The sequence below is a fragment of the Thalassospira sp. MCCC 1A01148 genome (assembly GCF_001613795.1).
GTDB lineage: Bacteria > Pseudomonadota > Alphaproteobacteria > Rhodospirillales > Thalassospiraceae > Thalassospira.
On record NZ_LPVZ01000018.1, the window covers coordinates 228,798 to 286,468 of the forward strand.

The window sequence follows — 57,671 nt, forward strand, 5'->3', positions numbered from 1 at the left end:
CTGCGATGTTCGGCAACGGCGATGAAGAAGCGCATGTCATTTAAGGTCGGCTGGCTGATTGTTGGCATATTTTCACTAACCTATCCGAATTAAGCGCAGTTATCACATCAATCATTGGTTTCTATAGTCCCCCCATGTTCAGAGCAAGACAGAAAGGAACTGACATGGACAAGACATGGTTGATTACCGGTGCATCGTCCGGGTTTGGTCGTGGGCTGGCGGAAAAACTGCTGGCACGTGGCGATCGGGTGATCGCCACCGTGCGGCGCGAAGGATCGCTTGACGCACTGGTTGCGCAATATGGTGAGCGGCTGCGTGTTGCACATCTTGATGTCAGCGATACCGATGCGGTTCAGGCCACGGTTGATAAGGCCTTTGCCGATGTCGGGCGGATTGATTTCATCGTGAGTAACGCTGCCTATGGCATTCTTGGTGCGGCTGAGGAAACCGGCATTGATCAGATGCGCCAGATTATTGATACCAACCTTCTCGGATCAATTGTCCTGATTAAGGCGGCCTTGCCGCATCTGCGCGCGCAAGGGTCCGGGCGCATCATTCAGGTATCCTCCGAAGGTGGGCAGATCGCCTATCCGGGCTTTAGCCTGTATCACGCGACCAAATGGGGCATTGAAGGCTTTATTGAATCAGTCGCCCAGGAAGTCGCGCCGTTTGACATCAGCTTCATGATTGTTGAGCCGGGTCCGACCCGCACATCCTTTATCAATTCTATCGTCTTTCCCGACCCGATCAGTGCCTATGACGGTACACCGGCCCATGACCTGAAAGAGGCGGCCTTTGGCGGTGACTGGGTGATCAAGGGCGATCCGGCCCGGATGGTTGATGCAATGATTGTGGCTTCGGATGCACCCCAAATGCCATTTCGCCTGTTGCTGGGCTCGGATGCCTATGCCGGTGTGCGCGCGGCATTGACCGAACGTCTGGCGGTGCTTGAAGCCGGCAAGGACGTCACCCTGGCAGCGGACTTTACCGAAGAAGAACTTGCCGCGATGCAGGCGACGGTTTGAAACGCAAATCAAACCCCGCAAATCAAACCCCGATGCAAAAGAAAACGCCGCCCGAAAACGGGCGGCGTTTTGCAGTTTGATCGACATTGAGGAGACGATCATTCAAAGCTTTTCAAGGCAGATCAGAGTGCCATCTTGCGGTTGGCGTCGATATAGATCTCCCGCAGGCGCTTGGCGACCGGGCCCGGAACGCCATCGCCAATCGGCTTGTCATCAATTTCGACAACCGGGCATACAAAGGCAGAAGCCGAGGTGGAAAAGGCCTCTGCCGCATTCTGGGCTTCTTCGACCGTGAAGTGGCGTTCTTCGACTTTCAGCTGCAGCTCCTCGGCACATTTCAGAACCGATGCGCGCGTGATGCCATGCAGGATGTCGGTCGACAGTTCGCGGGTGACGATCGTGCCGTCCTTGGTGACGATATAGGCGTTGTTGCTTGAACCTTCGGTGATGTAACCATCCAGCACCATCCAGGCATCGTCCTTGCCCTGTGCGGCGACGTCGGTTTTCAGAAGCGACGCATAAAGCAGCTGGACGGTCTTGATGTCCGAGCGGCGCCAGCGGATGTCGGGGAAGGTCATGATCTTCTGACCACGTTCAGCCAGCGGCGAATTGATCAGTGATTTGCTTTGCGTGAACATCACGATGGTCGGCGGCGTGGTTTTGGAGATCGCAAAATCACGGTCACCGGCAGAGCCACGCGATACCTGAAGGTAAATCAGGCCTTCGGTGATGTCATTGAGTTTCACCAGTTCGCGGTGCGCTTCCAGAAGCTGGTCGATATCGGGTTTGAAATCGAATTTCAGTTCCTTGAGCGAGCGTTCCAGGCGCTTCATATGACCCATGAAGTCAATCAGCTTGCCATCAAGGACCGAGGTAACCTCATACACGCCGTCGGCGAACAGGAAGGATCGGTCAAAAATCGAAATCTTTGCTTCGGTTTCCGGCAAAAACTCGCCGTTCACATAAACAGTGCGCATCGTAACTTTCCTGTCTGACAAGCGGATCTTTTGCGACCCGTCTTGGGTGGATAAAGCGACGTTTCCAAAGGTCAGCCTTATAACGGGATCTTGTGTCGATCCATGGCGACCGTGTGTTTCAACGTTTCAAGAGTCTCAAATATCACAGGCGCACGCAATCTGTCGCGCAAAAGCTCTATATCGTGCGTGGAAAAGGTGGATTGTTGCTTTTACAGGGCGTGATTATGGCTGTTGATATTCTTAATGGGCCGTAATTTCCGAAATTGTTCGAAGATTATTCGATTTAAAATTTTTCGATTTTTTGCGTTTGACCGTAACATAGGTTGAGGTTCTATCGTCCTGCTTCATGAGATCAAACGATGATGAAAAGACATCGTCAAAGGAATGGAGCATTGTGATGAATAGCCACCAGCCCGTCACCCATAACGCCCTGGTCGCACCAGACCATGACGCTTTGCAAAGCCGGATCAATGCCAGTTGGGCCGCCCCGATCAAACGCCCGAAACAGGAAGTGGATCTCGATGCCTATTTTGCCCGGATCGGTTATGACGGCCCGCGCGAAGCCACACTGGAAGTTTTGCAAACCCTGCATGCGATGCATCCGGCAACCATCCCGTTCGAAGCGATTGATGTGTTCAATGACGCGCCCATCAGCATCGATCCGGAGCGCGTCGATCAAAAGCTGATTCATGACAAACGGGGTGGCTATTGTTTTGAGCAAAACGGCCTGTTTCGCCGGGTGTTGCGCAGCCTTGGCTTTGAGGTCGAAGGTCTGGCCGGGCGGGTGTTATGGGGCTATGGCCCAAACGATATGCCCCGTCCGCGCTGTCACATGGCCAACCGGGTGATGATCGACGGCGAAGCATGGCTTGCCGATGTTGGATTGGGTGGTTGCGTGCCGACCGGGCCGTTGTTGCTTGATGTCGAAACGCCGCAATCGACCCCGCATGACACATACCGTGTAACCAAGGGGGCACACAGCTATCGGATTGAACTGGAACGCGATGGCGTCTGGAAGGCTGTGCACGAGGTCGATATCGCGCCGGTTCCGGATATCGATTACGAGGTGATGAACTGGTACGCATCAGATCACCCGGACAGCGTTTTTTGCAAGACGCTTATGGTCGCACGTTCTGCCCCGTTTGCCCGCTTTACCCTGCTCAATAACCGTCTGAACATCCGGCTGGTCACCGGCGAGGAAGAACAACACACGCTCAGCGTCGGGGATATTCCCCAGACGCTTAAAGACATTTTTGGCATCGAGCCGGACCCGGCCTGGCGCTGGGCCTTTGCCAGATTGGCATAGCGCCGGTAACTGCGAACGACTGTGCGGTGTTCGTGGTTGCCGTGTTACAGGTCATGGCGGGGCTGCACCCCTGTCATGGCCTGATTTCCTCTAGGCGCGATCAGTAACGCAGCGTCAATCCATGTTTCTCTACAAGCTGGGTATAGGTGCCCGATGATTTGATCTCTGCCATGGCCTCGTTGAAGCGCTTGAGCAATACGTCATTGTTTGGAAAGGTCTTGGACGTCATTAAATGCAGGCCTGCCCCGTCAATCAATGGGGTTTCCAGCGTATAGAAGTTTGCCACTTCTTCAGGTGGGAACAATTGACGAATTTGATACCACGCGATGGTGGTTGCTGTCGGGAAAAGGTCGATGCGCCCGAGTTGAAGGCGCCTTAAGTTCTGCTCTTCGGAATGAGCATAATCGACATTAAGACCGGCTTCCTCGAACCAGCTTTCATAGTAGTAGCCATACACGCCACCTATCCGATAGCCGCGTAAGTCGGCAAGCTCGGCATAGTTATAACGTGGTTCGTTGCCGTGTTTGTCATAGGCAAAGAAATGGGAATCTTGCAAATACAGCGGATCAGAAAAGGCAAAGGTCTGCTCGCGGAGCTCGGTCTTGCGATAAGGGATAGCGCCCCACGCGTTATGGTTTTCTACTTCCTGCTGGCATCGGCGCCAGGGCATAATCTCAAAGCGGAACCTGACCCCCATTCTTGCGCCAATTTCGGTAAACAGGTTGGGCAAGAAGCTGTTCTCCACATCGTCATTGACATAGGGAGGATAAATATTTGTGGCGATCAAAAGTGATTCCTGTGCCCTTGCGACAAGTGGCAAAAGCAAGAACGTCAGAACAACAACAAGCCGGTAGAACAAGGCCGTCTCCGATATCGGGAATGTGGCGGTGTGTTCTATATGGCTAGTTGGTCAAATTGTTAAAAGGGGGGGGCTCGCAAAGGTTTATTGTTTGGTGGCTTCATTCGCTTTTTGCGTGAGCTTGTCCATATAGCTCAGAAGATCGGCGATGGTTTCGGGCGTGAAGGAAAATTCCGGCATGGTCACGCTTTCATGCGAAACCGTGATGCCTTCGGCAAGGGCCTCTTCAAGGTTTTCAAGCGGCCAGCGCTGGCCAAAACTGGCAAGGGCCGGGGCATCGGTTACATTTGGATCTGGCAGGGAATCGCCTTCGAATTTGGTGTGGCAGCGCAAACAGGTCTGCTCGGCAATTGATTGGCCGCGTTCGACATTGCCATATGCCTCGCCCTTGTGCGCCATATAGTCGCTGATCCCCCACATGCCCAAGGCGACAACACCGGTCAACAGGATGACAAGGCTGGTTTTCTGCATGGAGGGCTCCCTGATGGCGATTTTGAATCTGTTCTAATCGCCGGTATAGCAAGCCAAGGTAACGAATTTCCTAAGGCCTTTTTGGGCCAAATCATCCAGTCGGCGCCTTCGTGCAAGATCACGCAACGGCGCGTTTGCCCGCAATGCAGACTTTGTCGCAGCGAAGAAATGACAGGATGTCGACTTTAAAAAAGCAACCAAGGCAACCGTTAGCTGCCATCCGCTGTGCGAAACACCGTCAGGCCATTGACCACAACCCGGCCATCGGGTAGCAGTTGGCCATCATATTCGGTCGTGCCTTGCGGGCCGGGGCGTCCGGCGGCAAGTCCATTAACGGCAAATGGCACAAGTGCGCCCAGAAGCGTCGGGCTGTCAGGGGTGCCAAGCAAATCAACAAGCTTGTCCTGGCCCAGAAGCCGGAAGTCAAAATCACCGGTGAAGCCATAGCGTGCGGCGGCCTGTGCCAGGAACTCGCCAGATCCGAGTGCTTCGAGGCCACGGGATTCAACATAGAATTCGTCAACTTTGACCGGCGCGCCGTTCTGGGCTGCCTTTTTCCACAGCGCATCGCCGATTTGGCGGCGGGCAAAGCGCGGGGCGGTTCCTGTCAGGATGTCGTGGAAGCCCTTTTCAATGATTGGCTGGGCGTCTGACCATGGAAGTCCGTCGCTGCTGGTTTTTACCCGCACCGTGCGCGGCTGCAGAAGGCTTGGCAGCCACAAACCATCATGGGCGTAATCAAGTCGGGTGTTGCCGTCCTCACCGGGATACAGCGTGAAATTGGTCGATTTGATCGAGCCGCGTTTTTCCCGGTTTGGTCCGGTCCATTCGGCCGCCTGCCAGGCAATACGCGCCATTTCAGGCAGCCATTGGATGATCAGGCCGTTCATCATCCAGTGCTTGCGCGAGACGGGTTCTTCGCCAACCAGAAAATCGGCGAAGCCGTCAAAGGTGACAGGCACATTGCGCGCTGTATCCCAGCGCAGATACCCGCCGGCATTGCGGAGCGTCAGTTCGCGCTGGTCGCTGGTTGCTTCGGCCAGCATCCTGGCCTGTTCTGGCAGTTTGACGTCAAGGTCAACCTGATCTGAATTGTCGGTATCGCGCACAGAAACCAGAACATCATCCATCACCAGCTGGCGCGGGGTGGAATAACCGTTGAGATCAAGGGAAATAGCATCATATACGAGCTCAACCGCGTTCCCGTCAATCGTACGTGCATCGACCTCGGTCGCGGAAATGCCTGATTGCATCAGGATCGCATCGACGGCAGTGCGGGCATCCTCGATGGAAATTGCCTGTGCACGGGTCGCAAGACTTGCAATGGAAATCGCAAGAACGCCAAAGCCGGTAAGTGCCTTTCGCAACTGCATGACGGGGTCCTTTTACGTGACGTGATGTGCAGTTCTGCGTCGCCATCATGGCAACACGTCCCAGAGTCTATCGCAAATTTGGTAATGTTAGGGCAAAATCAACTTGATCTGACGCGGGGCACTTGTTTCGAGCAGGCGCTGTGTTTCATCACAACTGACAGGATGCTGTCAGGAGGGTGGCGTTATTAGTGCCTGACGTTACTCGGAAACAAGCGGAGGTTAACTGCCACAGCCGAACATTTCGCGCGTTTCGGGTGTTGCGATGCCACACAGGAAGGTTTCAACGGCACGCGATACACGTGCGCTGATCTGCTGATCTGTCATCGGGGGGCGCGGGTTGTGTTTCATGATGCGCGATTGCCAGTCGCCGATAATCATCGATTCAAACATCTCTGCCGAATGGTCCGGGTCTTCAATTTTAATCCGGCCGAGTTTCTGTTGCCGCGAAAGATAGTCTGCAAGGTGTTTGCGTGTGCTGTCGGGACCGACTTCAAAGAACTTCTCTATCAGGGGTAGAAAATGCTGTCCTTCGGAATACAGAATTTGGGTGAAGCGGGCGACTTCCTCGGTTACAATCTTCTGGGCCAGTTTCGTGCCGAAGTCCGTCAGGGCATCACGGGGAGGGAGGTCGGTTTCCAGCGAAATATGCAGTTCGGCGGAGAATTCCTTGCAGCGCTCGGTCATGACAGCGGCAAGCAAGCCATCCTTTCCGCCGAAAGCTTCGTAAAGGGTTGTGCGCGACCCGCCCGATTGAGAGATGACGTCGTTCAGGGTGACACCGGCAAAGCCACGTTCAAGCAATAACGCCCATGCAGCATCCATCATTGCGCGACGGCGTGCTGTACCGCGAGCGTGTTGTTTTTCATGCTTTTCTGGCGTTTCGCTCATCTTTGTCAGTTCTGCTGTTATTGGGTCTTGATCGTGCAGTGCACAAAGTGTACTGTACCGTACAGTATTCATGAATGCAATGGCAAAGCGTCCACCACATTGCTTTGCAGGGACTTAGAAGGAATAAGCATTTTGTCCATGCGATCTAGTTTGAAATTCGCTGGTTTGGCAGCGCTTGTCGTGCTTGTAGCAGCCTGCAGCGAACAGAATGAAGGCGGCGGGCAGCAAGCCAACGCCCAGCAGCAACCGCAGGCGACGCCGGTCGGCACTGTCACGCTGAACGCCCAGACGGTTGGCCTGGTTGAAGAAATGCCGGGCCGTACTGTGGCCTTCCGCCAAGCAGACATTCGCCCCCAGGTCGACGGTATTATCAAGGAACGCAACTTCACCGAGGGTGCGTTTGTTGAGGCCGGTCAGCAGCTTTATATGATTGATCAGGAAGTTTATCTGGCGCGTGTTGATGCCGCCCAGGCCGAACTGACCCGCCAGCGCGCCACCCTTGATCAGACGACCAAGACGCGTTCGCGCTATGACCCGCTGATCAAGTCACAGGCTGTCAGCCAGCAAACCTATGACGATGCGGTGGCGGCCGAAGCACAGGCCAAGGCCGCTGTGGCCGCTGCGCGTGCGGAACTGGAACAGGCCCGTATTGATCTGGCCTATACCACGGTCACCGCACCGATTTCCGGTCAGATCAGCTCGTCTGATTATTCCGAAGGTGCGCTTGTGACTGCCAATCAGTCGGCAAAACTGACCACGATTACCCAGCTTGACCCGATCTATGTCGATGTGACGCAGGCCGGTGGCCGGTTGCTCAAGATCAAGCAGGCAATTCAGAACGGCCGGATCAAGGGCGTTACCGAAGGCCAGATCGAGGTCAACCTGATCATTGATGCGACCGGTGCGGAATACCCGCACACAGGCACCTTGCAGTTCTCGGACGTTACTGTGAACGAAACCACCGGTACGGTGCGTTTGCGTGCAGTCTTCCCGAACCCGGATGGAACCCTTCTGCCGGGCATGTTTGTGCGCGGTCAGGTCCGTCAGGGGCACCTTGAAGGCGCGTTCCTTGTGCCGCAGAAAGCGGTCATGCGCCGCCCGGATGGCTCGGCTTATGCCTATGTTGTCGAGGATGGCAAGGTCGCGTCCAAGGATCTGACGATTGAACAGTCGCAGGGGCAGGATTGGCTGGTGACGGCTGGTCTTGAAGATGGCGCGCAAGTCATTGTTGATGGCATCCAGCGCATCGGACCGGGTGCACCTGTTACGCCGCAGCCTGTTGAAACCGCCAAAGCCGCCGAATAAGGACTTATTCAATGGCAAAATTCTTTATTGATCGCCCCGTCTTTGCCTGGGTTGTCGCCCTGGTGATCATGCTGGCGGGGGGGCTGTCGCTTTGGCAGTTGCCGGTGGAGCAATATCCATCGATCGCGCCGCCTTCTGTCGAGATCGAGGCAACCTATCCGGGCGCCTCGGCCAAAACTGTTGAAAACACGGTCACCCAGGTGATCGAACAACAGATGAACGGCCTTGATTATCTGCGTTATATGTCCTCGACCTCGTCGGGTAACGGTCAGGCAACAGTGACCCTGACCTTTGAACCCGAAGCCGATCCCGACATCGCGCAGGTTCAGGTGCAGAATAAACTGCAGGCTGCCATGTCCTCCCTTCCGAGCGAAGTGCAGGAACAGGGTGTGACGGTCAGCAAATCATCGGGCTCGTTCCTGATGGTTGTCGGCTTTGTGTCTTCTGACGGTTCGATGAACGCCGAAGACCTGTCGGACTTTGTTGTGTCGTCGGTCGAAGATCCGATTGCCCGTGTGAACGGCGTTGGTTCGGTGCAGGTATTTGGTGCCCAGCATGCCATGCGCATCTGGCTCGATCCGAACAAGATGCTGGCCTATAACCTGACGGTGATGGATGTTGATGCCGCCATTCAGGCGCAGAACACCGAAGTCACCGCTGGTCAGATTGGCGGTGCGCCGTCCGTCGAAGGTCAGCAGATCAACGCAACCATTACCGCGCAAAGCAAACTGCAGACGGTTGAGGAGTTCGCCAACATTCTTCTGAAGGTCGAAACGGACGGGTCGCAAGTTCGTCTTGGGGACGTTGCCCGTATCGAAATCGGTGGCGAAAGCTATGAAATCGTCGGGCGCTACAATGCGGAATCGGCAACCGGTATCGGGATCAACCTTGCGACGGGTGCCAATGCGCTTGATACCGCCGAGGCGGTAAAATCCCGTCTGGCAGAACTGAAACCGTTCTTCCCGCAAGGGATCGAGATCGTCTATCCGTATGACACCACCCCGTTCGTTGAAGTGTCGATCGAGGAAGTGGTCCACACCCTGTTTGAGGCGATTGTCCTCGTCTTCCTGGTGATGTTCCTGTTCCTGCAGAACTGGCGCGCGACGCTTATTCCGACGATTGCGGTGCCGGTTGTTCTGCTTGGGACCTTCGGGATCCTTGCGGCATTCGGATATTCGATCAACACGCTGACCATGTTTGCCATGGTGCTGGCCATCGGTCTTCTGGTGGATGACGCGATTGTTGTGGTGGAAAACGTCGAACGTGTGATGCACGAAGACGGGCTTCCGCCGCGTGAAGCAACGCGTAAATCCATGGGGCAGATCACTGGCGCGCTGATCGGTATTGCGCTGGTTCTGTCGGCCGTGTTTGTGCCGATGGCGTTCTTTGCCGGGTCCACAGGTGCGATTTATCGCCAGTTTTCCATCACCATTGTTTCGGCCATGGTGCTGTCGGTGGTTGTGGCAATTGTTCTGACACCGGCCCTTTGTGCGACCATGCTCAAGCCCGGTCACACGGATCCGAGCAAGAAAAAAGGTCCGTTTGGCTGGTTTAACCGCGGGTTTGACAAGACCAACAACTTCTATCAGGGCAGTGTTGGTCACGTTGTGAACCGCAAATGGCGCTACCTGTTTGTCTATGGCATTCTGGTTGCGGCTCTGGTTGCGATGTTTGGGCGTCTGCCGGGATCGTTCCTGCCCGAAGAAGATCAGGGCATCATGTTCGCCATGGTGCAGTTGCCGGCCGGTGCCTCGCAGGAGCGTACGGTTGAGGTTCTCAAGAAGCTTGAAACCCACTTTATGGAGAATGAGGCCGAAAATATCGACGGTCTGTTCACCGTGGCCGGCTTCTCGTTCGCGGGCAGTGGCCAGAATGCGGGTATTGCTTTCGTGAACCTGAAAGATTGGTCGGAACGTACGCGTCCGGATCAATCGGTCGATGCGGTGATTGGCCGTGCCTATGGTGCGTTTGCCGGTATCCGTGAAGCCATGGTCTTTGCCTTTGCGCCGCCGGCCATTATCGAACTTGGCACGGCGAACGGCTTTGACCTGCAGCTTGTTGACCGCGGTGGTAATGGGCACGATGCCCTGGTTGCGGCCCGCAACCAGCTTCTGGGCATGGCATCGCAGGACCCGCGTCTTGTCGGTGTGCGTCCGAATGGTCTGAATGACACGCCGCAGTTCAACATCAACATCGATCAGGAAAAGGCCAGCGCCCTTGGCGTGAACCTTGCTGATATCAACCGGACGCTGGCGGCGGCCTGGGGGTCAAGCTATGTCAACGACTTCATCGAAAACGGTCGCGTCAAACGGGTTTACATGCAGGCAGATGCCAAATACCGCATGATGCCCGAAGACATGGATTACTGGTATGTCCGCAACCAGAAGGGCGAGATGGTACCGATTTCGGCTGTCTCCTCGACCGAGTGGACCTATGGTTCTCCGCGTCTGGAACGCTTTAACGGTCTGTCGTCGCTCAACATTCAGGGTGCAGCCGCACCGGGTGTGGCGTCTGGCGATGCCATGGCAGCAATGGAAAAGCTTGTTTCACAGTTGCCGGGCGATATCGGCCTGGAATGGCAGGGATTGTCCTATGAGGAACGCGAAGCAGGCGAGCAGGGCCCGGCACTCTATGCCCTGTCCATGATCGTCGTCTTCCTGTGCTTGGCTGCCCTTTATGAAAGCTGGTCGATTCCGATTTCGGTGATGATGGTTGTGCCGCTCGGTGTCCTTGGTGCGGTGATCGCGGCGATGCTGCGTGGTCTGCCCGATGACGTCTATTTCCAGGTGGCCATCCTGACCACGATTGGTTTGTCGGCCAAGAACGCCATCCTGATTGTCGAGTTCGCCCGCGAACTTTACGACGACGGTATGAGCCTTCTTGATGCAACCGTCGAGGCCGCCCGTCAGCGTCTGCGTCCGATCATCATGACGTCGATGGCCTTTACCCTTGGTGTCGTGCCGCTGGCGATTTCGACCGGTGCCGGTGCCGGGGCCCGTGTGGCCGTGGGTACCGGTGTGATGGGCGGGATGATTGCCGCAACCGTGCTGGCAATCTTCTTTGTGCCGCTGTTCTTTGTTCTGATTGTCGGTACCTTTGCCAAGAACCGCACCAAGCGCGGCGAAGTACAGGCAGCCCACGAACATCCGGCTGAATAAGATTTAAGGCCAGCCTTTGTCAAAAAGGCTGGCCTTAAACGGCATCACGCCGTGACGGTGCAGATTTAAAGTTTCAATCTGCATGATCCCCCGACCCCGCCGTTGCGCGTGCGAAAGAAAGGGCCGATGCAAACGCATCGGCCCTTTTGTTTTGACCTCAACCCAAAGTGACGTCAAGCGCCTTTTGGATAGGCTGCACCGCGCCAAACCCGTACGAACGGCGTAGATATCGTACTTTTGGGCAGGCAAAAATCAGGTTTTGCTCATGCTATCAAGGCGCTGACGGTGGGTGTGCATCTGATGGAAAATGGCGTATCGACGATCATGATCTGCCTTGGCTGACGGATCTGGTGCGTGGGCGGTTTCCTTGCCAGCCATCTGGCGCGCGGCCCTTGCAAGGCCACCTTCCGCATCAAGGGCACCGGCGGCCAACATGGCCGATCCCAGCAGAACCGGCTCTTCGCAATCAGACATCACCACGGTACAGCCGGTCACATCCGCATAGAGTTTCACCAGCACCTGACTGGCGGTATGCCCGCCGCTTAGATGGATGTGGGTGATGTCATATCCGGTATCGTTCATGGCATCGATGATGTGGCGCGTGCCATAGGCAATCGCACAGGCGGTGGCCCAATAAAGCTTCAGGAAGCTTTCCTCGCTTTGATCCAGTGTCAGACCGGAAATCACGCCAAGGGCTTCCGGGTCGGCCAGCGGCGATCGGTTGCCATGAAAATCGGGCAGAACATGCAGGCGCGGTGCCAGATCGGTTTTTTCCGCCATCATCGGCATCAGTTTTTCACCGGCAAGCTTATGGGCATCACGGCCCATATCATGGGAAAACGGATTCATGGCAACGATATGATCAAGCAACGCCCCCGTCGCGGATTGCCCACCTTCATTCAGCCAAAGGTTCGGGGCAATCGCGCCGAAATAGGGTCCCCAAACCCCCTTGATAAAGCGGGGCTCGCGCGACAGCGCCATATGGCAGGTCGATGTCCCCGCGATCATCGCAAAATGCTGATCAAGGTTGCCATCCAGATATTCACCAAGTGTGCCAAGCGCCCCGGCATGGGCATCAATCAGGCCAGCCCCGACAACACAATCCGTCGTCAGACCAAGATCAACTGCCCCCTGTTCGGAAAGCGATCCGATCAGTTCGCCAACAGCAAGGGCGGGGTCATGCATGTTGATCTTGTCATTCAGATCTTCCATGTCGATGGCTTTAAGGAAATCGCGATCCCATGGCTGATCCTGATGGGCAAGATAGGTCCATTTGCATGTCACCGTGCAGCAGGACCGGGCATTGCTGCCAGTGGCGCGGAACGACAGGAAATCGGCCAGATCATACGCCGCGCCCATTTTCTGCCAGGCGGCATTGTGATGGCGTTTCAGCCACATCAATTTGGGGATTTCCATTTCGGGCGACATGGTGCCGCCGATATATTCCAGAACCTTGGCACCGGTGGCTGTGCATTCCTCTGCCTCGCGCACGGCCCGGTGATCCATCCAGACAATCACATCCCAGTTGTCCGCACCATTGGGGGTGACAGCCAGTGGCCGGTTATCCTGATCGCGGATCACGAGCGAACATGTGGCATCAAACCCGATGGCGGCGACCTTGTCAGTGGGGACCCCGGATTTGGCCATGGCATCACGTACCGACTGACAGACCGACTGCCAGATATTTTCAGAATCCTGTTCGACGAAATTGGGCTTTGGCCGGTTCATTGCAATCGCGTGTGCGGCACTGCCAAGCAATTTGCCATTGGCGTCAAAAACGCCTGCGCGCGCACTTCCGGTGCCGACATCCACGCCGACAAAGCAAGGATAAGTGGGACTCATGATGGGTCTTCCTCCGCATTATCCCCGGCTTTGCGGAATATCTCCGATGCCGGGTGATCTTTTGTTTGGTCTGGTATCTGGTGTGGCTTCTGACTTGGCCGGGGCTTAGTTTGGTCTGAGTTGATCAAAAGTTCATTAATTGGTCAAATGTTCATTTTTGTTGACGCTGAACTTGCCGTTTGGCTAGGCTGTCGGGATAACACAAACGAAACAAGCCAGGTTGAACATGGCAAATGAAAACAAAGTCCGAGGAAACAACGTCCAGGGTCTGAGCGATGATGACGGGACCGGGATCGTAACATCAGCATCAGAGATCCAGGGTCTGTTTGACGCCTGTCGCGTTGTGCTGTTTGACTGCGACGGGGTGCTGGTCAATAGCGAGCCGATCTCGCTGGCGACACTGGTTGACGTGCTTGAGCACTTCAACGCGCCGCTCAGTCTGCGCGACGTATCCGACCGATTTACCGGACGGTCAAGTTCAGCACCGATTGAATATATCAAAACCCACACGGGTCGCGATGTCAGTGCGGAATTCAAACCGTATTACTATAAAATGCTATTTGACCGGTATGATCGCGATCTGAGCAAAATTGACGGAATTGAAACCGTCCTGACCGTTCTTCAGGCACGCGATATTGCCTTTTGCATTTCATCAAGCAGCTCGGTCGAACGGCTTGAAAAAACCATGCAGGTCACGGGCCTTGGCCCATGGTTTGACGAGCGGGTTTATAGTGCCGATTTCGTAAAAAACGGCAAACCGGCCCCGGATCTTTTCCTGCATGCGGCGCACACCATGGGCTATGCCCCGGGTGATGCCATCGTGATCGAGGATTCTGTTGCCGGGGTTACGGCGGCGCGGGCGGCGGGCATGAAATGTATCGGTTTCGTCGGCGGCGGGCATTATGCCGATGACCGCGAAGGGGCCAGCCAGCGTCTTTATGCAGCCGGTGCCGATATTGTTATTTCCGACATGTCGACGCTGGCACAGGCGATTGCGGTCTAACGCCGCTTATCGCTGGGTCAGAAGTTTCTGATATCGGGTCTGGCTTTGGCTGAGGTGATCGCGCATCGCCTTGCGGGCGGTATCTTCGTCGCGCGCGGCAATCGCATCATAAATGCGGCGATGTTCACCGGTGATCATCTGCATATAGGCTTTTTGGTCCTTGGCTTCTGGCGGGCGGCGGCGCAATTGCGCGCGCGGGATGGTTTTATCGCCCAGATGTTCAAGGAATTCGGTAAAGCGGCGGTTATTGGTGGCAGCGGCAATCGCACTATGGAATTCGAAATCGGCCTGCTCGGTCGGTTCACCTTTTTCAAGGGCGGTTTCCATCTTGGCCATGGCTTCGTAAATCTTGGTCTGTTGGGCGACGGAACTTCGCGTGCAGGCAAGGCCGGCGGCCTCAATTTCGACCGCCATGCGCAATTCAAGAATTTCAAGAACGTCTGATACCTGCGCATAATCAACCGCAAAGATGGATGTCTCATTGGTGCGGGCCTGCGGGGATAGCACAAAAACACCCGCCCCTTGGCGCGGTTCGAGCAACCCGTCGGCCTTAAGAGCCGCAATCGCTTCGCGCACGACCGTGCGGCTGACCCCGAACTGTTCGGTCAGAACCGGTTCCGTCGGCAGCTTGGTGCCGGGTTCACGTTGACCGCTTTCAATCTCGTGACGCAGGCTGGCGATGACTTTTTCGGTCAATGAAACTTTGCGTGGTGTTCCTGACACTTGGGGCTTGTTCATTTTGCGTATCCGATAAATCCGGTGTAAAACAACTGGATATAAAAGTGACGGTCTGGCGTTGATCAATATTTGACGCCATTGGCACCATCGGGGCTTGTTTTGTAAACAGGCATGGTGATGCCGGGCATTTTCCATTGATTTGATTGAGTAATGAAACCAAATTAGTGAAAGTAGCCCCGAAAGTCATCATATGATTTTGGTTGGATTTGAGGCGTGCAGGAATGGCCAAAAAAGGCGACCCTGAATACCGCTGGAACAGCGGCCCCTTTCAGATCGGGGTTGTGCCCGACGGCGGCGCAATATCGCGGATTGACTGGATCCGCCCGGATGGCAAAGGGATCATTAATTTATTGCGGCCCGTAACGCCCGAGGCGATTGCATCCGGCAATCCGTCAAATCTGGGCTGTTTCCCGATGGTGCCGTTTGCCAATCGACTGGCCTTTGCCGAGTTCGAATTTGATGGCCGCATCGTCAAGGTCCCGGCAAATCGCCCACCCAGCCCGCATGCCATTCACGGCTTTGGCCGGTCATCGCAATGGAACATTGAACGCCCCACGGTCGATACGCTGCGCTTCAACCACAAACATGACGATCCGCAAAGCGGCTTTGTTTATGTCGCCTGGCAGGAATTCAAGGTCACTGACGTTGATGTGACCGTTGAAATCGGCGTGCGTCATCTTGGCAGAACGCCGATGCCCTATGGCATTGGATTGCACCCGTGGTTCCCGGGCGGGGATGATGTATCAGTTGCCTTCATTGCATCGGACAGCTTTGCGACAGACGAAGACATGTTGCCAACCGCACGCACGGTCATTGATCTGGGGCGGGATTTCTCCGATGGCCGCATGATCCGCCATAACCTTGCGCTTGATGCCCATTATGCCGGTTGGCATCTTGAGGCCGATATGGTCTGGCAGGATGCCGGATACAGCGTGAAAATGATCGCCAGTGACAGCCTTTCCAACGTTCAGTTCTATATCCCCGAAGACGGCAAGACTTTCTGTGTCGAGCCGGTCTCGCATGTGCCAAACGTGCATAACCGCCCGGAATTCAAGGAACACGGGGATCTGGTTGTTCTTGATAAAAACCAGACACTAAGCGGAACCATGACACTTGTGCCAAGTCTGCTTGAGCTGCCCGACAGCGGGTTGGTTGATGATGACGAGGTTGTCGGCATACCGGGCAATCGTGACTATTCACTCGTCGATTGAGCCGGGTTGATAGCATAAAGGGGCAGGGGCTTTACCGACCCGGATTTTGTCGATAAAACTTACAAGTAAGTTTTACAAGATAACAAGTCCGGGGGACGGATGTCGGAATTGCTTTTAAGGGTTCAGAAGCGCGAAAAGCTTGCTGACCAGCTTTATGGTCAGATCCTTGAACAGATCATCTCGGGCAACCTTGCCGAAGGCGCCAAGCTACCCTCGGAAAATGAAATCTGCGCGTCCTTTGGCGTGTCGCGCCCGGTTGTGCGCGAAGCTTTGCGCAAGCTGCAATCCGATGGGCTGGTCTATGCCCGCCAAGGGGTTGGGTCGTTTGTTAAAAAACGCCCGCCACAAGGTCTGATCGAGTTTGGTGGCATCAGCGATGTCGCGGGGCTTCTGCGCTGCTTTGAAGCACGTTCCGCAATTGAAGGTACAACGGCACGCATGGCCGCCGAACGCGCCAGCCCCCGCCATCATCGTGAAATCGAAAACGCGCTTAAGATGTTTGAAGACGGGGTTGCGGCCGGTGACATTGCCGACAAGGCCGATCTGGCTTTCCATATGGCGATTGCGCGCGCCAGCGGGAACGAAATCTTTGTCACCATCCTGAATTCCTTGCATGAGGTGATGTCCAAATCCATGCGTGTGGCGCTGAACATCACACGCGGTGGATCTGCGGAACGCGCCCAAAAGGTGCTGAGCGAACATCGACAGATCTATGATGCGATCATTGGCCATGACGGCAACAGTGCCGAACTTATGATGCGCTATCACCTGCATCAGGCCCGCCAGCGTGTCACCGATCACGCGCGCGACAAGTAACCTGACCCGCAAAATGCGCGACAACTGCCCGACGCAAGATCGTGTCGGTTTGATCCTGTGTGGTCTGTCTTCTCGACATGCCCCGCTTGAAGGGGGCAGGCGATCACAAACCCTGTTGACAAACAGGGGCAGGAGCGGCACATCAATCACAACAAAAATGATCATATGAATACGGGAGTGTGTATGATGACGAGCGGCGTGACCTATCAGCCGGAGCTTCTCTCTGACGAGACGTTCACATTGGCAGAATGCCCGAACTGGGATGCGGCCAATAACCGGCTTTACTGGACAGATATTCTGAACTGCAAGCTGCACGCACAAGACATTGAAACAGGTGCGCGCAAGAGCTGGGCCTTTGACAGCGAGCTTGGTTGCTTTGGCCTGACCGATCAGGGGCGCATCATTGTCGCTTTGCGCAAGGATATCATGTTGCTTGATCCAGTCACGGATGAGCGAACCCCGCTGTGCCGTATTGAGGACGGGATCAACAGCCGCACCAATGACGGCAAGATCGGCCCGGACGGGGCGTTCTGGGTTGGCACCATGGATGACAATCCCGAAAAGATGCCGATTGCGTCGCTTTATCGCATTACGGCCGATGGCAAGGTTGAGGAAAAGGCAACAGGGTTCAAGATTTCCAACGGCATTGCCTGGTCCGCGGATGGATCAAAAATGTATCATTCGGACTCACGCGGGCCGTGGGTCAACTGCTGGGACTTTGATGTTGCCACGGGCAATATTTCCAACTGCACGCGGTACCTGGATCTTGATGATACGCTGGGCCGCCCGGATGGGGGCGCGGTGGATCTTGAAGGGTGTTACTGGTCGGCTGGTGTATCAGCAGGCAACCTTAATCGATTTGCCCCGGATGGTACGCTTTTGAAATCCATTCCGATGCCCATGCCCAATCCGACCATGCCGTGCTTTGGCGGGCCGGATATGAAAACGCTGTATGTCACCAGCCATCAGGAAAATTACAGCCCGGAAAAACGCGCCGAGTTCCCCCATGCCGGGAAGTTGGTCAAGCTGCGCGTTGAAGTGCCCGGTGTGCCGGTCCACAAGTTCCGCGAAAACGGTTAATCCGCGCTGCCATATAAAACAAAAGCCATGCGATGTGATGTCGCATGGCTTTTTTTGTTGGCGTCTTTTGGGCGGCAATCAGACCTGTTTGATGTCGGCACTTACGGTTCCAAGTCCTTCAAAGATCGCTTCGATCTTGCCAAATGGGGTGATGGTCGGCAGCGCACAGGCGCCAGTGGTGATCACATCCCCCGCCTTAAGGCTTTGGCCGCGTTTGGCAAGGAAGCCCACCAGATATTCCAGCCCGCCAAAGATTTCCGGCCAGGCATCGGGATCGTCATTGCTGGCAAGCACTTCGCCGTTGCTTTTGGTGGTGACTTTGCCGCCAATAAAGCCAAGGTCGCGCCAGCCTTCAATTTCCTGACCAAGAATGAAGTGGCTGGTCGAATTCAGATCAGCCAGCGTTTGAACCGGCGACTGCTTTTCATGATAGCGGCGATCAGCGATTTCGATGGCCAGATGCATGCTTTTGATATGATCAAGGATGTCGCTTGATGTGGCGTCCGGGGCAGGGGTGCTGTCCATGACAACCGCAATTTCGGCCTCGATATTCGGGAAATGGATGTCCTTGGTCGTCAATGTTGCACCATCGCCAAGAATACGACCATCCAGCAACGGACCAACCAGCGGTCCATCTGCGCCAATCTTTTCCTGTGCAGCACGGGTCGCAACCGCAAGCTTCCACCCGGCTTGCGCAATCCCGACCTGTGCGAGGGTGGCGTCCTGAACGGCATAGGCCTCTTCAAAGGTTTTCGGCGCGATGTCCTCAGGCAGCGGATCAATCAGCGTGTGATTGGTAAAGGCATCTGCAAGGATGCGGCTTGCGGCGGTGATATCAGTCATTACCGTTCTTCTTGGTTATGTCATTTAAATCAAACTCATGAGCCCTGACCCTAGCGGGCTTTGGGCATAAAGTCATCATACCAATCACCCCGATTCGAAGAATTCACCCCGAAGTTGCAGCTTTATACCAAAGTCGCAGGTGTCTGAGGGTTAGCCAAAACCCTTGTTTATCCGGGATTTCTGCCGCCGCAGAAAGATGCCGGTATTATGTTTGACAAAGTGATATTATGAATTTATAGAATCGTCGTAGTTATTTTGACGCATTCAGACATTAGGGACGCTTGATGCATTATCTAGAGATGAAAAAGGCGATTGGCGCCGGGTTGCTTTCTTTTCCGGTGACGCCTTTTGATGCCAATGGCGCGCTTGATCTTGCGACCTACCGCGCGCATGTCAGCTGGTTGTCGCAATATCCGGCGACCGCGCTGTTTGCTGCAGGTGGCACGGGGGAATTCTTTTCCCTGACCCCGGCAGAGGTCGTTGAAACTGTCCGCGCGGCCAAGGAGGTTGCTGGCGATACACCGATCATAGCGGGCTGTGGCTACGGCACGGCAATGGCAGTTGATCTTGCCAGGGCTTGCGAGGACGCAGGTGCTGATGGCCTTTTGCTGTTGCCGCAATATCTGATTGGTGCCGAGCAGGAAGGCCTGTTTGCCCGCGTCAAGGCGGTGTGTGATGCGGTTGATATCGGCGTGATCGTCTATAACCGCGACAATTCCATCATCACGGCTGAAACACTCGCCAAGCTCTGTGAGGTTTGCCCGAACCTTGTCGGGTTCAAAGACGGTCACGGCAATATCGAAATGGTGACCAAGGTCTGCACCCTGATCGGGGATCGCCTGTCCTATATCGGCGGTATGCCGACCGCAGAAGTGTTTGCCAAGGCCTACAAGGCCGCCGGTGTGACAACCTATTCGTCTGCGATCTTCAACTTCCTGCCGCAGCAGGCCCTTGATTTTTACGATGCACTGACCCGCGATGACGATGAAACCATGGCGCGCGTGCTCAAGGAATTCTTCTATCCGTATCTTGATATCCGCAATCGCGGCAAGGGATACGCGGTTTCCATCGTCAAGGCTGGCATGCGGGTAATCGGGCGCGATACGGGCCCGGTGCGCAGTCCGCTGACCGATTTGACCGATGCGGAACATGACATGCTGGCGGATGTGATCCGCAAGGCTTATGGCGACGGTGCATTGCGTGCCCAGTAAGCCATTGCTGGTAACGCCAGTATAGACCTGCTTACGTCCCGGCAGGTGGTTCTGTCGGGGCGTGAATTGTGTGCCACGCTGACAATTGGGACACAGGAATTTAAAGGCGCTATTAGACTAGTTGTTAATTTTTCTTACAGTTGTGTTTACAAGTTCGCGATTGTAGGATTATATGACAAGAACAAGACCCCAAAAGGGCAACAAGGCTTTAACGCAGTAGACATCAGATTGTCTGGGAGGACCCAAAATGAACAAGTTTATCAAAACCACCACACTGACGATTGCGGCCGCAGCCGTTTCGGTTGCGCTGGCATCCGGTGCGCAGGCCAAGGAATGGCGCGGCTGGAATATTCATCCGCCGGAATACCCGGTTTCGACCGGCATGGAAGAATTTGCCAAGATCATTAATGAAAAATCCGGTGGCGACCTTGAAGCCAAGGTTTATCACGGTGGCGTTCTGGGCGATCAGCCCGATGCGATTCAGCAGGTCCGCCTTGGCGGTCTCGACTGGGCTGTTTTCAACCTCGGCCCGCTGGGCGAAGTTGCACCTGAAGCCAACGTTGTTTCGCTGCCCTTCATCTTCAAAAGCGTCGATGCCATGCATGACGTCATGGATGGCCCGGCTGGTCAGCAGATCGCCGATGGCCTGATCGAAGCTGGCCTGCAGCCGCTTGGCTGGTACGATTCAGGTGCGCGTTCGTTCTATAACTCCAAGCGTCCGATCAACACCCCGGCTGACCTTGACGGTTTGAAATTCCGCGTCATGAGCAACGATCTTTATGTTCAGATGGTTGATGCGCTGGGCGGCAACGCGACCCCGATGGCCTATAGCTCGGTCTATCAGTCGCTGAAAACCGGTGTGATCGACGGTGCAGAAAACAACTATCCGTCCTATGACAGCTCCGGCCACTTCGAAGCTGCCAAATACTACTCGGTAACCCAGCACCTGATCCTGCCGGAATGCCTGTGCATGAACAAAGCGCTTTATGACAGCCTTTCGGACGAAGAGAAAAAGATCGTCCATGATGCCGCTGACGCGTCGGTTGAAGTGCAGCGTGCTGCCTGGGCCGCCCGTGCAGAGCAGTCCAAGGAAAAAGTCATTGCTGCTGGCATCGAAGTGAACGAAATCGCTGACAAGCAGGCTTTCCAGGACGCCATGCAGCCGGTTTACGACAACTTCCTTGAAGCCAACCCGGATCTGGCCGATCTGGTCAAAGCCATCCAGGATGCGCAGAAATAAGACAGCATACTGAAGGGGCGGCGATTTTATCGTCGCCCTTCTTTCTGTGCGAGATTACTCTATTTTGGTTTTGTTGCTGATTAATCATATTTCTGGCGGCGCATAGATGTTTTCCAGTTTCACCAATTTACTCGACCGTCTTGGCGGGGGAATCGCCGGGGTGCTCAACCTTATTGGCGGTTTGGCGCTTGTGGCCCTTATTCCCAGTTTTGCCTGGCTGGTGTTTGGGCGTTATGTGCTTAATGAAACACCGACCTGGGTTGAACAGGTATCCTTGATCTTGATCGTGCTGATCACCTTCCCCGTGGCTGCGGCCGGTATGCGCGACAACAGTCATCTTTCGGTTTCGTTTTTCCGCGATGCATTGCCGCCCAAGATTGCCGCCATTGTCGCTGCGATCAGTTACGCCGCCATGGCATGGTTTGGCTATTGGATGTTGATCGGCGGGATGGATCTGGTGGCCTTCAACTGGGCCAAGAAAATGCCGATCATCCATATTTCAGATGGCTTGCGATCCGTACCCATGGCGGTATGCGGGGCCGGGATCATGTTTTACAGCGTGGTCCACATTTTCAAGATCATAGCTGGCTGGCAAAAAATTGCGCGCGCCAGTGTCTATCACGATGATTTGCTGAATAAGGACGTTGAATAAATGGGCATGACCATTCTTCTGGGCGTGTTTGCCATCGGTATTCTGATTGGCATGCCCGTTGCCATTGCACTTGGCGTTGCTGCCTTGGGGGCATTTTTCGTTGAAGGGCTTCCGACCCTGATTGCGTTTCAGCGCATCGGGTCCGGGATCAGCGTTTTCTCATTGCTGGCCATTCCGTTCTTTATCTTTGCCGGTGAGCTGATGCTTCATGGCGGGATTGCCAGCAGGCTTGTGCAATTTGCCACTGCTCTGGTCGGTAACCGGCGCGGCGGCCTTGGCATTGTGAATGTATTTTCCTCGATGCTGTTTGGCGGCATTTCCGGTTCTGCGGTGGCTGATACCTCGGCACTTGGGTCAATCCTGATTCCGGTGATGAAAAAGGAAGGTTACCGCGCCGATTACGCCGTCAACGTCACGGTGACATCATCGATTGCCGGGATCATGATCCCGCCCAGTCACAACATGATCCTGTATGCGGTTGCCGCAGGCGGGGGCATTTCGATTTCCAAGCTGTTCATGGCGGGCGTTGTGCCGGGCATCATCATGTGTGTGTTGCTGGGGCTTGCGACCTGGCTGGTGGCAATCCGCCACGGTTATCCGGCGCAACCGTTTCCGGGTTGGGCGGTGGTGGGGCGTACAGCTGTTCGCGCGCTGCCGGGCTTCTTCACGGCCGTGATCATTGTCGGCGGCGTGCTGAGTGGCGTATTCACCGTCACGGAATCCGGTGCCATTGGCGTTGCCTATGCGCTGATCATTACCGGGCTTGTCTATCGGGAACTCAGTTGGGCGGGCTTTATTGCCGCAGTCAAACAATCGGCCAAGACGACGGCCCTTGTGATGCTTCTGGTCGGGTGCGCGTCGGCCTATGGCTATATGCTGGCATTCTATCAGGTGCCTGATGCCCTGGCAGAGGCGATTACCGGTATCACTGACAATCCGATCATGGTCCTTTTGATGATCAACGTGATGCTGCTGGTTGCGGGCATGATCATGGATATGGCAGCCTTGATCCTGATCTGTACGCCGATCTTCCTGCCGCTTGCCATGCAGTTCGGTATGGATCCGATCCAGTTCGGCATGGTCCTGATGATGAATTTGGGCCTTGGCCTGTGTACGCCACCGGTTGGTTCGTGCCTGTTTGTCGGGTGCGCGATTGGTGGGGTGAAAATCGAAAAAGCCGTGCAGTCGATCTGGCCGTTTTATCTGGCGATCCTGACCGCGCTTTTGCTGACAACCTATATTCCGGCGATTTCAATGACGCTGCCGAACCTTGTGTTCGGGGCGAGTTGATCGCGGGCAAAACCGATATCAAAGAGGATACTTATGAAACGTTTGCTGATTACCGGTGCTGGTGGAAACCTTGGCAAGATTTGCCGCGAGGGACTTAAGGGCTATGCCGATGTCATTCGCCTGTCTGATATTTCCCCCATGGACCCGGCAGGCCCGAACGAGGAAGTCGTGCAATGTGACCTGTCAGATCGTGCAGCCGTGATCGAGCTGACCAAGGATGTCGATGGCATCATTCATCTTGGCGGTATTTCAATCGAGGCAGCCTTTGATGATTTGCTTCAGGCCAATCTGGCAGGCACCTATAACCTGTATGAAGGTGCGCGTCAGAACGGGGTTAAGCGCATCATGTTTGCCAGCTCCAACCATGCGATTGGCTTCCACAAACGCACGACCAAGCTTGATGACAAATCCGAACAGCGCCCCGACAGCCTGTATGGCGTGACCAAATGTTACGGCGAAGCCGTGGCAAGCTATTATTACGACAAGTTCGATGTCGAAACCGTTTCTGTGCGGATTGGCTCGTGCTTTGAAAAGCCGCGTGATCGCCGCATGCTGTCTACCTGGATGAGCCCGCGTGACTTCATTTCCCTGATGAAGGCGATCTTTGCCGCCCCGATGACCGGACATTTGGTGATGTATGGTGTGTCGGACAACAAGTCGAAATGGTGGAGCAACGATCACGCCGAATTCCTTGGCTGGAAACCGCAAGACAGTTCCGAGCAATACCGCGCCGAGATCGAGGCCGCTTTCCCGCCCGAAGATCGCAAGGATCCCGCTGTGATCTATCAGGGTGGTGGATTTGCCGCCAAGGGCCATTTCGAAGACTGATCCAAGATCGTCTTTTGGCCTCAGATCCGCCTAAAACCAAGGGCCCGAACGAAATTCGTTCGGGCCCTTTTTGCAACAGGCAGGCACGTCAAAATGTTTTTTCAGATGTCGTCCGCTAGCCTTGCAGCAACCGCAACAGGTTTTGCGGCATCTGGTTGGCTTGGGCCAGCATCGCAACCCCGGACTGAACCAAAATCTGTTTGGATGTAAAGGCCGTCATTTCGGCAGCAACATCCAGATCAAGCAGCGTGGAGCGTGCGGATTCCGTATTTTCCTGCGTCGATGCAAGGTTTTGCGCGGCAAAGTCCAGACGGTTCTGGGATGTGCCGACTGCAGCACGGGCACGTTGCAAGTCATCAATCGCACGCGTTACGACTTCGACTGCGTTCTGGGCAGCAGCCGCAGTGTTGATAGCGTTAGCGCCAAGGTCTTCCAGCGTTTCCTGACCGAGACCAGATGATCCCAGCACTGCAGAGTCAACGGCGCTCAAGTCAATCGAAAGACGATCATTGGCGGTGTTGCCGCCACCGACCTGGAATTCAATTGTGTCGGAAAGCTGCTGGCCCTTGTCCTCTTCCATGAAGAAGAACTGGCCTGTGGATGTATCAATGCCTGATCCCATGAAATCGGTATTGGCCGAGTTAAAACCGAAATCATTGGAACCTGTGGTGCCCGCTCTGACGTAGTCAACTGAGTCCGAGAAGTTGGTGTTTACTGTAATTGACAGGCCGAGCTCATCAAAATTGAGCATCGTGTTCTCGCCAGCGGCAATGGATCGTGATCCGCCAGTCGCGGCAAAGTCAGTGACGTCGATTGATTGGGTCCGGTCTATCGCGCCATCGATCGCCACCAATACCGTCATAATGACCTGATCGCCGCCAATTTCCTGGATCCGTATCTCCAGCCCGTTATCGTCGACACCATCTTCAGCGGCGTCCTGTGCCCAGTAATTGTTGTCCGTAATCGCGAACCGGTCAAAGCCGAAAGCGGGCGTGAGCGCTTCATTGGCGGTGGCAGGTGTGAGATTGATTGCAACATCCCCCCCATCGCCAAGCAGTTGAATGCCATTGAAGTTGGTCGAGGACGCGATACGGTCGATCTCGTCACGCAACTCGACAAATTCGTCATTGAGGAAACCACGTTCGACGTCGGACAGGTTGCCTGACGATGCCTGTACGGCCAGTGTTTTCATCCGGACGAGAACGTCGTCAATCGTGGCCATGCCGCCATCGGCAATCTGCAACATCGAGTTGGCTTGCCCGACATTGACCGAGGCGGTTTTAAGCGCCTGCGTCGTCGCGTTAAGGCGCGCGCCAATTGCCATCGATGCCGCATCGTCGCGTGCCGAGACAACACGCGTACCAGCTGACAGCTTTGAAAGCGACTTTGTTGCCATTGAATCAGACGCAGTCAGATTGCGATGCGCAACATTTGCCGCATAGTTCGAGATAATGTTGAGTGCCATTGTTTTTCCTACCTGGAAAGTGGCGATGGTTTACTACGTGTAAAATTCGCAATTAATTCTAGAGCGACAATAACAACTATAAGTAAAACACCCTCTTGTCGAGTAAAACCTGATTTACACGACAGATAAACAGTATCCACCTATTCCTTAGGATGGGTTTTGGGCGGCTATTTTCGATTAATAGAGTGCGAAGCAATGCCGTTCTGAGTGCGCATGTGGGTTTTATGTGCCGGGACTCGCATCGTCTGGCAGTTTCGCACTCTGTCATCAGAACTGATCCAGCACAGAGTTGGGCCTAAATCGTTCGTTGTTGTGTGGCGAACACAGCAAGATTTTCGTATCGCGATGCCGGGGTTTCAAGCCGGGGTCGTTTCGTTGGGGAATGGTCGAAGAGGGCGCATGCTTTTTGAATTGACGCATGGTCAGGATTGCTTATAAGCATAAATGAAAATGATAACAGTTATCATTATCGAATTCTGGATGTGTGGCTATGGCGGTCTGTGACCGTTCCTGGGATAATCTTTACCAGCAATATCATGATCGGTTGTTGCGACAGGTGCAGAAATATCTGCCCGCGCGCGACGAAAGCCATGATGTGTTGCAGGATCTCTATGTGCAATTGCGCCACCGGAATATCGACCCGGATGAAATCGCCAATCCGCCAGCCTTTCTGATGCGCATGGCGACCAATCTGGCGATTGATGCCCTGCGCCGGAACAACCGCAACCCGGTTGAATTCACCGACCCGGCCGAAATCAGCGAGATGGATGGCGCAGGTAGCCATTCTGTCACCCCGGAACAGATCAGTGCAGATCGCCAGCGCCTTGATATTGTGCGGCGCGCGATTGATGACCTGCCGCCACGCTGTCGCGAGGTGTTTTTGCTGTGCAAGCGCGATCATTTCAGCACGGCAGAGGCTGCAGACCAGCTTGGCATTAGTCGCAATATGGTCGAAAAGCATTTGCGTCAGGCGCTTGGACATTGCAAACAGGTGTTGGCGCGCCATGAAAACTAAACATCCTCTTTTGCGCTGCCCGTTCGTCACATATACAACAGCACCATCAGCCAGAAGCCGGGTTACGACACCGCCATGACCGAATTCCGCTATCCCGACGACTGCCAAAGCAATGACGACATTGCTGACTACTGGGCTGTACGCCTTGATGATGTGCAACTTACCGCTTCTGAAGAAATCGCCTTTGAGCGCTGGCAGGCCTCAGATCCGCAAAATCCTGCGCGCCTGATCCGCGCCCGTCAGACATGGCAGAGCATGGAAGTCGCAGCGTCAGAGCTTTCTGGCATGGATGACCCAGGCAGAAAACCACCGACATCAAAGCCGGACCATCTTGGATTTGATAGCGAAGCCGTTCGCCGCGATCTTGAACGGCTGGGCGCGCTTGAAGGGGGCAATGGCCGTCTGCCGGGCATGCGATCCGCCAAACGCCGCGCCCGCCCGATGCTGGCGATTTTCACCATTCTGTTGCTGCTGGGTCTTTGGGGCTATTCCGCTTTTCAGCCCGATGCCGATCTGATCGCCGCAGGCAATCCCGGTATTGTCAGCGAAGTCCATGAACTGTCTGACGGATCACGCATCTGGATGGAGCCGGGCACACGCGTTGCCCTGGCGTATGGCGATCAGTATCGTGATCTGACTGTCCTTGAAGGCGGCGTGTTCATCGAGGTTGCAAAGGACAGCACACGGCCGCTTCGTATTCATCTGAACAAACTGACCGCAACGGCGGTCGGGACTGCATTCAGTGCATCGAAGTGGGGCGGGCATGTCCGGGTTGAGGTGTCCGAGGGCACGGTCGATCTTGAAAGCCGCACGGCAAAGCTCGCACGCCTGGCCGCGGGGCGGGCATCCTGGCAGGATGCGGATGGCGATATGCATTATGGCACCGTGACACTGGATCGTGTCGCGGCGTGGCGTGATGGGCGCTGGGTGGTCAATGACATGCCGATTGACGAACTGTTGGCCCGTCTTTCACCGCTTATGGATGACCTGCGCTTTGTGCGCGATCCGCGCATGGACGATATCACCGTTTCGGGCAGTTTCGATCTGACCAAACCGGACGGGGCCTATGGTGCCATTCTGGCGGCTTATGGCCTTACGGACCGCGCAGTTCCGGGCGGGTTCAGAATAATTTCAAAAAAATAGAAAATTTAACCTCCTCTTTTCGCGGGGGCGTTCGTCATGAAGATAATAGTGATTTGCATTATTATTTTCATGCGAAGGGGTTAGAACGTGAATATCGTGAATTTTGGGCAGACCGGTACCATCGGAATGTCCCGCCTTTTGGGGACGACGGCACTTGTTGCGACACTGATGATCGCATCCGTCCCGCAGGCTTTGGCACAAAGTTCGGCTGATACCGCTCAGACGGTTTCGGTCGCCGCAGGTGATCTGCGCACCGCCCTTGATCAGGTTGCCGATCAGTTTGGTTTGCAGCTTGTTGTGCAGGGCGATCTTTCCGGGATGGAAAGTGGCAACCTGGCGGCCGACATGTCGGCGCGCGAAGCACTGCAGAACCTTTTGGCAGGCAGTGGCTATGTGTTTGAATTTGTCTCTGATGACAGCGTGATCATCCGCCCGGTCAAAACCAGCAGCAACGCGTCACAGGAAAACCTGATCCTGCCGGAGGTGGTTGTGACCGCCACCCGTTCACGCCGCTCGATTGCCACCATGTCGCCGTCGGTTGTTGTAATCGGGTCTGATCAGATCGAAGCCCAGTCGGCCAAAAACAGCGATATCACCAATGTCATTCGCAACAATGTGCCGGGCTTCATGTTTGATGATCAAAGCCTGATCGCCAGCACGGAAACCTTCCGTGGCCGCGATGTACAGGTGCTGGTTGACGGGGTTGCGCGCAACACGCCGCTGCGCAACAGCAGCCGTATCCTGTCGATGATCGATATTCAGCAGGTCGAAAGCATCGAAGTCATTCCGGGCTCGAACGCGATGAACGGCGATGGCGCAACCGGGGCAACCATCAACATCATCACCAAGACCGGTGAAGTCGGCAAAAACGTGTTTGTCGTTGATGGGCATGTCAGAAGCTATACCGACGATATTGGCGAAAGCTTCTCACCGTCTCTGACGCTTTCGGGCAGTGGCGGCATCGGCGCAGTTGATCTGGCCGCCAGTGTGACCGGTTCAAAAACCGGCAATACCTATGACGGGTATGGCAATCAGGTGCCCTCGGACGCGATGCTCGGGCAGGGCGGGTTCGATAATGCCGAGGACCTTAATGTCTTTGGCAAGGCCGGGGTGACCGTTGCCGAGGGGCATCGCCTGTTCCTGTCCTCGGAAGTTGTGCGGTTCCGTCAGGATATCGAATATTATTCCGATCTTTCGACCGATCCGGTTTCGGTCAATTACGACAGTCCCTATCTGGCGCAGCCGCTTGAAGATGAAAGCCAGTATTTCACTGCCGGGTATGAGTTTGATTTCGGCAAGGTCGGTGTTGGCGACCTGAAGCTGTTTTACAATGACAGCTACAAACAGGCCGCACGCGCAGAATATCATGCCACCTACAATCCGGGGCTGGTTTCGCTTGCCAGCAATGGCGCGATTGAAGATCCGCTGGGCCAGTCGGTCATTGATACCGTCAAGTACGGTGTGAAGCTCTCGACCGACACCAACCTTGATGCCGCTTATGAAGGTTTGACCCTGACGTGGGGTGGGGATTTGAAGTTTGATGACGTCAAATACCGCACGGTGAGCGACCGAGATATCGGCGCGCCGATGGAACAGGACGGCAAGGCGATCTTTGCCCAGCTGTCAGCACCGGTAACCGAGTATGTCGATCTGTCAGGTGGCGTGCGTTACGAGGAATATGACCTGACGGTCAAGGATTTCACCAGACCGAGTTACATGCGTTACAACGGTGGCGTTGCGCAGCAGATCCTTGCTGCCGCGGATTTCACGGGTGGTCAGACGACCTATGATGCGGTGACTTTCAATGCGTCGGCGGTTGTTCACTGGACAGACCGGATTGATACATCATTTAGCTATAGCGAAGGCTTTTCGGTGCCGGATGTCGGGGCCTATACTCGTCGTGCGGGGCTTACGGGCACGTCTATTCCGCTTAACTTCGACGACATAGATGTCGAGGCTTCCAAGGTCAAAACCTATGAGGTGGCGGCACGCTACGACGGAACCGATTTCCGCTCTACGGCGGCGGTTTACATGAGCACCAATGACCGTGGCGATAACTATGACAGCTCGACCAACAAGCTCAGCCAGGAAAAGGAACGCATCATCGGGGCGGAATTGACTGGCGAGTATGATATCTCTGACGATACCTATATCGGGGCGTTGGCATCCTATGTCGAAGGCCGTTATGACACCAACGAAGACGGTGATCTTGATAGCTGGCTGCCCAATAACCGCATTCCATCCCCGTTCCGCTTTACCGGCTATGTCGACAGTTACGTTTGGGATGATCTGAATATGCGCTTTGACGGGACCTATACGGCGGGTCGCTATCGGATTGAAGATGAAAAGATCAAGCCGAGCCTGGTCTTCAATCTGTCGGGCAACTATCCGCTGCTGGGCGGCACGGCCCGTTTCGGGATCGAGAATATTCTTGATGCCAGCTACGAAAACCCGGCTGCGACGGCACTTCGCAATTACCCGGTTGCCGGTCATGGCCGCACGGTCACGATTGGCTATCGCCGCGAGTTCTGATCGCGATCAGGCCCATTACGGCCTGCTACATTGATGCGACCATTATTGGGGCCAGTGGCCCGGCGGAGCTCCCGCCGGGCCAATCGCGCACGGAGAAGGCAATGTTTCGATCATCAACACCGCAAAGCGATATCGTTCTGTTTGAAATGATTGATCAGCAAAGTGACGCGGACGGGCAGGCCTATATCGCGGCCCTTGATGCATTGGCTGAACGCAGTGATCCGGCCATTCTGATCTTTCGCGTGGCGGGCTTTATCAATCAGGATCACGACATCCGCAAACAGGCCGCCGCATGGTTCAAACGCAACCGTGACCGGCTGAATGTGTTTGCCAAGGGGCTGATCCGTGTCGATGAAGGCCATCATCACGGCGATGATGATCACGATCATGCGGGTGGGCATGAAGACGCAGAGGACAGCAACTTTGTCCGCATGCTGCCATTTCCGGTCCGGCGTGTTGCGACGCTGGATGCGGCATTCGCCCTTGCCCGTGATTGGCCGCGATCAGGCAGCTGATTGATCGGACGAACGGATGTCTCATAAGGGCTTGGAATGTGATAAATGTTCATGTTATGTTCCTTTTGGGCAGGGTTGCATAACAGGATTTAAAAATGATCAAGGGAAGCTGCCTGTGCGGCAAGGTTACGTTCGAAATTTCAGGGGAGCCGTCATCACTGAGCTATTGTCACTGTTCGCGCTGCCGCAAGGCAGCCGGTGTTTTCTCTGCTGTGGTGATTGGCAAGGCGGATGATCTTCATATGCTGACCGGCGAAGAGGTGATTGGTCGTTATCGCGGGCCGGACGCAAAGTTTGATCGCTGCTTTTGCAAGGAATGCGGCACGTCGCTTGGTGATTTGGCATCGGGCGACATTTATGTTGTCGCGGCGTCCGCGCTTGATGACGATCCGAAAATTCGCCCGTCGGTGCATATTCATACGGCGTCGAAACCTGACTGGTATGACATCACGGATGATCTTTTGAAGTTCGATGGCGACTATATCCCGCCAAGTACCTAATACCCATACGGGCAACTGAAACAGGCGTCATGGGAATTCATGACGCCTGTGATCAGCGTTTGCGGATGGCAAGGATCAGGAAGTATCCCGTACCGATCAGGGCGGCGATCAAACCGGTGGGGAGTTGTGCGGGATAGATCATGTTGCGCGCCAGCCATTCGGCAACCATCATCACATTGACCCCGATCAGAACAGCGCCCAGCAAATGCCCGCCTGCAAGGCGGTAACCCGCCACGCGCGCAAGGTGCGGGGCCATCAGGCCAACGAAGCTGAGCGGTCCGACCAGAAGCGTTGCACTGGCCGCCAGAATGGCCGCCAGCAACATCATGGCAAACTGAAAGCCCGAAATACCAAGGCCCAGGGATACGGATTGATCCGTGCCAAGGGATGCCAGTTCAAGCGGACGCCGCAAGGCAATTGCAAGGATCAGAAGCGCGCCGGTGACGCCAGCAACAATCATCACCTCGTTCATATTGGTGAAATAGGTCGTCCCGGCCAGCCACGACATCAGTATGGATGTTTGTGTCCCGCTTCGCGTCAGAACAATACGCACCATCGCGCCCAGAATGGCGGTCATGGCAAGACCGTTCAGCAGCATGTAATGCGGTGCATGGGTGAATTTGCGACAAAGGGCAAGCAACACCAAAAGCGATGCAATCCCCCCTGCAGCACCGATCACCATCAGTTCCGCCCGCTGTCCGAAACCTAAAATCGCCAGTGCCAGGATCATGGCAAGGGCGGTGGCCGAACTGACCCCGGTGATTTCCGGACTGGCCAATGGGTTGCGTCCGACGCGTTGAATAAGCGTGCCTGATACCGCCAGTGCTGCCCCGCAAATCATCGCGGCAAAGGTGCGTTCTGATCGCCCGATCAGGATATCAAGACTGCTGTCCTGCCAGCCCAGAATGACAAAGCCGTTGCCATCAAGTGAAACGAACAATGAAAAGACAACACCGATCACAAGGCTGACGGCAAGCGCAATTGATAGTGCAGTTTTCGAGATGATCTGTTGGTCACTGTGCTGATCATCGTTTTGGGTGCCCGGCATGATGCGCGCCTTGCGCAACATAAAGATGATAAACGGTGCGCCAAAAAGCGCGGTGGCTGCACCGGTTGGCAAGGGATCGCCGCCAAGTCCATTAAACTGGCGCACCACAAAATCGACGATCAAAAGGGCAAAGCCCCCGGTAAACAGCGAATAGATCATCAAATCGCGCGACCGTGACAAACCGGCAATGCGAAGGGCGGCCGGGATGGCAAGCCCGATAAAGCCGATCATGCCGGCCGCTGAAATCACGGATGCGGTGATGAATACGGCAAGGCCAAGGATCAGAAGGCGCAAGACGGTGACTTTTGCCCCGAGTGATCCTGCCGTGTCATCGCCAAGCGCCAGAAGATCAAGCGGGCGCGACAGGGCCAGAATGGCAATCATGCCCATCAGCACACGTGGCCAGACAAACTGCATATCCTCCCAGCCGTTCTGGGCCAGATCGCCGGCCCCCCACATGAAGATTGATTGCAGATATTGCTCGTTAAACAGCAAGATGATCTGCGATCCCGACTGCAACAACAGATTGACGATCATCCCGGCGAGAATGAGCCACAGCGTTGCATTGCCGCGATTGGCGGCAATCAGATAGACCGCACCGAGCGCAATCAAGCCCCCGGCAAGGGCAAAGGCCTCCTGAAACATGGCAAGCGATGCCGGGGCCAGCAGGACAAAAAGGGTCAGGGCAAATTCAACACCCGCCCCAACGCCAAGCGTTGTGGGTGAAGCCAGCGGATTGCGCAAAACTGTCTGGATGGCCGCACCGGCAAGCGCCAGCCCAGCCCCGCACAAAAACGCCATCGCAAGGCGGGGCAGGGTGCTGAAATGAAACAGGATTTGGTCAAAATCGGTTTCATCCGGGCTGAACAGAGCCTGTGGGACTTGGCCGTTGGCAAGATAGGGCCAGAAATCAATCACCAGTACGACAAGGCTCAGGATGCCCAGAATGCCTGTCAGGATGGCTGGAAGGGAAAGTCGGCCTCGAAGGTCCGCATTGCGCGCTGCCGCATTGCTCATTGTTGCGGGCCGCTTTCAATGGTTTCGGTCAAAAGCCGGGCAAAACGAAGCGCAGACGGCACCCCGCCATAGGCCCAGACGACGGGGAGTTCATAAACCCGGTTGTTGCGGCTGAAATCCATCACCTTCCAGATCGGGGAATTCAAAAGCTTATCAAGGATCACTTCGGGCACGGGGGTGGTATAGACCAGCGTTTCCTTGGCATAGGGCGCCAGAATCTCGAGCCCGCCACGACCAAAGCCCCACTTGTTGACTTCTCCGTCATAGGCAACCGGCACGTCCATTGCCGTCATCACCGAACCGGGCAGGGAGGTATCGGCAAAGATGCCGACATTGCTTTCATCAAAGAAGAAAACAACGTTGATCTTCTGATCCGGACCGATGGCGGTTTTCACGCGCTTGCCATACTCGCGCAGTTTCTGATCAACGTTTTCCAGATAGGCTTGGGCCAGTGTTTCGCGCCCGGTGGCCCTGGCGATCTTGTCAAAGACCTCCCGCGCGGTTTCAAAGGCCGGGTTCTTGCCGTCAAACAGCTTCAGTTCCAGAACCGGGGCGATTTCGGCAAGTTTTTCATACGCCATGCCGATATCGGGGACGGTAATGATCAGATCGGGTTTGGCGGCACGCAGCGCTTCGAGGTTGGGCGATGCGCGCGGGCCAAGATCAACAAAGCTTTCGGGCAGGTCTGGTTTGGCAACCCAGTCGACATAATCTTGCGGGTCGGCAATGGCGACCGGGTCAAGGCCAAGGGCAATCACGCTTTCGGTAAAGGACCAATTGATCGTCGCAATCCGCTTGGCTGGTGTATCAAGCCGCAAGATACCGCGTTCATGTTCGATCTCTATCGGATCGGCCATGACGGGCGACATGGTTGCGCCAATCAACGCAGCACACAGCAAAACCGGGCATACAAGCGCGCGCAGGATGTTCATGCCGGTTAACCTTTACGAGCCGTTTGCGGTGGTGTCCACGCCCGTCACCGCATCGGCCAGCAATTCGGCAAAGCGTGCGGCCGACAACACCCCGCCAAAGGTCCAGCTTGCCGGGATGGCATGGACATTGCCATTGCGTGCAAAGGGCATGGCCTTCCAGATGGCCGAATTAAACAGGGTTTCGCGTGTCGTTGGGGCAATCGGTTCGACATAGGCGAACTGCACATCCCCCATCTTGGCCAGATCGGACACATCGCCATTGCGAAACGCCCAGCCATTCACTTCTCCGTCCCAGGCATTGGCAAAGCCCATGCGGCCAAGCACAGAGCCAAACAGCGACGTCTTGCCATGAATGCGGAAATGCGTGTCATCTAGGATGCGGACAACAGCGAATTTCGCATCATTACCGACATGATCGCGAATGCGTTTTGCGGCGGCCTCAATCCGGGCGTTGACCGATGCAATGACGTCCTCGGCGGCGTCCGGCTTACCCGCCAGTTTGGCGACATTGCGTAGCAGCGCCTCGGCCCGATCAATCACGGGTTCGTCACTGCCGGTGTTATAGATCGAATAAACAAGGGTCGGCGCATAGCCAGACAGCTTTTCATGCGCCATGGCGACATCAACGCTGATCAGGATGGCGTCGGGCTTTGCATCGCGGAGCGCCTCGAAATTCGGTTCGCGACGGGTGCCAAGATCGGTGAAGCTCTCGGGCAGTTTCGGTTCGACCACCCAGGCGCGATATCCATCCGATTCCGGAATGGCGACCGGATCAATGCCAAGCGCGATCAGGCTTTCGGTCAACGCCCAGTTTGACGCCGCAAATCGCGTCGGGGTGGTTTCAAGGGTGACTTCGCCCATTTCATGGGTAAAGGTTTCCTCGGCGATCACGGGCAGGGGGGCAAGGGACGCGATGGCGGTTCCGGCGGCGATTGCAAGGCCAGCTAAGGTGTGGCCCATCCGAGGCGTAAACATCATGATTTCCCTGATCCCTGTTGATGTTGAAACGTGCGCAAGCAGCTATGCGACATAGCTTATGAAGCGGTCCGGGTTGCTTAGTTTGATGACGTCGATATCGGTCTGGAAAATATCGCGCAGCGTATCGCCATTCATGAAGTCGTGCGGCGTGCCCTGCCAACAGGTGCGCCCGGCGCGCAGAGCCAGAATGTGATCGGCAAAACGCCCGACCATGTCGATGTCATGCAAGACGGCAATGACAGTCAGATTGTTCTGATCCTTAAGCTTGGCGATCAGTTGCAGAATGTCGCGCTGATGACCGACATCAAGGGCCGAGGTCGGCTCATCAAGCAACAGCACCGGCGCATCCTGGGCGAGCAACATGGCAAGCCAGACCCGCTGGCGTTCCCCGCCCGAAAGGCTTGCGACCAGCCGGTCGGAAAACGCCGTCACGTGGGTCAGTTCCATCGCCTGATCGATTTTGGCGTGGTCGGTGTCACGGTAACGGCCAAACGCGCCGCGCCATGGATAACGGCCAAAGGCCACCAGTTCGCGCACGCTTAAATGCGGTGGCACAACCGGATTTTGCGGCAAATAGGCCACCTTGCGGGCAAAATCGCGTGTGCCATGATCGGCAAGGTCCTGCCCATCAAGCTGGATTGTCCCGGATGCCGGTTTGTTTTTGCGCGCCAGCAGTTTGATCAGTGTGCTTTTGCCCGATCCGTTATGGCCGACAATCGCGCTGAACGCCCCGGTCGGGAAAGTGACCGAGATGCCGTCAAGCAACGTCTTTGGCTTTTTGCCATCGCTTTTGAAAGCGACGTCTTTCAGGTCGAACATGGAAGGTAAACTCATGCGCCGGGAACGAAAACCGCGCCATCACCAAGCGGTGAACAACTGACGCGCTGCATATTTTGAGAATGCTTATCAATTACCTGTCGCGAATGCAACCAAGTTGCGATTGCAAGGCGCGAAATTTGCAAAAACTTGCATAATCATCATATTAAATTACTTTTCAGATCGCACCTTTCCGGTTAGCAATATCAGGGTGTATTGCAGTTAATTTGCTTCGCACACCAACAATAATTGTGGTCGCACCATGCAGTTTGCCGCGATATGAATGATTGCAGATTTGCAAGGCTGAAACGCATCCACATCGTCAACACGGAGAAATCATGTCCAACGTCAAAACCGTTTTGCCAAACCTGCGATGTAAACTTGGCGAAGGCCCGCATTGGGATGCCGAAGATGGTGTTCTGTATTGGGTCGATATTATTGGCAAAACCGCTTATGCGTTGCGCCCCGATGATGGCGGGTCGCGCAGTTGGGCATTTGATCAACCTGTTGCGGCCATTGTCCCGCGCGAGAAGGACGGGCTTTTGATTGCCCTTGCGGACGGGCTCGCCTTCCTTGACCCGGAAAGTGGCGAAACCACGCCGTTTGTTGCCCCCGACAGTGACAATGCCGGCAATCGGTCAAATGAAAGCCGGGTCGATCCGAAAGGCCGGTTCTGGCATGGCACCATGCAAAACAATATCGGCCCCAATGGTGAAGACTTGCCGGTAACGGCATCGACCGGGACGCTCAACCGCGTGGGTGCGGATGGAGAAGTCACCCGGTTTGCCGCCAATGTTGGTATCTCCAACACATTGCTGTGGTCGGCAGATGGCACCAAAATGTTCTTTGGCGACACCATTGCCAACACGCTTAATGTTTATGACTTTGACATGGAAACCGGTGTGCCTTCCAACCCGAAGCCGTTCTTTGGCCCGCAGGATCGCGGGAATATGGATGGTTCGGCAATGGATGCGGATGGATATATCTGGAACGCGCGCTGGGGTGGGGGATGCCTGATGCGCTTTGCCCCTGATGGCAGTGTTGACCGGGTGATCGAACTGCCGGTGACCCAGCCAACCAGTTGTGTGTTTGGGGGCCCGGACCTTAAAACGCTTTATATCACCTCGGCCGCGGTCGGGCTGGAGAACAGTGGCAATCCGCTTGAAGGGGCCTTGTTGTCCATCAAGACAGATGTGGCGGGCTTGCCGTGCCATCGGTTTGCCGGCTGATCGTTTACCGGTCTTAAGCGCCTATTGGTTGTCATTAATCAGGCAATTGGCGCTTCTTGCCCATTTTTGGCCTTGGTTTTCGGTATGTTTGGCGTCACCATAGCGTGTGCACAGCACATTGGACACCATCAAAAATACGAGCAAACCGGGGTCAAAATGAAACCTGCTAACGCCGCAGCCAAGTGGGCAAGGGCACTTTTTGTCATTGGCATGGTCGGGATATTGTCGGGCTGTGCGGCCCTGCAACCGTCCGGCAACAGTGTCACCGGATCGGTCAGTTATCGCGAACGGATTGCGCTTTCGCCCGATAATACCTTCCTTGTCGTGCGCTTGCTTGATGTATCGCGTGCTGATGCACCGTCAGTTGAAATTGCCGCACTGCGTCAGCCGGTCAGCAATCCGCCCATAGTGTTTGTCCTGCCCTATGATGCGGATGATATCGATCCGCGCATGACCTATGTGATCGAGGCGAAAATCGTCAATGCCGACGGCGACCTTCTGTTTCGCAATGATCAGGCCTATCCCGTCCTGACCCGCGATGCGCCAAGTGATGTCGACATCCTTGTTCGCAAAATCGCCCGCACACAGGGGGATGGCAGCAGCAAAGGCAACGCTTCGGCGATTGACAATCATATCGCCGCGATCAAGGCCCGCTTGCCCGACATGCGGGTGATCCCCGGTCAGTATTCGGCATCCGATCACACCGTGACCTACAATGCCTATATCTCGCCAGAGGGCGAACCGGTTCTGGTCGACGAGCATCGCGATCTTGGCGATTACGGAACCAGTGACGTTAAGCTCTATTACCGCAATGGGCAGCTTTTGCGCTTTGCCGAGGACGCAAAGCGGGTCAATTATGGTGGTTCCAACGATGATCAACCGTTGCAATACACCCTTAAACTTGATTTCGCACAGGGCCGTTTCACGTCCGGAAGCAAAACCGTTAATGGCAATGTCAGTGAGCCCGATGAACATGAAATCAGCGGGGCGCTGTCGCAAAGCAAGGTGGCGCTCAGCCGGATCGATGCCATGTTAAGCCAGCTTAACAGCACGCCGGACTCCCGCAGCGGCCCGGAGCTGTTTATCTGTGATGACAAAAGCCGCTTTGCAGTGACCTTTGATCAGGATGCCAAGCGCGCCATTGTTGAATTCCGGGGGCGCGAGCCGATCAGTCTGGCGCAAATGCCGACCGGATCGGGATATGGTTATGGCAATGAAATATATGAACTGCGCGGCAAGGGCGCAGATGCCATCTGGACAACTCCGTCAGGTGATTTCCATTGCGCCGTTTCGTCCATGCCGAGCGAGGCTGCCAGTCTTACCCTTGCGCCCGGCGATTTCCCGGTGGTTTCGGTAGAGGAGCTGAAAGCGCAGGGGGACGGGGTCTGGACGCGCTATTTTGATGAAATGATGCCAGCAATCACCACCTGCCTTGCCAAAAATCCCGGTGATCTGGTTTCGGTGCTGAAAGCCTGGCCAATGAACCATGGCATGGTTGGGGTGCGCACGATCAATGGCAATGGCGGGCGTCATGATTGTCTGGTGCCAGCAGACGGCATGGGAACCGCACAGACCGAACTGGTTGAAACCACCACCAACATTCTGCCCGGTGAAGATATCGTCCGTTTCACCCCGGCCAGCGGTGCTTATCCCGACGGAGATTGCTTTGCCCATGAACGGCTGGTGCAAAAGGGCGTCTTTGTTGGCTGGTTGTCTGAAAAGACCTGCTGATCTGATCGGCATTGGATGCAGAAACAAAAATCCCGGCCGGGGCAACCCGGGCCGGGATTTTTTGTCTTATTGCCTTGATGTCCTAGTGGATCATGGCCCCGGTCGCGGTGAGCATACCGCTTGACCCACTTAAGCCATCGTCATTGCCAAGTTGAACCGCCTGGAACCGGTGACGGTCAAAATGGCCGGGCATCAGAAGCCCGCTTGCAGGCGCAGCATGGAAGCCAAAGCGCGCATAGTAATCCGGATCCCCCACCAGAAGAACCGAACGGTGACCGGCCGTCTGTGCAGCATTAAGGGCGGCATAAACCAGACCGGCACCAACCCCGGACCCGCTATAGATTTTATCCACGGCAAGCGGGCCGAGCAGCAATGCATCGCCTGCATCACCGGCATTGACATTCCACAACCGGACGGTGCCGATCATGTGTTTGCCGTCAAAGGCGACAAACGCCAGACCGTCAGCCGGAAGCCGATTACGGCGCAGGATTTCAGACGATTTCCCGAAACGCGCCGGACCCATTACGCGATCCAGCAGCTTTTCGCGCTCGATATGTGCATAGGCACCTTCGCGATCAATCGTGATCATTGGCCTGTCTTTCGCAAATGCGGTCAGATGACATAGGCGGCAAGCGGCGAGAAGCCGTTGAACGCCACGGACGCATAAGTGGTGGTGTAGGCACCGGTTGCCTCGATCAGAACCTCGTCACCGATGGTCAAGGAGACCGGCAGGTCATACGGGGTCTTTTCATACAGCACGTCAGCCGAATCACAGGTCGGACCAGCCAGAACACACGGGGCGACGTCGCCGCCATCATGGATCGTGGTGATCGGATAACGGATGGCTTCGTCCATGGTTTCGGCAAGGCCACCGAATTTACCGATATCAAGGTAAACCCAGCGCACCGGATCGTCGGCATGCTTGCGCGAAATCAGAACAACCTCGGCTTTGATCACACCGGCATCACCCACCATGCCACGGCCCGGTTCGATAATGGTTTCGGGCATGCGGTTGCCAAAGTGGTTGTGAAGCGCATCAACAATCGCAGCACCGTATGCTTCGGTCGCTGGAATGTCGCGCAGATACCGGGTCGGGAAGCCGCCACCCATATTGACCATACGAAGATGAATGCCCTTGTCTGCCAGGGTGCGGAAGATCGATGATGCTTCCGAAAGCGCGGTGTCCCATGCATCAAGGTTGCACTGCTGCGAGCCGACATGGAAGGACACGCCATAGGCATCCAGACCCATGTGATGAGCATGCTCAAGAACTTCGAGTGCCATGGACGGCGCGCAACCGAATTTGCGCGACAGCGGCCATTCTGCGCCAACGCCGTCGGTCAGGATGCGGCAGAAAACCTGCGCACCCGGTGCGACACGGGCAATTTTTTCGACTTCTTCGACGCAATCAACCGCATAGAGGCGCACACCGAGTTCAAAAGCGCGCGCAATGTCGCGTTCCTTTTTGATGGTGTTGCCAAAGGAAATGCGGTCCGGAGTGGCACCTGCGGCCATCGCCATTTCGATTTCCGGGACGGATGCGGTGTCAAAGTTGCTGCCAAGGTCGGCAAGCAGGCTCAGAACTTCCGGTGCCGGGTTTGCCTTGACGGCATAGAAAATGCGCGAGCTCGGAAGCGCACGGGTAAAGGTCTCGTAGTTGCGCTGAACAACGTCGAGATCAACAACAAGGCACGGACCTTCCGGGCGGTTCTGTGCGAGAAAATCAATAATACGCTGAGTTGCCATTGGGGCGTTCTCCCATTCCACGATATGGCAGCGTGCATGTACCTGATGCGTGCGCGCGGTGGAGGCGCGATGACGCGGACTACCTGCATGCTGTTTAGCCCCGGGGCCAACCGGAACTTGCGAAGTCTGCCTCGCTATGGAATGGGGAGTTCCCTTTCCGCACGTGGGCAATGATGGTGTGCCTCTTTAGTGTCGGTGGATTTGGACGCCACCTGAGACCAAAAAAGCCCTACACCGTCGTTGCTTTAAGTGACCCCGAGGGTTCCAAAATTGGGACCACCACAGGCACGTGCGACTTTGGGCAAGTCCGCATTTACGCCCGATGCTTTTTGCGTGCAAGTGAAATTTTCATCCGTTTTGTTCTGAAACAATCGCAGGATCGTCGAAGAAGTCATGCTGCGACGCAAAAAATGGCGCGAATGGCCGCGTTCAGGATTTGCAATATGTTCTGTTGGCAGGTTTTGGTATGGGGCAATGCAATTTGCGCATAAGTTGACGGCACTTTCGAAGGCAATTGACGGTTCCAGACGGGCGGTGTAGCCCTTGGGACATGTAATTGCCCCGGCCCGATTTCGCCGCGTCGTCTGGCGCGCTACGTTTTTGCGCCGCCCAGTCAGGAAATTCTCATGTCCAATATCAAAATCACCGCTGGCCCCTTCACCTTTGACGGCGTGCTCGAAATCGAAAAGGCACCGCATACCTGCAAGGCGTTCCTTGATCGCATGCCGTTTGAAAGCAAGGCCGTCCATGTCCGCTGGAGTGGCGAGGGAGTCTGGATGCCACTCGGCGATTATCAGTTTGGTGTGGACTACGAAAACCACACCAGCTTCCCGGCCCCGGGCCAGATCATCCTGTATCCGGGCGGCATCAGCGAAACCGAAATCCTGCTTGCCTATGGCGGGGTGCATTTCGCCTCCAAGGTCGGCCAGCTTGCCGGCAACCACTTCATCACGGTCACTAGCAATCTCGAAGACCTTGAAAAGCTCGGCAAAATGACGCTTTGGGAAGGTGCCCAGCCGATCAGGTTCGAACTGGCGTAAATAATAAAAGTCACTGTGATCGGGCGCACTTCACTGTGTGCCCGGTTTGGCCTAGAAGGCCATCCAGTTTGCAATTTTCCGGTCAGGTTTAGCGTGTTCGAAACAATCAATCAGTGGGTTCAGGAATATCAGCAGTTCATCTATATCCTGATTTTCACCTACTGTGTCAGCAAGGCCAGTATCCTGCCGGTATTTGCGGGCATGCTGGTTGCGGCCGAAAGCCTTGTGGCGGGACCAGCATTGGGGGCCATGATTGCTGGCGGGTTCATCGGGGATATGGTGCGCTTTGTTCTGGCGCGGAAATATGGCGATGCGCTTGTCGCGAAAATGCCGGATGCCCTTGCGATGTGGATGCGCAAGACGCTGCGTCTGTTTGAGCATTACGGCATCGCCTATATCCTGCTCTGTCGTTATCCGCATGGGGTGCGCTCATTTGGTGTTTTCCCGGTCGGCATGAGTTCGATGTCATTCATCCGCTTCCTGCCGCTCAGCATCACATCAGTGGTCCTCTGGGCCGGACTTTATTTCAGTCTTGGCTATAGCGTCGGCGAGGGGATGTCCGAACTGATTGAGCATAACCTGGCCATACTGAGCCCGATACTGCTTTTGGTCTTTATCACGATTGGCTGGTTTGCGTTACGCCGGATCGACAAGCTTGAAGCACAGGCTGAAAAGGCCGCTGAAAGCGCCGAGCACTGATCATGGTTTTTCCATGATCAGAACAAATAAAAACGGCAGCCTGATCAGGCTGCCGTTTGTGTATCTGCGATAGGCGGGCTGCTTATTCGGCGGCGATCGTCTTGCCGTCTTTTTCAAGCATCTCGCCCTGTTTGCGCTTGGCAAGGATTTCGCGCGCCTTGGCATAGCTTTCATCATGCCAGAAGATCAGACAGCCGTTGCAACCCCGGCCACAGCAGCCCTTGGTGCCAACACGCGGAGTGCGGAAGGAGCGTTCCTTCTGGCGATCATCAAGGGCGCTCTGAAGCGCATCACGCTTGGCGTCATAGCGTTCTTCATTGCCTTTGCCCATTTCGATCTTGTGGCCTTCCTGATCAAGTTTCAGGCGCTGCCATTCGTCTTCGGACAGGGCCTTTTCCTTGCGCACGATGGTCATCAGAAGGACTTCGCGCTTCAGAAACTCCGGGTCTTCCTGTTCAAACAGGCTAAACGGCAAACGGATGAACGGTTGGGTGTTGGCGTGCACGGCTTCACCGACCTTGCCGGTTTTGGCGTCAATGAATTCATACATGCGGATGAAAATCGTCTGGCGCGAGCGTGGCGGCACGATTTCGATCACGTCCCCCGGCAGCATGCGGTTTTTGACCGACATGACAAAGGCATCGTCTTCGAACTCGACGATCTGACCGGCATATTCCCAGTCCGACACATTGGTGTTGCTGTCATAGCCATGCGCATAATTGGTCAGACGCCCGTCATGGAAGGCCAGCGTATAGCCCCGGTTGGGGATGGTCGCCAGTTCCTTCATGTATTCTTCGGCTGACCAGTTTTCCGGGTCCTTGTACCAGTCATCAATTGCCATGCGATAGGCGCGCGCAACGAGACCGGCGTAATACGGGCTTTTGCCGCGGCCTTCGACCTTGAGGCTGTCGACCCCGATTTTCAGGTAATCTTCAAGCTTGGGCATGATGCACAGATCGCGCGAGTTCAGGATGTATGATCCGCGCTCGTCTTCCTGAATTTCCATCAGCTCGCCCGGACGCATGTCTTCTTCAAGGAAGAAGTCAAACATCTCGAGATTTTCCTCGGTCAGTTTGAGTTCCTTGACCGTGCCGTCCTTAAGCTTCATGTGGACTTTGTATTTCCAGCGGCAGCTGTTGGCACACGCGCCCTGATTTGCCCCACGTTCGGCCATGAAGTTCGACAGCAGGCAACGACCGGAATAGGTCATGCACATGGAGCCATGCACAAACGCCTCGATCTTGATGTCCTGGCATTTTTCGCGGATTTCGGTCAGTTCCTCATAGGAAACCTCACGGCCCAGAACGACCAGCTTGGCTCCGATGCTTTGCCAGAATTTGACACTCTGCCACGAACACACATTGGCCTGTGTCGACACATGCAAATCAAGTTCCGGCGCATGTTCGCGGACAAACATGAAAACACCCGGATCGGCCACGATCAGGCCATCGGGGCGGACCTTGCGCACGGTATCGACATATTCCGGCAGCTTGTCGATATCCTTGTTATGCGAAAACAGGTTCAGTGTGAGGTAAACGCGCACACCATGGCTGTGGGCGAAATCAATGCCCTCGACCACGTCATCAAGCGACATCTGGCTTTTAACACGCAGCGACAGGTCCGGCGTGCCCATGTAAACGGCATCCGCGCCATACAGCACGGCAACCTTCAGCTTTTCGAGCGAGCCTGCGGGCATCAGCAATTCGGAACGGCGCGATTGATTACTCATCACTTGCGGGTCTTTTCTATTTGGTCGTCTGCGGGAAATCTCTCTGGCGCGGCTTCTATCACAGCCTGCTGCCTGTGCCGATTAAAATCGCATATTTCGCAAGCCTTGCATAGCTATGGCCGTAATGAGCTGCCATGCCGGACTTGCAGGGCGCCAAGCAAAACACCCCCGCCAAGGGGCAGGGGTGTTTGGAATCGTTTCAAAGTTTTGGCTTATTTGACCTTCTTGATCTCGCCGCTTTCGATCTTGGCCCAATATTGTCTGACTTCACCACGCACCACCGGCATCAGGAAATAAAGGCCGATGATGTTGGGGATTGCCATGGCAAAGATCATGGAGTCAGAGAAATCAATCACGGGACCTAGGCTCATGGACGCACCCACGATCACGCAAAGGCAGAAGAACAGCTTGAAGATGATCTCCTTGCCCTTGCCTTCGCCGACCAGATAGGTCCAGCTTTTCAGCCCGTAATAGGACCATGACAACATGGTCGAAAAGGCAAACAGTACAACGGCCAGTGCCAGGATCAGCGGGAACCAGGTAAAGGCAGACGCAAAGGCTGCCGAGGTCAGCTCGACACCTGTCAGGCCGGAATTCAGCTCGCCACTGATGGTGATCACAAGGGCGGTCATGGTGCAGATCACGACCGTATCAATGAACGGTTCAAGCAGGGCGACATAGCCCTCGGTAACCGGTTCCTTGGTCCGCACGGCCGAGTGCGCAATCGCAGCCGAACCAATACCCGCCTCGTTGGAAAACGCCGCACGTTTGAAGCCCTGGATCAGGGCACCGATAACGCCGCCAGCAACACCGGCACCGGTAAAGGCCCCGACAAAGATCTGGGCAAAAGCATCACCAACCATGGAGATATTGGACAGGATAATAACAAGGCCCGCCGTGACATAGATGATGGCCATCAATGGCACGATCTTTTCGGTGACCTTGGCGATGGATTTGATGCCGCCGATAATCACCACACCAACGACGATTGCCATGATCAGGCCAAACAGCCAGCCAGACCCGGCCAGGAAGCTGTTTTCGCCGCCGGTGACATTGACCACCTGCTGGAAGGCCTGATTGGCCTGGAACATGTTCCCGCCGCCCACGGCACCACCGATGCAGCAGATCGAAAAGATGACGGCCAGAACTTTGCCAAGGCCGGGTTTGCCTTTTTCAGCCAACCCCTTTGACAGGTAATACATCGGGCCACCTGAAACGCGCCCGTCTTCGTATTCGTTACGGTATTTCACGCCCAGCGTACATTCGGTGAATTTCGATGCCATGCCAAGCAACCCGGCAAGGATCATCCAGAATGTCGCACCGGGTCCACCGATGGAAACCGCCACGGCCACCCCGGCAATATTGCCAAGCCCGACTGTGCCCGAAAGGGCGGTGGCAAGGGCCTGAAAGTGCGAAACCTCACCGGCATCTTCGGGGTGGGAATAGTCGCCCTTGACCAGCGAAATCGCATGGCCGAACCGGCGGAACTGAACAAAGCCGAAATAGATGGTAAAGATGGTGGCCGCGATGACAAGCCAGCCAACGATCAGTGGAAAGGCCGTGCCGCCGATGGGCACGGAATAGAACATGGCGCCGGCAATCACATTTGAAATCGGTGAGATCGCCTGATTGATCTTTTCATCAAGGCCGACTTCCTGCGCCTGTGCAAGATGGGGCAGGGTGGCCGACATCACTGCAAGGGCGCTGGCCATTGCTGTCTTTTTCGAGAACATGATGTTTCTCCGGTTAAACTTCGTGTGATTGCCTTATGGAACGACAGTGACCGGAACAGGCGATGCCTGAACCAGCGTAAGTGGCAAACTGCCCAGCAGCCGCGCACCCAGCGTTGATCCACCCTTGCGGCCAACAATGATCTGACAGGCGTCTTTTTCCTTGGCGATTTCACAGATCAGTTCGCCGGAATGGCCGTAACGGACTTCCGAAGTTACCGGTATTTTCAATTTATTCAGTGTATCCAGGGCGGGTTTGAGTGTTTGTTCCGCCCGTGAAAGTTCCTCTGTGCGCCGTTTGTGGCGCTCTTCGAGCTCCTGTGTTGACAGGAAGCTGTATGGGGACCACTCAAGAACATAGACAAGATGCACGGCACAGCCGACGGCTGTTGCCCGCTGACCCGCGAATTCCACGGCGCGTTGTGCGGCATCTGTCCCATCGTAGCCCACAACGATTGGCTGATCGGTCATTTGTTTCTCCTGATCAGAGACTGAGAAGTCAGGCTGATCCTCCCACTGAACGAGATGCAGATCCCATCTGCACCTGTCGCTGTGTCGGAGACGTGGACACGACGGTTCCCCCGATATGCATTTGTCACCGCCCCCCGAGCGACATCAAAAGCATACATAAAAATGAAATAATTTCGCCGGAAAGTTGAATGTGAGAATATTATATAGCGCTAAAGGTTGGTGATTTTTGGCCCAAAACAAAACAATGCCCGCCAAAAATAGGGGTGTGCATCGGAAAATTTTGTGAAATGGGCGAAAAAAAGTGGGTGCAACCGGAAAAATTTGGCGTGGTTTGCCGAATTTACAACCCTTTTATCGATCCGACCATCTTCAGGAAGTCGATCAGAACCTTTGCTGCAACATCAATATCCCCGGGCGTGACGGATTCGTCGGGATGGTGGCTTAGCCCGTCGCGACACCGCACAAATAACATGCCGATGTCACACAGATCATGCATGGCAAGCCCGTCATGGCCAGCCCCGCTAAACAGCCGAAAGGGTTCTATGCCCTGTTCGCCAATTGCCTGGCCCAGCCCATCCATGATCCAGTTGGCGCAAGGCACGCCTTCGGCCTCATAGGTCAGGTCAGCCGATATTTCCACACGGCGACTGGTTGCGATATTGGGCAGTGCCGACAGGATCTGCCCCCGGCCATTGACCCGAACGATCCGCTCGGGCGCGCGCAGTTCGATGGTCAGATCGACATGATCGGGAATGACATTGACCGCGTTCGGGCTGACTTCGATCTTGCCAACGACGCCGACCATGCCATCAGTCATCGAACAGACGCCTTCGACCTGATGGATGACATCGGCGGCTGCCACCAAGGCATCGTGTCGGTCATTCATCGGGGTTGTTCCCGCATGGCTGGCCTTGCCCTGAATGCGGATGCGGTGGCGTTCAATCCCGGTCAATGCCGTGACGACCCCAACCGGCAGGTCGCGTTTTTCAAGAACCGGACCCTGTTCGATATGGGTTTCGATAAAGCCCAGTACGTTGGCCTTGTCACGTTTGAGGTCTGCGATATTTTCGGGCGCACAGCCAAAATCGCGCAAGGCATCGGCCACCGAGACGCCCTTGTCATCGGTGGCCTCAAGCGATTTGGGGTCATGCTTGCCTGCCAGTGCGCGTGAACCGACCAGAGTTGATTGAAAGCGCGTGCCTTCCTCGTCGCCAAAGGCAACGATTTCGATGCCGAATGGCAAGTCGATCCCTGATTTATTGAGCTGTTCAATCACGGCAATCGGCAGGGCAACGCCCAGCATTCCGTCATATTTTCCGCCCGAAACAACAGTGTCCTGATGTGACCCCATGATCAGCGTGGGCGCACCATCCAGGGCCTTTTGATCACGCCCGACGATATTGCCTGCGGCGTCAATTTCACTGACAAGGTCAGCCCAGGTCATCCAGTCGCGGATCAGCGGCGTGACGGCACGGTGTTCGTCACTCAAAAACAGGCGGGTAACACCCGGACCGGGTTGGCTGTGGGTGGCGGCCTCTTCAAGGCGGTCAAAGATCAGTTGGCCAAGCATGGCGATTTTTGCCCTGGTTCTAGTATTGATGGGGTTTGTCGGGTGTCGGCAGGCGATCAAAGAAGTGACGGTATTCCGGATCCTGTGTCTTGCCATACAGGCGCATCAGTTCGTGCACGGGATCAGAATGATCATCAACACGCAGATCCAGGGGCAGGCGGTTTGGCGTCATCACCTTGATCGCTGCCGATGTTGTGCCACGCACATCACCCCCGGCCTTGAAACCTGCGACGAGCGCCTCGAGAATGCATTTTTCAAATGGCTCGTGTGCCGTGCGCATCATGGTGAACTTTTCACGCATGGCATCGGGTACATTGCTGTGGGCCAGCATGTTTCCGGCAATCGCCAAATCGCGCTCGGTGATTTCGGCGGTTTCTGATCGGTTTTTATCACCCGTCCAGACAGCCGTTTCACCAGTTTGGTCAAGGACGATCAATTGTCGCCAATTGCGACCATCGTCATCGCCGGTCAGTTTTTCACGGACCGACTCCGCAGATTTTCGTTGTTCAAGCATTGCCAGACCATTGATGCCGTACCAGAAATTGGTCGAGAAACCCTGTGTGGCGATGGCACCAATACCCGGTGCAATATGCGGGACAAACCCGCCAACGGCCAGATTTCCCGTTGCGCTGGCGATGCCCAGTGCATTGGTTTTCGGGTCTCTGGCGACGATTGTGAAGGTCATGTTTCCCGCCTGTCAGACAGCTTGGTGAATGTGCCGTCCTAAATTTATCATGATAAATAATTGCCGAAATCGAATTTATCATTATAAATAGGTTTTGCAACCGTGACATCCGAAAGCATCGACAACGGGTTCGGAATTCAGGAAACGTCCAATCAAAAAGAACACCTCATATACGGTGCGTTGTCGGTCGGTTCGGTATGAACCGGGGGTAACAGGAAGGTTTCAACATGGGAGGCTTGAATGAAAAGCCTGTTTAAGGGGGTGCTTGCAGCAGCAGCCCTTGCGGTTTCCGCAATCGGTTTCGGCCCGGCCGAAGCCCAGACGCCACCGGGTGTCCTGGTGGTCGGTCAGATTGCAGAGCCCAAATCACTTGATCCGGCGGCAGTCACCGCCGTGAATGATTTCCGCATTCTGATGAATGTTTATGATGGTCTGGTGCGTTACAAGGACGGCACGCTCGAAGTTGAGCCCGCCCTTGCAGAAAGCTGGACGATCTCTGATGACGGAACGGTTTACACCTTTTCCTTACGCGACGGGGTAACCTTCCATGACGGCACGCCGTTCAATGCAGAGGCGGTGAAGTACAATTTCGACCGTATGCTTGATGAAAGTCATCCTGAACATGACACCGGGCCTTTCCCGCTTGCCTTCTTCTTTAGCGCGGTGGAAGAGGTCGAAGTCGTTGATGATCTGACCGTCAAGTTCCAGCTGAACGCACCTTATGCGCCGTTCCTGTCCAACCTTGCCTATCCGACCGGCCTGATCGTTTCGCCGACGGCGGTTCGCGAAGGCGGTTCGGACTTTGGCCGTAACCCGGTTGGCACCGGCCCGTTCAAGTTTGCCGAATGGGAAAGCAACGCCAAGGTGGTTGTCGTACGCAACGACGATTACTGGGAAGATCCGGCCAAGCTTGAAGCGGTTGTGTTCCGTCCGATCACGGATGCCAACACCCGTGTGGCTGAACTGATGGCAGGTGGTATTGATCTGATGGTCGAAGTGCCGCCAGACAGTCTGACCCAGCTTGCGGGCGACGATAACTTCAGCGTCTATGAACAGGCAGGTCCGCACCTGTGGTTCCTGATCCTGAACCTGAAGGAAGGTCCGTTCAAGGACAAGAAAGTCCGTCAGGCCATCAACTATGCAATCGACAAAAAAGCAATTGTCGAAAACGTGCTTCAGGGGACAGCCGAAATCGCAGCCGGCCCAACCCCGCCCGCATTTGCATGGGCCTATAACGAGCAACTGCAGCCCTATCCGCATGACATCGAAAAGGCCAAACAGCTGATCAAGGAAGCCGGTGCCGACGGGGCCGAGGTAACCTTCTATGTCACCGAAGGCGGTTCGGGCATGCTTGATCCGGTGCCGATGGGGGCTGCCATTCAGGCAGACCTTGCCCAGATCGGCCTGACCGTCGCGATCGAGACCTATGAGTGGAACACCTTCCTTGGCAAGGTGAACCCGGGTCTTGAAGGCAAGGCGGACATGGCAGAAATGGCATGGATGACCAACGATCCCGACACCCTGCCATATCTGGCACTGCGCACCGATGCATGGCCGGACAAGGGTGGTTTCAATTCGGGTTACTATTCCAACCCGGAAGTGGACAAGCTTCTTGAAGCAGCCCGCTCTTCGACCGATCAGGCCGAACGTGCCAAGCTGTATCGCGAGATGCAGGAAATCGTCTATGATGATGCACCCTGGGCCTTTATCGCAAACTGGAAACAGAATGCGGTTTCAAGCACGCTGGTGGATGGTTTCAAATTGCAGCCGTCCTTCTTCCTGCTGCTTGATGATGTCGTAAAGAACTGATCTGATACATCAATGCCGGGGCATGGCCTGCCAGCCCCGGCATTTTTGCTTTAAATCCCATTTCCCGCACATAGCCAGACGAGCCATGCCATGCACGTCTATATTTTACGTCGATTGATCCTGATGGTGCCGGTTTTACTGGGCCTGACCGTGATCGTTTTTCTGATTATGTCGATGATCCCCGGTGATCCGGCATTGGCGATCCTTGGATCCTATGCCACGCCGGATAATGTCGAGAAGTTGCGTGCCGATCTTGGTTTGGACAAAACCATGGTCGAACAATACTGGATCTGGCTGACCAATATGCTTCAGGGCGATTTCGGGCGATCCTATAGCCTGAACCGGCCGGTTCTCGATGAAATCCTTGAACGGTTTGGCGCGACCCTGATCCTTGCGGGGACGTCGCTTGTCCTGTGTACGATTTTTGGCCTTTTGACCGGGGTAATTTCCGCCGTGCGTCAATATGGCTGGGCGGACAAGGCGCTGACCTTTGCGGTCCTGATTGGCATTTCCGTGCCCAGTTTCTGGCTGGGTCTTTTATTGATGATGTTCTTTGCCGTTGAATTGCGGTGGCTTCCGGTCAGCGGCATGTATGCGATTTATGGTGGCGGGGATTTGCCCGATCTGATCCGCCATTTGATTTTACCATCGGTCACACTTGCCGTGGTGGCGACCGGGATTATTGCCCGGTTGACCCGATCGAACATGCTTGAAGTCCTGCGTCAGGATTTCATTCGCACCGCGCGCGCCAAGGGGCTTGATGAAAACCGTGTGATTTATCGCCACGCCTTCAAGGCGGCACTGGTGAATGTCATTCCGGTGATCGGGGTGCAGGCGGGCTTTGTTCTGGGCGGGGCGGTTTATATTGAAACCGTTTTCCAGTGGCCCGGCATTGGTCGCATGCTGGTCAATGCGATCTCGACCCGTGACATCCTGCTTGTACAAGGCGGCGTGGTTCTGGTCGCGGGCAGCTATGTTCTTTTCAATCTGTTTGCCGATGTGTTGCAGCATCTGCTTGATCCGAGGGTGAAGGCATGACCAGCAACATAGCAACAGCACCGGATATCAAAGCCAAAAAACGTTCTGCGCGGCCTTCGGCGTTTAAGCTTTTGGCGCGCAATCAGCTGGCCCTGATGGGGGCGGCGATCCTTGCCCTTGTCATCGCGCTGGTCTTGATCACGCCGATCCTTCCGCTGCCTGATCCGGATGTGACCGACCCGGCGCAACGTTTGTTGCCGCCGTTCTCGGATGGGCATTTTCTGGGCACGGATCATCTGGGACGAGATCTTTTGTCGCGTTTGCTTTGGGGCACACGGGTCAGTCTTGCGGTCGGGATTTCGGCATCCCTGGTGGCGGCCCTGTTCGGATCGACCATCGGGATCGTGTCGGGCTATTTTGGCGGGCGGACAGACAACATCATGATGCGCGGCATCGATATGTTGATGGCCTTTCCCTATATCCTTCTGGCACTGGCGATTGTCGCGGCCCTTGGGCCGGGCCTGATGAATGCGCTTTATGCGATTGCGGTGGTCAATATCCCGTTCTTTGCGCGTAACATTCGCGGTGTGACGGTGGGTATTGCGCATCGTGAATTCGTCGATGCCGCCAAGCTGTCTGGCAAGGGGCATATCCGTATCTTGGTGACGGAAATCCTGCCCAACGTGATGCCGGTGATTGTGATTACGATTTCGACCACAGTTGGCTGGATGATCCTTGAGACGGCGGGCTTGAGCTTTTTGGGGCTTGGTGCGCAGCCGCCACAGGCCGACCTTGGCTCCATGCTGGGCGAGGGGCGCAAACTGATCACGACCGCACAGCACCTTTCGGCCATTCCCGGTGCGATGATCTTTATTCTGGTGATGAGCATCAACTTGCTGGGTGATGGCATCCGGGATGTGCTTGATCCGCGTTTGAAATCGGGCGCGCTCGCACGTCCGGCGCCGCTGACCAAGATTGATCGCAGCGACGAGGGCACAGGTCATCCGGTTGACGATGACACCGTTCTGGCCGTTGATGAACTTCGCACCGAATTTGTTCTGGGGGATGACACCTACAAGGCCGTGGGCGGTGTCAGTTTCTCGGTCGGGAAGAATGAATGCGTTGGTCTGGTGGGCGAGTCCGGGTCCGGTAAATCGGTAACCGCACTTTCGCTTTTGGGGCTTGTGGCATCGCCGCCCGGTACGATTGCCGGGGGCCGGGTGATGTTTGATGGCAAGGACGTGTTTGACATGTCCGAACGTCAGGTCCGCGACATTCGCGGTGGCAAGGCAGCCTATGTATTCCAGGATCCGCTTTCGACGCTGCATCCGCTGTTTTCCATTGGCGATCAGCTGGTCGAGGCAATCCGTGCCCATAACGCCATGAGCTACAAGGATGCCTGGGCGAAGGCCGTCAAGCTGCTGGGCATGGTGCGTATTCCCAACCCGGAACGCCGCGCGGAAAACTATCCGCATCAACTGTCAGGCGGCATGCGTCAGCGTGTCGGCATTGCCATGGCCCTTGCCAATGAGCCGCAACTTATTATCGCCGATGAACCGACGACGGCCCTTGATGTCACCGTGCAAGCGCAGATTTTGAAATTGATGAACAATTTGCGCACCGATCACGGGACTTCGGTCCTGTTCATCACCCATGATTTTGGCGTGGTGTCGGAAATCTGTGATCGTGTGGCGGTGATGTATGCCGGACGCATTGTTGAAATGGGCACGACCGAACAGGTTCTTGGAAATCCGGCCCATCCCTATACCAAGCGTCTGATTGACTGCGTGCCGCGTCTGGGTGAGCCGGACCGTCGCACCGCGGCCATTCCGGGATTGCCACCGGCCGTTAACAACCTGCCAGCCGGGTGTGCCTTTGCTGATCGCTGCGAACGGGCAGAGGACAAATGCCGGGTTGGCGAGATCAGCTTTGATGATTTGGGCGACGGCCATGGTGTGCGCTGTATCAAACCGATGGAGGCGGCAAATGTCTGAGACGTCTGACGTCGTTTTGCAAACCAGCGACCTTGTGCGCACCTTTGGTGGCGGCCGCACGATTTTGGGCGGGCAGAAACCCATGGTCTATGCCGTCCGCGGCATTGATGTGGCTGTGCGCAAGGGTGAAACACTGGGCATTGTCGGGGAATCCGGTTGTGGCAAGTCCACACTGGCCCGCATGCTGGTCGGGCTGGATCGCCCGACAGAGGGCAATATTACCCTCACCGGATCGGATATGAATGATCTGATCGCCCAGGATCGCCATGCCCTGTCCAAGCGCATCCAGTATGTCTTTCAGGATCCGATCAGCTCGCTTAATCCGCGCAAACTGGTCCGTGAAACACTGGCGGCCCCCTTGCGTCATTTGCGTGGTCTTTCGGGCGATGCGCTTGATAAGCGGATGAAGGAATTGATGGATGCGGTCAATCTGCGCCCGGAATTTCTTGATCGTTATCCGCATGAATTTTCCGGCGGGCAGGCACAACGCATCGGCATTGCGCGCGCCCTTGCGGCAGAACCGGAAATCATTGTGCTTGATGAACCGGTCTCGGCCCTTGATGTGTCTGTGCAGGCGCAGGTTTTGAACCTTCTGGCGGAACTCAAGGCGCAATTTGGCCTGACCTATGTGTTTATCAGTCACGATCTGTCCGTGGTCGAAGCGGTCAGTGACCGGGTGGCCGTGATGTATTTCGGCCGGGTCGTTGAACAGGCGCCGGGACGGGCATTGTTTGAAAAGCCGCAGCACCCCTATACCCGGTTGTTGCTTGATAGTGCGCCCGTGCCGGGTAAACGCGGCCTAACGGTCGAAGATGCCAGTGCCGAATTGCCCGATCCGCTGGCCCCGCCGCCGGGCTGTGCCTTTGCGCCACGCTGCCCGCGGGCCCAGGATGATTGTGTTGCCACCGTCCCGGATGCACAATACGGGTTGGATAACCACGATGCGGCATGTCTGCATCCGCTCAATCCGGTGACAAGGTCCTGAAAAAGGATAGAATAGGGGCCGGAATGCGTTTGGGCGCGACAGGGAAACACAAATGACAAAGAACCCGATCAAGGGGCCGAAACAGGACTTGGAGCTGACAACACGCCCGCGCAAGCGCGAGCGGAAGCGTTCCGATATCATCGCCGACGCGCTGAAAGACTATATCGCGCAAAAGGGGCTGCGCCCCGGCGAACGTCTGCCACAGGAGGCGGAACTGATTACACTGTTGGGCGCATCCAAGGGGACGGTACGCGAAGCTCTGAAATCAATGGAAACGCAGGGGATTATCGCAACCCGGACCGGACCGGGCGGCGGGGCGTTCATCGACACCGTGTCCGAGGGACGCGCGGTCGAACTTCTGGCCAATTACTTCTTTTTCAAGGATCTGACGATCCGCGACATTTACGAGCTTCGGATATTGCTGGAACCGGAAATGGCTGCGGCTTGTATCGGTCATCTGGAAGAAGATGATTTCGAACGACTTGAAGAGGTCATGACATGGTATGCAAGCCATCCGACCTCGATCGAGGAAGCGCGATGTCAACGTGTCAAGGAACTGGAATTCCATCTGGTTCTGGTGGAGCTTTGCCCCAATCCGCTGCTGTCATTTATCTGCCGGTTCATGATCGATTTGCTGATGAATTTGACGGTCTGCAAAAAGATTTATGATCAGCCCAATACCGAACTGCGCGAAACGGGGCGCAACTATCAGTTCCGCCTGATCGAAGCGCTTCGCAAGGGCGATGGTGAAACGGCGCGTGCGGTCACCTATCAACATATGTGTGCGGCCCAGCGTTTGATGGAAGAACAGGAAGCGGTGGTTGAAAACCGCTTTTTCCGGTCGGGCAATATCGATCTGCCGCGTGATTTGTCACCCAGTGCCGAATTGCGCGCGCTTTCGGGTATTGCAACCAAACACTGATCTTTGATCTGACATTATCCAGGAATGTAAGGACGGGTATCATGTCTGAAACCCATATTGATCGACAGTATCTGAGTGCCGTTCTGGCAAAGCTTCTGACGATTGACAGCCCGACGGGCATGACCGAGGGCGCGGTGGATTATGTCTGTGACGAACTGCGCGATCTGGGTGTGGCGTTTGAACTGACCCGCCGCGGGGCGATCCGCGCAACCCTGCCCGGTAAACAACAAAGCCCGAACCGGGCCGTTGCCGTGCATCTTGATACGCTGGGCGCCATGGTCAAACGGATCAAGGAAAATGGTCGACTTGAAGTCTCCATGATCGGGCACTGGTCATCGCGTTTCGCCGAAGGGGCGCGCGTGACTGTCTATACCGATAGCGGCAAGACCATCCGGGGCACCATCCTGCCCGTCAAGGCATCGGGTCATACCTATAACACCGAAATTGATAGCCAGCCTGTAACCTGGGAACAGCTTGAACTGCGCCTTGATGCGCGGGTGTCAAAAGGGGATGATGTGCGCGCCCTTGGTATCAATGTCGGTGATATGGTTGCAGTTGATACCAATGCCGAATTTACCGAAAGCGGCTTTGTCGTGTCGCGCCATTTGGATGACAAGGCAGGCGTGGCCGCCGTACTTTCAGCGATCCGTGCGGTGGTGACGGGGAAGGTCGACTTGCCGGTAACCTGCAAGTTCCTGTTCACCATTGCCGAGGAAGTCGGCCTTGGCGCGCCGCATATTCTTGATGGTGATATTGCCGAACTGGTGGCGGTTGATAACGGTACCTTCGCGCCGGGCCAGAATACCAGCGAATATGGTGTGACCATCGCAATGAAGGATATGTCAGGCCCGTTTGATCGTAAGCTCAATCGGCATCTGCTGGATCTTTGTGTGGCAAACGGGATCGACCATGCGCGCGATGTTTTCAAATTCTATCGCAGTGACGTCGCATCCGCCCTTGAGGCCGGATATGATACGCGGGCATCCTTGATCTGTTTCGGGCTGGATGCATCGCACGGGCATGAACGCGCCCATGTCGATAGCTTCGTTGCAGTTGCCGAACTGTTGTGTGCCTATCTTCAAGGCCCGATGGTCGATCAGGCCTGAACCACATCGTCCTCGACGTCGGGATCAAGCGGGCGCGGGCGACCGGCTTCATCCAGGGCAACGAAGGTAAAGACGCCTTCGGTCACTTTATCGGACCTTTCTTCAAACCGGGTTTGGCGCCAGGCCTGTACATTGATGCGAAGCGATGTGCGTCCGACATGGATGATGTCGGTAAAGAACGAGACTTCATCACCGACATGAACCGGACGCAGAAACGACATGCTGTCGACAAAGACGGTTGCGGTTCTGCCCTTGGCACGCCGAGCCGCCGCAGTACCAGCTGCAAGGTCCATTTGTGACATCAACCAGCCACCAAAGATATCCCCGGTCGGGTTGGTGTCAGACGGCATGGCGACAGCCCGAACCGACGGTTGACGGTCTGGAAGGGTGTCGGTTGCATCATTTTTTATGGTCATCAAAGGCGTTCCGAATTGAGCTGGTCGGTGGACGTTACTTTAGTTCGTCCAAATAAAGCCAGCATAAAATTACGCCAAATCAAGAACATATACCCAGTTCAATCCTCAGAAATCCGGTCCGGAGAAGCTGGTTTCGGGTGGCAAATCTTCTTTCGATTCCGGGCATTTTTCATGGCCAGCAAGAAATCGGATTTTTAATCTTGACCAAATGATCAGGATTGGACATGCTGTTTCTGTCAGAGAGAGGCATCTGTACGTGTATCAACCGGGGATAACCCCGAAACTATAATCACACGGCAGATCAAATACTGGGAAACAATCCGGCACAAGCCGGATGGATACGCCAAGAATGTCAGTATGAAAGACCCTGAGTTGGTCGGGCCCGCCCGTCCACGACACGCCATAACTGTATTCTGATCGCGCAATAGCAGCGATCACATTTGGCCCGCGGTCGATTGTATTTTCATTCTTGTTTTGTCTCTCGATGACGTCAGGAGAGGACGCCTTTTTGGCAGGGAGACAAACAAATGACCACCTTGCAGGCCAAGCAAGCTTCAAAATCCGGTGCCGTTCATGGCGGTGCTGGTCACAATGACGCAGATGACGGTTTTTCCGATCTGCATCCGGCCTATTCCGAACTTCAGGCCATGGCGGAAAGCAACCGCTGCCTGTATTGCTATGACGCGCCATGCGTAACCGCATGCCCGACATCAATTGATATTCCATCCTTCATTCGCAAAATCAGCACCGGAAA

General features: G+C 55.4%; 51 protein-coding genes (2 of these 51 cut by a window edge). 29 read left to right on the top strand and 22 right to left on the bottom strand.

Annotated features, from left to right (window positions below):
• Nucleotides 1-68, bottom strand: the start of a protein-coding gene (locus AUQ43_RS07630) for a LysR family transcriptional regulator (RefSeq protein ID WP_062955649.1). Its footprint begins 883 nt before the window's first position; only the first 68 of its 951 coding nucleotides appear in the window; it begins with the start codon at nucleotides 66-68; the stop codon falls past the left edge of the window.
• Nucleotides 69-164: 96 nt separating this feature from the next.
• Here AUQ43_RS07630 and AUQ43_RS07635 point away from each other — a divergent pair, with 96 nt between their 5' ends.
• Nucleotides 165-1,025: an SDR family oxidoreductase gene (locus tag AUQ43_RS07635; protein ID WP_062955650.1), complete on the top strand. Its 861-nt coding sequence runs from the start codon at nucleotides 165-167 to the stop codon at nucleotides 1,023-1,025.
• Nucleotides 1,026-1,147: 122 nt separating this feature from the next.
• Here the strand turns inward: AUQ43_RS07635 and AUQ43_RS07640 are convergent, their stop codons facing one another.
• Complete coding sequence (locus AUQ43_RS07640) at nucleotides 1,148-2,002, bottom strand: D-amino-acid transaminase (protein ID WP_062955651.1); 855 nt, start codon at nucleotides 2,000-2,002, stop codon at nucleotides 1,148-1,150.
• Between the two features lie 397 nt (nucleotides 2,003-2,399).
• Between AUQ43_RS07640 and AUQ43_RS07645 the strand changes: the two genes are divergently transcribed.
• Nucleotides 2,400-3,308 carry an arylamine N-acetyltransferase gene (locus tag AUQ43_RS07645; RefSeq protein WP_084272030.1) on the top strand — a complete coding sequence of 303 codons (909 nt, stop codon included), beginning with the start codon at nucleotides 2,400-2,402 and terminating at the stop codon, nucleotides 3,306-3,308.
• 100 nt (nucleotides 3,309-3,408) lie between these two features.
• Here AUQ43_RS07645 and AUQ43_RS07650 read toward each other — a convergent pair whose 3' ends face one another.
• The 4 genes from AUQ43_RS07650 to AUQ43_RS07665 form a co-directional block, all read right to left on the bottom strand.
• Complete coding sequence (locus AUQ43_RS07650) at nucleotides 3,409-4,167, bottom strand: ABC transporter substrate-binding protein (RefSeq protein WP_062955652.1); 759 nt, start codon at nucleotides 4,165-4,167, stop codon at nucleotides 3,409-3,411.
• A gap of 84 nt (nucleotides 4,168-4,251) precedes the next feature.
• Complete coding sequence (locus AUQ43_RS07655) at nucleotides 4,252-4,638, bottom strand: cytochrome c (protein ID WP_062955653.1); 387 nt, start codon at nucleotides 4,636-4,638, stop codon at nucleotides 4,252-4,254.
• 209 nt (nucleotides 4,639-4,847) lie between these two features.
• Complete coding sequence (locus tag AUQ43_RS07660; protein ID WP_062955654.1) at nucleotides 4,848-6,011, bottom strand: hypothetical protein; 1,164 nt, start codon at nucleotides 6,009-6,011, stop codon at nucleotides 4,848-4,850.
• A 219-nt stretch (nucleotides 6,012-6,230) separates the two neighbouring features.
• Nucleotides 6,231-6,899 (bottom strand): TetR/AcrR family transcriptional regulator, encoded by a 669-nt coding sequence (locus tag AUQ43_RS07665; RefSeq protein ID WP_062955655.1) that lies wholly within the window; start codon nucleotides 6,897-6,899, stop codon nucleotides 6,231-6,233.
• Nucleotides 6,900-7,037: 138 nt separating this feature from the next.
• Here AUQ43_RS07665 and AUQ43_RS07670 point away from each other — a divergent pair, with 138 nt between their 5' ends.
• Together AUQ43_RS07670 and AUQ43_RS07675 are read left to right on the top strand one after the other, a co-directional pair.
• Complete coding sequence (locus AUQ43_RS07670; protein ID WP_062955656.1) at nucleotides 7,038-8,204, top strand: efflux RND transporter periplasmic adaptor subunit; 1,167 nt, start codon at nucleotides 7,038-7,040, stop codon at nucleotides 8,202-8,204.
• A gap of 11 nt (nucleotides 8,205-8,215) precedes the next feature.
• On the top strand, nucleotides 8,216-11,362 hold the full coding sequence (locus tag AUQ43_RS07675) for an efflux RND transporter permease subunit (protein ID WP_062955657.1): 3,147 nt from the start codon (nucleotides 8,216-8,218) through the stop codon (nucleotides 11,360-11,362).
• Nucleotides 11,363-11,614: 252 nt separating this feature from the next.
• On the opposite strand, the gene AUQ43_RS07680 is transcribed toward AUQ43_RS07675, so the two are convergent.
• Nucleotides 11,615-13,204, bottom strand: coding sequence for an FGGY-family carbohydrate kinase (locus tag AUQ43_RS07680; protein ID WP_062955658.1), 1,590 nt, complete (start codon nucleotides 13,202-13,204; stop codon nucleotides 11,615-11,617).
• Between the two features lie 226 nt (nucleotides 13,205-13,430).
• On the opposite strand from AUQ43_RS07680, the gene AUQ43_RS07685 reads away from it, so the two are divergent.
• Entirely contained in the window at nucleotides 13,431-14,207 is a 777-nt protein-coding gene (locus AUQ43_RS07685; protein ID WP_062955659.1) for an HAD family phosphatase, read from the top strand.
• A 6-nt stretch (nucleotides 14,208-14,213) separates the two neighbouring features.
• Here AUQ43_RS07685 and AUQ43_RS07690 read toward each other — a convergent pair whose 3' ends face one another.
• Nucleotides 14,214-14,945 (bottom strand): FadR/GntR family transcriptional regulator, encoded by a 732-nt coding sequence (locus tag AUQ43_RS07690; RefSeq protein WP_062955660.1) that lies wholly within the window; start codon nucleotides 14,943-14,945, stop codon nucleotides 14,214-14,216.
• Nucleotides 14,946-15,166: 221 nt separating this feature from the next.
• Between AUQ43_RS07690 and AUQ43_RS07695 the strand changes: the two genes are divergently transcribed.
• The 3 genes from AUQ43_RS07695 to AUQ43_RS07705 all read left to right on the top strand — a co-directional run bounded on the left by AUQ43_RS07695 (nucleotide 15,167) and on the right by AUQ43_RS07705 (nucleotide 18,052).
• A complete protein-coding gene (locus tag AUQ43_RS07695) occupies nucleotides 15,167-16,156 on the top strand; it encodes a hypothetical protein (protein WP_062955661.1) in 990 nt (329 codons plus the stop codon).
• A 99-nt stretch (nucleotides 16,157-16,255) separates the two neighbouring features.
• Complete coding sequence (locus AUQ43_RS07700) at nucleotides 16,256-16,972, top strand: FadR/GntR family transcriptional regulator (RefSeq protein ID WP_062955662.1); 717 nt, start codon at nucleotides 16,256-16,258, stop codon at nucleotides 16,970-16,972.
• Between the two features lie 183 nt (nucleotides 16,973-17,155).
• Nucleotides 17,156-18,052, top strand: coding sequence for an SMP-30/gluconolactonase/LRE family protein (locus AUQ43_RS07705; RefSeq protein WP_232310622.1), 897 nt, complete (start codon nucleotides 17,156-17,158; stop codon nucleotides 18,050-18,052).
• Nucleotides 18,053-18,130: 78 nt separating this feature from the next.
• On the opposite strand, the gene AUQ43_RS07710 is transcribed toward AUQ43_RS07705, so the two are convergent.
• A complete protein-coding gene (locus tag AUQ43_RS07710) occupies nucleotides 18,131-18,895 on the bottom strand; it encodes a 2-keto-4-pentenoate hydratase (protein ID WP_062955663.1) in 765 nt (254 codons plus the stop codon).
• Nucleotides 18,896-19,179: 284 nt separating this feature from the next.
• Here AUQ43_RS07710 and kdgD point away from each other — a divergent pair, with 284 nt between their 5' ends.
• The 5 genes from kdgD to AUQ43_RS07735 all read left to right on the top strand — a co-directional run bounded on the left by kdgD (nucleotide 19,180) and on the right by AUQ43_RS07735 (nucleotide 24,116).
• Nucleotides 19,180-20,106: a 5-dehydro-4-deoxyglucarate dehydratase gene (kdgD, locus tag AUQ43_RS07715; protein WP_062955664.1), complete on the top strand. Its 927-nt coding sequence runs from the start codon at nucleotides 19,180-19,182 to the stop codon at nucleotides 20,104-20,106.
• 247 nt (nucleotides 20,107-20,353) lie between these two features.
• Nucleotides 20,354-21,346, top strand: coding sequence for a TRAP transporter substrate-binding protein (locus AUQ43_RS07720; protein WP_062955665.1), 993 nt, complete (start codon nucleotides 20,354-20,356; stop codon nucleotides 21,344-21,346).
• A 106-nt stretch (nucleotides 21,347-21,452) separates the two neighbouring features.
• A complete protein-coding gene (locus AUQ43_RS07725) occupies nucleotides 21,453-21,998 on the top strand; it encodes a TRAP transporter small permease (RefSeq protein WP_062955666.1) in 546 nt (181 codons plus the stop codon).
• A complete protein-coding gene (locus tag AUQ43_RS07730; RefSeq protein ID WP_062955667.1) occupies nucleotides 21,999-23,288 on the top strand; it encodes a TRAP transporter large permease in 1,290 nt (429 codons plus the stop codon). It abuts the gene before it with no gap.
• A 33-nt stretch (nucleotides 23,289-23,321) separates the two neighbouring features.
• Entirely contained in the window at nucleotides 23,322-24,116 is a 795-nt protein-coding gene (locus tag AUQ43_RS07735; protein ID WP_062955668.1) for an NAD(P)-dependent oxidoreductase, read from the top strand.
• 115 nt (nucleotides 24,117-24,231) lie between these two features.
• Here the strand turns inward: AUQ43_RS07735 and AUQ43_RS07740 are convergent, their stop codons facing one another.
• Nucleotides 24,232-25,581 carry a flagellin gene (locus tag AUQ43_RS07740; protein ID WP_062955669.1) on the bottom strand — a complete coding sequence of 450 codons (1,350 nt, stop codon included), beginning with the start codon at nucleotides 25,579-25,581 and terminating at the stop codon, nucleotides 24,232-24,234.
• A 490-nt stretch (nucleotides 25,582-26,071) separates the two neighbouring features.
• Between AUQ43_RS07740 and AUQ43_RS07745 the strand changes: the two genes are divergently transcribed.
• From AUQ43_RS07745 to AUQ43_RS07765, 5 genes are all read left to right on the top strand, one after another.
• Complete coding sequence (locus tag AUQ43_RS07745; RefSeq protein WP_062955670.1) at nucleotides 26,072-26,596, top strand: RNA polymerase sigma factor; 525 nt, start codon at nucleotides 26,072-26,074, stop codon at nucleotides 26,594-26,596.
• Nucleotides 26,597-26,671: 75 nt separating this feature from the next.
• On the top strand, nucleotides 26,672-27,739 hold the full coding sequence (locus tag AUQ43_RS07750; RefSeq protein ID WP_062955671.1) for a FecR domain-containing protein: 1,068 nt from the start codon (nucleotides 26,672-26,674) through the stop codon (nucleotides 27,737-27,739).
• An 87-nt stretch (nucleotides 27,740-27,826) separates the two neighbouring features.
• On the top strand, nucleotides 27,827-30,271 hold the full coding sequence (locus AUQ43_RS07755) for a TonB-dependent receptor (protein ID WP_232310623.1): 2,445 nt from the start codon (nucleotides 27,827-27,829) through the stop codon (nucleotides 30,269-30,271).
• 101 nt (nucleotides 30,272-30,372) lie between these two features.
• Entirely contained in the window at nucleotides 30,373-30,786 is a 414-nt protein-coding gene (locus tag AUQ43_RS07760) for a hypothetical protein (protein WP_062955672.1), read from the top strand.
• A gap of 95 nt (nucleotides 30,787-30,881) precedes the next feature.
• The gene (locus AUQ43_RS07765) at nucleotides 30,882-31,286 is read left to right on the top strand and encodes a GFA family protein (RefSeq protein WP_062955673.1); all 405 of its coding nucleotides are present in this window, start codon (nucleotides 30,882-30,884) and stop codon (nucleotides 31,284-31,286) included.
• A 52-nt stretch (nucleotides 31,287-31,338) separates the two neighbouring features.
• On the opposite strand, the gene fhuB is transcribed toward AUQ43_RS07765, so the two are convergent.
• From fhuB to AUQ43_RS07785, 4 genes are read right to left on the bottom strand one after another with little or no spacing between them, the layout of a single operon-like run.
• The gene (gene fhuB / locus AUQ43_RS07770) at nucleotides 31,339-33,351 is read right to left on the bottom strand and encodes a Fe(3+)-hydroxamate ABC transporter permease FhuB (RefSeq protein WP_062955674.1); all 2,013 of its coding nucleotides are present in this window, start codon (nucleotides 33,349-33,351) and stop codon (nucleotides 31,339-31,341) included.
• Nucleotides 33,348-34,283 (bottom strand): iron-siderophore ABC transporter substrate-binding protein, encoded by a 936-nt coding sequence (locus tag AUQ43_RS07775; protein WP_062955675.1) that lies wholly within the window; start codon nucleotides 34,281-34,283, stop codon nucleotides 33,348-33,350. Before AUQ43_RS07775 ends, fhuB begins: the two co-directional genes overlap by 4 nt.
• 12 nt (nucleotides 34,284-34,295) lie before the next feature.
• Entirely contained in the window at nucleotides 34,296-35,261 is a 966-nt protein-coding gene (locus tag AUQ43_RS07780) for an iron-siderophore ABC transporter substrate-binding protein (protein WP_232310624.1), read from the bottom strand.
• Between the two features lie 42 nt (nucleotides 35,262-35,303).
• Complete coding sequence (locus tag AUQ43_RS07785; RefSeq protein WP_062955676.1) at nucleotides 35,304-36,080, bottom strand: ABC transporter ATP-binding protein; 777 nt, start codon at nucleotides 36,078-36,080, stop codon at nucleotides 35,304-35,306.
• 335 nt (nucleotides 36,081-36,415) lie between these two features.
• On the opposite strand from AUQ43_RS07785, the gene AUQ43_RS07790 reads away from it, so the two are divergent.
• Together AUQ43_RS07790 and AUQ43_RS07795 are read left to right on the top strand one after the other, a co-directional pair.
• Nucleotides 36,416-37,306 (top strand): SMP-30/gluconolactonase/LRE family protein, encoded by an 891-nt coding sequence (locus AUQ43_RS07790; RefSeq protein WP_062955732.1) that lies wholly within the window; start codon nucleotides 36,416-36,418, stop codon nucleotides 37,304-37,306.
• A gap of 156 nt (nucleotides 37,307-37,462) precedes the next feature.
• Complete coding sequence (locus AUQ43_RS07795) at nucleotides 37,463-39,037, top strand: YbaY family lipoprotein (RefSeq protein WP_062955677.1); 1,575 nt, start codon at nucleotides 37,463-37,465, stop codon at nucleotides 39,035-39,037.
• Between the two features lie 82 nt (nucleotides 39,038-39,119).
• On the opposite strand, the gene AUQ43_RS07800 is transcribed toward AUQ43_RS07795, so the two are convergent.
• Nucleotides 39,120-39,626: a GNAT family N-acetyltransferase gene (locus AUQ43_RS07800; protein ID WP_062955678.1), complete on the bottom strand. Its 507-nt coding sequence runs from the start codon at nucleotides 39,624-39,626 to the stop codon at nucleotides 39,120-39,122.
• 23 nt (nucleotides 39,627-39,649) lie between these two features.
• Nucleotides 39,650-40,783, bottom strand: coding sequence for a type III PLP-dependent enzyme (locus AUQ43_RS07805; protein ID WP_062955679.1), 1,134 nt, complete (start codon nucleotides 40,781-40,783; stop codon nucleotides 39,650-39,652).
• 626 nt (nucleotides 40,784-41,409) lie between these two features.
• Here AUQ43_RS07805 and AUQ43_RS07810 point away from each other — a divergent pair.
• Entirely contained in the window at nucleotides 41,410-41,823 is a 414-nt protein-coding gene (locus tag AUQ43_RS07810) for a DUF3830 family protein (RefSeq protein ID WP_062955680.1), read from the top strand.
• A gap of 93 nt (nucleotides 41,824-41,916) precedes the next feature.
• Nucleotides 41,917-42,522 carry a DedA family protein gene (locus AUQ43_RS07815; RefSeq protein WP_062955681.1) on the top strand — a complete coding sequence of 202 codons (606 nt, stop codon included), beginning with the start codon at nucleotides 41,917-41,919 and terminating at the stop codon, nucleotides 42,520-42,522.
• Nucleotides 42,523-42,604: 82 nt separating this feature from the next.
• On the opposite strand, the gene AUQ43_RS07820 is transcribed toward AUQ43_RS07815, so the two are convergent.
• The 5 genes from AUQ43_RS07820 to AUQ43_RS07840 all read right to left on the bottom strand — a co-directional run bounded on the left by AUQ43_RS07820 (nucleotide 42,605) and on the right by AUQ43_RS07840 (nucleotide 48,707).
• Complete coding sequence (locus AUQ43_RS07820; protein ID WP_062955682.1) at nucleotides 42,605-44,251, bottom strand: U32 family peptidase; 1,647 nt, start codon at nucleotides 44,249-44,251, stop codon at nucleotides 42,605-42,607.
• Between the two features lie 212 nt (nucleotides 44,252-44,463).
• Entirely contained in the window at nucleotides 44,464-45,984 is a 1,521-nt protein-coding gene (locus AUQ43_RS07825) for a sodium:alanine symporter family protein (protein WP_198157159.1), read from the bottom strand.
• A gap of 33 nt (nucleotides 45,985-46,017) precedes the next feature.
• Complete coding sequence (locus AUQ43_RS07830; RefSeq protein ID WP_062955684.1) at nucleotides 46,018-46,452, bottom strand: universal stress protein; 435 nt, start codon at nucleotides 46,450-46,452, stop codon at nucleotides 46,018-46,020.
• 340 nt (nucleotides 46,453-46,792) lie between these two features.
• Complete coding sequence (locus AUQ43_RS07835; protein ID WP_084272021.1) at nucleotides 46,793-48,022, bottom strand: M20 family metallo-hydrolase; 1,230 nt, start codon at nucleotides 48,020-48,022, stop codon at nucleotides 46,793-46,795.
• 19 nt (nucleotides 48,023-48,041) lie between these two features.
• Nucleotides 48,042-48,707 carry a DUF1028 domain-containing protein gene (locus AUQ43_RS07840; protein ID WP_062955685.1) on the bottom strand — a complete coding sequence of 222 codons (666 nt, stop codon included), beginning with the start codon at nucleotides 48,705-48,707 and terminating at the stop codon, nucleotides 48,042-48,044.
• Between the two features lie 240 nt (nucleotides 48,708-48,947).
• On the opposite strand from AUQ43_RS07840, the gene AUQ43_RS07845 reads away from it, so the two are divergent.
• The 6 genes from AUQ43_RS07845 (at nucleotide 48,948) to AUQ43_RS07870 (ending at nucleotide 56,501) form a co-directional block, all read left to right on the top strand.
• Nucleotides 48,948-50,516, top strand: a complete 1,569-nt coding sequence (locus AUQ43_RS07845; protein ID WP_062955686.1) for an ABC transporter substrate-binding protein — start codon at nucleotides 48,948-48,950, stop codon at nucleotides 50,514-50,516.
• A gap of 90 nt (nucleotides 50,517-50,606) precedes the next feature.
• Nucleotides 50,607-51,554, top strand: a complete 948-nt coding sequence (locus AUQ43_RS07850) for an ABC transporter permease (protein WP_062955687.1) — start codon at nucleotides 50,607-50,609, stop codon at nucleotides 51,552-51,554.
• Nucleotides 51,551-53,488 (top strand): dipeptide/oligopeptide/nickel ABC transporter permease/ATP-binding protein, encoded by a 1,938-nt coding sequence (locus AUQ43_RS07855; RefSeq protein WP_084272022.1) that lies wholly within the window; start codon nucleotides 51,551-51,553, stop codon nucleotides 53,486-53,488. Before AUQ43_RS07850 ends, AUQ43_RS07855 begins: the two co-directional genes overlap by 4 nt.
• Nucleotides 53,481-54,473, top strand: a complete 993-nt coding sequence (locus tag AUQ43_RS07860; protein ID WP_062955688.1) for an ABC transporter ATP-binding protein — start codon at nucleotides 53,481-53,483, stop codon at nucleotides 54,471-54,473. The genes AUQ43_RS07855 and AUQ43_RS07860 overlap by 8 nt, the downstream gene beginning before the upstream one ends.
• A 52-nt stretch (nucleotides 54,474-54,525) precedes the next feature.
• A complete protein-coding gene (locus AUQ43_RS07865; protein WP_084272023.1) occupies nucleotides 54,526-55,395 on the top strand; it encodes a FadR/GntR family transcriptional regulator in 870 nt (289 codons plus the stop codon).
• Nucleotides 55,396-55,436: 41 nt separating this feature from the next.
• Nucleotides 55,437-56,501 (top strand): osmoprotectant NAGGN system M42 family peptidase, encoded by a 1,065-nt coding sequence (locus AUQ43_RS07870; RefSeq protein ID WP_062955689.1) that lies wholly within the window; start codon nucleotides 55,437-55,439, stop codon nucleotides 56,499-56,501.
• Here the strand turns inward: AUQ43_RS07870 and AUQ43_RS07875 are convergent.
• Nucleotides 56,492-56,917 (bottom strand): acyl-CoA thioesterase, encoded by a 426-nt coding sequence (locus AUQ43_RS07875; protein WP_062955690.1) that lies wholly within the window; start codon nucleotides 56,915-56,917, stop codon nucleotides 56,492-56,494. The genes AUQ43_RS07870 and AUQ43_RS07875 overlap by 10 nt on opposite strands.
• 527 nt (nucleotides 56,918-57,444) lie before the next feature.
• On the opposite strand from AUQ43_RS07875, the gene AUQ43_RS07880 reads away from it, so the two are divergent.
• Nucleotides 57,445-57,671: the beginning of an NAD(P)-dependent oxidoreductase gene (locus tag AUQ43_RS07880; RefSeq protein ID WP_062955691.1), read on the top strand. The gene runs 1,132 nt beyond the window's last position; the window shows 227 of its 1,359 coding nt (coding positions 1-227); the start codon lies at nucleotides 57,445-57,447; its stop codon lies beyond the right edge, outside the window.

Coding starts and splice junctions, on each gene's coding strand:
- AUQ43_RS07675 (WP_062955657.1), top strand. CDS start 8,216: ATGGCAAAATTCTTTATTGATCGCCCCGTCTTTGCCTGGGTTGTCGCC.
- AUQ43_RS07845 (WP_062955686.1), top strand. CDS start 48,948: ATGAAAAGCCTGTTTAAGGGGGTGCTTGCAGCAGCAGCCCTTGCGGTT.
- AUQ43_RS07665 (WP_062955655.1), bottom strand. CDS start 6,899: ATGAGCGAAACGCCAGAAAAGCATGAAAAACAACACGCTCGCGGTACA.
- AUQ43_RS07710 (WP_062955663.1), bottom strand. CDS start 18,895: ATGACTGATATCACCGCCGCAAGCCGCATCCTTGCAGATGCCTTTACC.
- AUQ43_RS07660 (WP_062955654.1), bottom strand. CDS start 6,011: ATGCAGTTGCGAAAGGCACTTACCGGCTTTGGCGTTCTTGCGATTTCC.
- AUQ43_RS07695 (WP_062955661.1), top strand. CDS start 15,167: ATGGCCAAAAAAGGCGACCCTGAATACCGCTGGAACAGCGGCCCCTTT.
- AUQ43_RS07635 (WP_062955650.1), top strand. CDS start 165: ATGGACAAGACATGGTTGATTACCGGTGCATCGTCCGGGTTTGGTCGT.
- AUQ43_RS07700 (WP_062955662.1), top strand. CDS start 16,256: ATGTCGGAATTGCTTTTAAGGGTTCAGAAGCGCGAAAAGCTTGCTGAC.
- kdgD (WP_062955664.1), top strand. CDS start 19,180: ATGCATTATCTAGAGATGAAAAAGGCGATTGGCGCCGGGTTGCTTTCT.
- AUQ43_RS07740 (WP_062955669.1), bottom strand. CDS start 25,581: ATGGCACTCAACATTATCTCGAACTATGCGGCAAATGTTGCGCATCGC.
- AUQ43_RS07775 (WP_062955675.1), bottom strand. CDS start 34,283: ATGAACATCCTGCGCGCGCTTGTATGCCCGGTTTTGCTGTGTGCTGCG.
- AUQ43_RS07750 (WP_062955671.1), top strand. CDS start 26,672: ATGACCGAATTCCGCTATCCCGACGACTGCCAAAGCAATGACGACATT.
- AUQ43_RS07820 (WP_062955682.1), bottom strand. CDS start 44,251: ATGAGTAATCAATCGCGCCGTTCCGAATTGCTGATGCCCGCAGGCTCG.
- AUQ43_RS07825 (WP_198157159.1), bottom strand. CDS start 45,984: ATGTTCTCGAAAAAGACAGCAATGGCCAGCGCCCTTGCAGTGATGTCG.
- AUQ43_RS07640 (WP_062955651.1), bottom strand. CDS start 2,002: ATGCGCACTGTTTATGTGAACGGCGAGTTTTTGCCGGAAACCGAAGCA.
- AUQ43_RS07790 (WP_062955732.1), top strand. CDS start 36,416: ATGTCCAACGTCAAAACCGTTTTGCCAAACCTGCGATGTAAACTTGGC.
- AUQ43_RS07720 (WP_062955665.1), top strand. CDS start 20,354: ATGAACAAGTTTATCAAAACCACCACACTGACGATTGCGGCCGCAGCC.
- AUQ43_RS07860 (WP_062955688.1), top strand. CDS start 53,481: ATGTCTGAGACGTCTGACGTCGTTTTGCAAACCAGCGACCTTGTGCGC.
- AUQ43_RS07735 (WP_062955668.1), top strand. CDS start 23,322: ATGAAACGTTTGCTGATTACCGGTGCTGGTGGAAACCTTGGCAAGATT.
- AUQ43_RS07785 (WP_062955676.1), bottom strand. CDS start 36,080: ATGTTCGACCTGAAAGACGTCGCTTTCAAAAGCGATGGCAAAAAGCCA.
- AUQ43_RS07795 (WP_062955677.1), top strand. CDS start 37,463: ATGAAACCTGCTAACGCCGCAGCCAAGTGGGCAAGGGCACTTTTTGTC.
- AUQ43_RS07835 (WP_084272021.1), bottom strand. CDS start 48,022: ATGCTTGGCCAACTGATCTTTGACCGCCTTGAAGAGGCCGCCACCCAC.
- AUQ43_RS07730 (WP_062955667.1), top strand. CDS start 21,999: ATGGGCATGACCATTCTTCTGGGCGTGTTTGCCATCGGTATTCTGATT.
- AUQ43_RS07850 (WP_062955687.1), top strand. CDS start 50,607: ATGCACGTCTATATTTTACGTCGATTGATCCTGATGGTGCCGGTTTTA.
- AUQ43_RS07745 (WP_062955670.1), top strand. CDS start 26,072: ATGGCGGTCTGTGACCGTTCCTGGGATAATCTTTACCAGCAATATCAT.
- AUQ43_RS07765 (WP_062955673.1), top strand. CDS start 30,882: ATGATCAAGGGAAGCTGCCTGTGCGGCAAGGTTACGTTCGAAATTTCA.
- AUQ43_RS07855 (WP_084272022.1), top strand. CDS start 51,551: ATGACCAGCAACATAGCAACAGCACCGGATATCAAAGCCAAAAAACGT.
- AUQ43_RS07655 (WP_062955653.1), bottom strand. CDS start 4,638: ATGCAGAAAACCAGCCTTGTCATCCTGTTGACCGGTGTTGTCGCCTTG.
- AUQ43_RS07830 (WP_062955684.1), bottom strand. CDS start 46,452: ATGACCGATCAGCCAATCGTTGTGGGCTACGATGGGACAGATGCCGCA.
- AUQ43_RS07685 (WP_062955659.1), top strand. CDS start 13,431: ATGGCAAATGAAAACAAAGTCCGAGGAAACAACGTCCAGGGTCTGAGC.
- AUQ43_RS07705 (WP_232310622.1), top strand. CDS start 17,156: ATGATGACGAGCGGCGTGACCTATCAGCCGGAGCTTCTCTCTGACGAG.
- AUQ43_RS07875 (WP_062955690.1), bottom strand. CDS start 56,917: ATGACCATAAAAAATGATGCAACCGACACCCTTCCAGACCGTCAACCG.
- AUQ43_RS07670 (WP_062955656.1), top strand. CDS start 7,038: ATGCGATCTAGTTTGAAATTCGCTGGTTTGGCAGCGCTTGTCGTGCTT.
- AUQ43_RS07810 (WP_062955680.1), top strand. CDS start 41,410: ATGTCCAATATCAAAATCACCGCTGGCCCCTTCACCTTTGACGGCGTG.
- AUQ43_RS07800 (WP_062955678.1), bottom strand. CDS start 39,626: ATGATCACGATTGATCGCGAAGGTGCCTATGCACATATCGAGCGCGAA.
- fhuB (WP_062955674.1), bottom strand. CDS start 33,351: ATGAGCAATGCGGCAGCGCGCAATGCGGACCTTCGAGGCCGACTTTCC.
- AUQ43_RS07690 (WP_062955660.1), bottom strand. CDS start 14,945: ATGAACAAGCCCCAAGTGTCAGGAACACCACGCAAAGTTTCATTGACC.
- AUQ43_RS07760 (WP_062955672.1), top strand. CDS start 30,373: ATGTTTCGATCATCAACACCGCAAAGCGATATCGTTCTGTTTGAAATG.
- AUQ43_RS07645 (WP_084272030.1), top strand. CDS start 2,400: ATGAATAGCCACCAGCCCGTCACCCATAACGCCCTGGTCGCACCAGAC.
- AUQ43_RS07870 (WP_062955689.1), top strand. CDS start 55,437: ATGTCTGAAACCCATATTGATCGACAGTATCTGAGTGCCGTTCTGGCA.
- AUQ43_RS07840 (WP_062955685.1), bottom strand. CDS start 48,707: ATGACCTTCACAATCGTCGCCAGAGACCCGAAAACCAATGCACTGGGC.
- AUQ43_RS07725 (WP_062955666.1), top strand. CDS start 21,453: ATGTTTTCCAGTTTCACCAATTTACTCGACCGTCTTGGCGGGGGAATC.
- AUQ43_RS07680 (WP_062955658.1), bottom strand. CDS start 13,204: ATGAGTCCCACTTATCCTTGCTTTGTCGGCGTGGATGTCGGCACCGGA.
- AUQ43_RS07865 (WP_084272023.1), top strand. CDS start 54,526: ATGACAAAGAACCCGATCAAGGGGCCGAAACAGGACTTGGAGCTGACA.
- AUQ43_RS07780 (WP_232310624.1), bottom strand. CDS start 35,261: ATGATGTTTACGCCTCGGATGGGCCACACCTTAGCTGGCCTTGCAATC.
- AUQ43_RS07805 (WP_062955679.1), bottom strand. CDS start 40,783: ATGGCAACTCAGCGTATTATTGATTTTCTCGCACAGAACCGCCCGGAA.